This is a genomic window from Pantoea sp. K16 (assembly GCF_048452805.1).
Taxonomy (GTDB): Bacteria; Pseudomonadota; Gammaproteobacteria; order Enterobacterales; family Enterobacteriaceae; genus Pantoea; species Pantoea agglomerans.
Map to the genome: position 1 here is coordinate 105,196 of NZ_JBLWNV010000007.1, position 55,776 is coordinate 160,971.

At 54.7% G+C, this 55,776-nt stretch carries 57 protein-coding genes, 1 tRNA gene and 1 other annotated feature (1 of these 59 only partly in view); of the genes, 26 read left to right on the plus strand and 32 right to left on the minus strand.

All coding sequences use genetic code 11. The annotated features are described in order from the left end of the window. The 3 genes from ACK13D_RS11235 to ACK13D_RS11245 form a co-directional block, all read right to left on the minus strand. Positions 1-141, minus strand: partial view of a magnesium and cobalt transport protein CorA gene (locus tag ACK13D_RS11235; RefSeq protein WP_010259025.1) — the beginning only. It extends 825 nt beyond the left edge of the window; 141 of the gene's 966 nt are visible here — the first part of the coding sequence; the start codon lies at positions 139-141; the stop codon falls past the left edge of the window. A 103-nt stretch (positions 142-244) separates the two neighbouring features. Beyond that, positions 245-1,264, minus strand: coding sequence for a DUF481 domain-containing protein (locus ACK13D_RS11240; protein WP_031593247.1), 1,020 nt, complete (start codon positions 1,262-1,264; stop codon positions 245-247). 104 nt (positions 1,265-1,368) lie between these two features. Further along, the gene (locus tag ACK13D_RS11245; RefSeq protein ID WP_418796361.1) at positions 1,369-1,965 is read right to left on the minus strand and encodes a DUF1349 domain-containing protein; all 597 of its coding nucleotides are present in this window, start codon (positions 1,963-1,965) and stop codon (positions 1,369-1,371) included. A gap of 355 nt (positions 1,966-2,320) precedes the next feature. On the opposite strand from ACK13D_RS11245, the gene ACK13D_RS11250 reads away from it, so the two are divergent. Beyond that, on the plus strand, positions 2,321-2,557 hold the full coding sequence (locus ACK13D_RS11250; protein WP_003854080.1) for a DUF2171 domain-containing protein: 237 nt from the start codon (positions 2,321-2,323) through the stop codon (positions 2,555-2,557). 172 nt (positions 2,558-2,729) lie between these two features. Here ACK13D_RS11250 and ddpX read toward each other — a convergent pair whose 3' ends face one another. Then, positions 2,730-3,311 (minus strand): D-alanyl-D-alanine dipeptidase, encoded by a 582-nt coding sequence (gene ddpX / locus ACK13D_RS11255; protein ID WP_418796363.1) that lies wholly within the window; start codon positions 3,309-3,311, stop codon positions 2,730-2,732. A gap of 511 nt (positions 3,312-3,822) precedes the next feature. Here ddpX and ACK13D_RS11260 point away from each other — a divergent pair. Then, positions 3,823-4,155: a SymE family type I addiction module toxin gene (locus tag ACK13D_RS11260; RefSeq protein ID WP_418796364.1), complete on the plus strand. Its 333-nt coding sequence runs from the start codon at positions 3,823-3,825 to the stop codon at positions 4,153-4,155. Between the two features lie 306 nt (positions 4,156-4,461). Here ACK13D_RS11260 and ACK13D_RS11265 read toward each other — a convergent pair whose 3' ends face one another. Further along, a complete protein-coding gene (locus ACK13D_RS11265) occupies positions 4,462-4,785 on the minus strand; it encodes a hypothetical protein (RefSeq protein ID WP_418796366.1) in 324 nt (107 codons plus the stop codon). 509 nt (positions 4,786-5,294) lie between these two features. Between ACK13D_RS11265 and ACK13D_RS11270 the strand changes: the two genes are divergently transcribed. The 3 genes from ACK13D_RS11270 (at position 5,295) to ACK13D_RS11280 (ending at position 8,040) form a co-directional block, all read left to right on the plus strand. Continuing rightward, complete coding sequence (locus ACK13D_RS11270; RefSeq protein ID WP_418796442.1) at positions 5,295-5,522, plus strand: putative hemolysin; 228 nt, start codon at positions 5,295-5,297, stop codon at positions 5,520-5,522. 1,266 nt (positions 5,523-6,788) lie between these two features. Continuing rightward, positions 6,789-7,604, plus strand: a complete 816-nt coding sequence (locus ACK13D_RS11275) for a winged helix-turn-helix domain-containing protein (protein ID WP_418796368.1) — start codon at positions 6,789-6,791, stop codon at positions 7,602-7,604. Further along, the gene (locus tag ACK13D_RS11280; RefSeq protein ID WP_418796370.1) at positions 7,588-8,040 is read left to right on the plus strand and encodes a hypothetical protein; all 453 of its coding nucleotides are present in this window, start codon (positions 7,588-7,590) and stop codon (positions 8,038-8,040) included. The genes ACK13D_RS11275 and ACK13D_RS11280 overlap by 17 nt, the downstream gene beginning before the upstream one ends. Positions 8,041-8,171: 131 nt before the next feature. On the opposite strand, the gene ACK13D_RS11285 is transcribed toward ACK13D_RS11280, so the two are convergent. The 7 genes from ACK13D_RS11285 to ACK13D_RS11315 all read right to left on the minus strand — a co-directional run bounded on the left by ACK13D_RS11285 (position 8,172) and on the right by ACK13D_RS11315 (position 14,462). Further along, positions 8,172-8,693: a hypothetical protein gene (locus ACK13D_RS11285; protein WP_418796371.1), complete on the minus strand. Its 522-nt coding sequence runs from the start codon at positions 8,691-8,693 to the stop codon at positions 8,172-8,174. 199 nt (positions 8,694-8,892) lie between these two features. Then, positions 8,893-9,399: a hypothetical protein gene (locus ACK13D_RS11290; RefSeq protein ID WP_418796372.1), complete on the minus strand. Its 507-nt coding sequence runs from the start codon at positions 9,397-9,399 to the stop codon at positions 8,893-8,895. A gap of 117 nt (positions 9,400-9,516) precedes the next feature. Further along, complete coding sequence (locus ACK13D_RS11295) at positions 9,517-10,044, minus strand: hypothetical protein (protein WP_418796374.1); 528 nt, start codon at positions 10,042-10,044, stop codon at positions 9,517-9,519. 72 nt (positions 10,045-10,116) lie between these two features. Then, positions 10,117-10,614, minus strand: coding sequence for a hypothetical protein (locus ACK13D_RS11300; RefSeq protein ID WP_418796376.1), 498 nt, complete (start codon positions 10,612-10,614; stop codon positions 10,117-10,119). 61 nt (positions 10,615-10,675) lie between these two features. Continuing rightward, positions 10,676-11,122: an AfaD family invasin gene (gene afaD / locus ACK13D_RS11305; protein WP_163851303.1), complete on the minus strand. Its 447-nt coding sequence runs from the start codon at positions 11,120-11,122 to the stop codon at positions 10,676-10,678. Positions 11,123-11,193: 71 nt separating this feature from the next. Then, positions 11,194-13,758, minus strand: coding sequence for a fimbria/pilus outer membrane usher protein (locus ACK13D_RS11310; RefSeq protein WP_418796378.1), 2,565 nt, complete (start codon positions 13,756-13,758; stop codon positions 11,194-11,196). Next, a complete protein-coding gene (locus ACK13D_RS11315; RefSeq protein WP_163851305.1) occupies positions 13,755-14,462 on the minus strand; it encodes a fimbria/pilus periplasmic chaperone in 708 nt (235 codons plus the stop codon). The genes ACK13D_RS11310 and ACK13D_RS11315 overlap by 4 nt, the downstream gene beginning before the upstream one ends. Before the next feature lie 1,070 nt (positions 14,463-15,532). Here ACK13D_RS11315 and ACK13D_RS11320 point away from each other — a divergent pair. The 4 genes from ACK13D_RS11320 (at position 15,533) to ACK13D_RS11335 (ending at position 17,717) form a co-directional block, all read left to right on the plus strand. Next, positions 15,533-15,853, plus strand: a complete 321-nt coding sequence (locus tag ACK13D_RS11320; protein ID WP_418796380.1) for a hypothetical protein — start codon at positions 15,533-15,535, stop codon at positions 15,851-15,853. A gap of 126 nt (positions 15,854-15,979) precedes the next feature. Beyond that, a complete protein-coding gene (locus ACK13D_RS11325) occupies positions 15,980-16,573 on the plus strand; it encodes a helix-turn-helix transcriptional regulator (protein WP_418796382.1) in 594 nt (197 codons plus the stop codon). 82 nt (positions 16,574-16,655) lie between these two features. Then, a complete protein-coding gene (locus tag ACK13D_RS11330) occupies positions 16,656-16,865 on the plus strand; it encodes a hypothetical protein (RefSeq protein ID WP_198426205.1) in 210 nt (69 codons plus the stop codon). A 123-nt stretch (positions 16,866-16,988) separates the two neighbouring features. After that, positions 16,989-17,717: a class I SAM-dependent methyltransferase gene (locus ACK13D_RS11335; protein WP_418796384.1), complete on the plus strand. Its 729-nt coding sequence runs from the start codon at positions 16,989-16,991 to the stop codon at positions 17,715-17,717. Positions 17,718-18,207: 490 nt separating this feature from the next. Here ACK13D_RS11335 and ACK13D_RS11340 read toward each other — a convergent pair. After that, positions 18,208-18,284: transfer RNA gene (locus tag ACK13D_RS11340), tRNA-Arg, on the minus strand. Between the two features lie 94 nt (positions 18,285-18,378). After that, the gene (locus ACK13D_RS11345; protein WP_060679609.1) at positions 18,379-18,882 is read right to left on the minus strand and encodes a DUF1198 family protein; all 504 of its coding nucleotides are present in this window, start codon (positions 18,880-18,882) and stop codon (positions 18,379-18,381) included. 173 nt (positions 18,883-19,055) lie between these two features. Here ACK13D_RS11345 and folD point away from each other — a divergent pair, with 173 nt between their 5' ends. Both folD and ybcJ read left to right on the plus strand, forming a co-directional pair. Then, positions 19,056-19,922, plus strand: coding sequence for a bifunctional methylenetetrahydrofolate dehydrogenase/methenyltetrahydrofolate cyclohydrolase FolD (gene folD, locus ACK13D_RS11350; protein ID WP_418796386.1), 867 nt, complete (start codon positions 19,056-19,058; stop codon positions 19,920-19,922). Continuing rightward, complete coding sequence (gene ybcJ / locus ACK13D_RS11355; protein ID WP_003849455.1) at positions 19,923-20,135, plus strand: ribosome-associated protein YbcJ; 213 nt, start codon at positions 19,923-19,925, stop codon at positions 20,133-20,135. It abuts the gene before it with no gap. 27 nt (positions 20,136-20,162) lie between these two features. Here ybcJ and ACK13D_RS11360 read toward each other — a convergent pair whose 3' ends face one another. Next, positions 20,163-21,269, minus strand: coding sequence for an AAA family ATPase (locus ACK13D_RS11360; RefSeq protein ID WP_207091535.1), 1,107 nt, complete (start codon positions 21,267-21,269; stop codon positions 20,163-20,165). A gap of 33 nt (positions 21,270-21,302) precedes the next feature. Further along, the gene (cysS, locus tag ACK13D_RS11365) at positions 21,303-22,688 is read right to left on the minus strand and encodes a cysteine--tRNA ligase (RefSeq protein WP_346553042.1); all 1,386 of its coding nucleotides are present in this window, start codon (positions 22,686-22,688) and stop codon (positions 21,303-21,305) included. Positions 22,689-22,900: 212 nt separating this feature from the next. Here cysS and ppiB point away from each other — a divergent pair, with 212 nt between their 5' ends. From ppiB to purK, 4 genes are all read left to right on the plus strand, one after another. Continuing rightward, positions 22,901-23,395 carry a peptidylprolyl isomerase B gene (gene ppiB / locus ACK13D_RS11370; protein ID WP_010259052.1) on the plus strand — a complete coding sequence of 165 codons (495 nt, stop codon included), beginning with the start codon at positions 22,901-22,903 and terminating at the stop codon, positions 23,393-23,395. Next, a complete protein-coding gene (lpxH, locus tag ACK13D_RS11375; RefSeq protein ID WP_418796389.1) occupies positions 23,395-24,111 on the plus strand; it encodes a UDP-2,3-diacylglucosamine diphosphatase in 717 nt (238 codons plus the stop codon). The genes ppiB and lpxH overlap by 1 nt, the downstream gene beginning before the upstream one ends. A gap of 131 nt (positions 24,112-24,242) precedes the next feature. Beyond that, positions 24,243-24,749: a 5-(carboxyamino)imidazole ribonucleotide mutase gene (gene purE / locus ACK13D_RS11380; RefSeq protein ID WP_010259054.1), complete on the plus strand. Its 507-nt coding sequence runs from the start codon at positions 24,243-24,245 to the stop codon at positions 24,747-24,749. Next, a complete protein-coding gene (purK, locus tag ACK13D_RS11385; protein ID WP_418796391.1) occupies positions 24,746-25,810 on the plus strand; it encodes a 5-(carboxyamino)imidazole ribonucleotide synthase in 1,065 nt (354 codons plus the stop codon). The genes purE and purK overlap by 4 nt, the downstream gene beginning before the upstream one ends. A 256-nt stretch (positions 25,811-26,066) precedes the next feature. Here the strand turns inward: purK and ybbP are convergent, their stop codons facing one another. Beyond that, positions 26,067-28,484 carry a putative ABC transporter permease subunit YbbP gene (ybbP, locus tag ACK13D_RS11390; RefSeq protein WP_418796393.1) on the minus strand — a complete coding sequence of 806 codons (2,418 nt, stop codon included), beginning with the start codon at positions 28,482-28,484 and terminating at the stop codon, positions 26,067-26,069. Next, a complete protein-coding gene (gene ybbA, locus ACK13D_RS11395; protein WP_010259059.1) occupies positions 28,481-29,167 on the minus strand; it encodes a putative ABC transporter ATP-binding protein YbbA in 687 nt (228 codons plus the stop codon). The genes ybbP and ybbA overlap by 4 nt, the downstream gene beginning before the upstream one ends. Between ybbA and tesA the strand changes: the two genes are divergently transcribed. Further along, a complete protein-coding gene (gene tesA / locus ACK13D_RS11400; RefSeq protein ID WP_010671236.1) occupies positions 29,135-29,761 on the plus strand; it encodes a multifunctional acyl-CoA thioesterase I/protease I/lysophospholipase L1 in 627 nt (208 codons plus the stop codon). The two genes, ybbA and tesA, sit on opposite strands and share 33 nt — an antisense overlap. A gap of 339 nt (positions 29,762-30,100) precedes the next feature. Here the strand turns inward: tesA and ACK13D_RS11405 are convergent, their stop codons facing one another. Next, complete coding sequence (locus ACK13D_RS11405; protein ID WP_135980156.1) at positions 30,101-30,286, minus strand: hypothetical protein; 186 nt, start codon at positions 30,284-30,286, stop codon at positions 30,101-30,103. Continuing rightward, positions 30,249-30,893, minus strand: a complete 645-nt coding sequence (locus ACK13D_RS11410) for a hypothetical protein (RefSeq protein ID WP_033779638.1) — start codon at positions 30,891-30,893, stop codon at positions 30,249-30,251. The genes ACK13D_RS11405 and ACK13D_RS11410 overlap by 38 nt, the downstream gene beginning before the upstream one ends. 359 nt (positions 30,894-31,252) lie before the next feature. Between ACK13D_RS11410 and ACK13D_RS11415 the strand changes: the two genes are divergently transcribed. From ACK13D_RS11415 to ACK13D_RS11430, 4 genes are all read left to right on the plus strand, one after another. Beyond that, the gene (locus ACK13D_RS11415) at positions 31,253-32,026 is read left to right on the plus strand and encodes an SDR family oxidoreductase (protein WP_022626095.1); all 774 of its coding nucleotides are present in this window, start codon (positions 31,253-31,255) and stop codon (positions 32,024-32,026) included. Positions 32,027-32,105: 79 nt separating this feature from the next. After that, positions 32,106-32,963, plus strand: coding sequence for a thioredoxin family protein (locus tag ACK13D_RS11420; protein ID WP_022626096.1), 858 nt, complete (start codon positions 32,106-32,108; stop codon positions 32,961-32,963). A 58-nt stretch (positions 32,964-33,021) separates the two neighbouring features. Beyond that, the gene (locus tag ACK13D_RS11425; RefSeq protein WP_010259065.1) at positions 33,022-33,936 is read left to right on the plus strand and encodes an SPFH domain-containing protein; all 915 of its coding nucleotides are present in this window, start codon (positions 33,022-33,024) and stop codon (positions 33,934-33,936) included. After that, positions 33,936-34,382 carry an NfeD family protein gene (locus ACK13D_RS11430; RefSeq protein WP_418796396.1) on the plus strand — a complete coding sequence of 149 codons (447 nt, stop codon included), beginning with the start codon at positions 33,936-33,938 and terminating at the stop codon, positions 34,380-34,382. The genes ACK13D_RS11425 and ACK13D_RS11430 overlap by 1 nt, the downstream gene beginning before the upstream one ends. Here the strand turns inward: ACK13D_RS11430 and cueR are convergent. Next, a complete protein-coding gene (cueR, locus tag ACK13D_RS11435; RefSeq protein WP_418796398.1) occupies positions 34,370-34,774 on the minus strand; it encodes a Cu(I)-responsive transcriptional regulator in 405 nt (134 codons plus the stop codon). The genes ACK13D_RS11430 and cueR overlap by 13 nt on opposite strands. Before the next feature lie 97 nt (positions 34,775-34,871). Here cueR and copA point away from each other — a divergent pair, with 97 nt between their 5' ends. From copA to ybaK, 3 genes are all read left to right on the plus strand, one after another. Further along, positions 34,872-37,385 (plus strand): copper-exporting P-type ATPase CopA, encoded by a 2,514-nt coding sequence (copA, locus tag ACK13D_RS11440; RefSeq protein ID WP_418796400.1) that lies wholly within the window; start codon positions 34,872-34,874, stop codon positions 37,383-37,385. Positions 37,386-37,456: 71 nt separating this feature from the next. After that, positions 37,457-38,260 carry a TraB/GumN family protein gene (locus tag ACK13D_RS11445; RefSeq protein WP_010259069.1) on the plus strand — a complete coding sequence of 268 codons (804 nt, stop codon included), beginning with the start codon at positions 37,457-37,459 and terminating at the stop codon, positions 38,258-38,260. A 174-nt stretch (positions 38,261-38,434) separates the two neighbouring features. Next, on the plus strand, positions 38,435-38,914 hold the full coding sequence (ybaK, locus tag ACK13D_RS11450) for a Cys-tRNA(Pro)/Cys-tRNA(Cys) deacylase YbaK (RefSeq protein WP_010259070.1): 480 nt from the start codon (positions 38,435-38,437) through the stop codon (positions 38,912-38,914). Here the strand turns inward: ybaK and ACK13D_RS11455 are convergent. Then, a complete protein-coding gene (locus ACK13D_RS11455) occupies positions 38,911-39,780 on the minus strand; it encodes a LysR family transcriptional regulator (RefSeq protein ID WP_010671230.1) in 870 nt (289 codons plus the stop codon). The genes ybaK and ACK13D_RS11455 overlap by 4 nt on opposite strands. An 89-nt stretch (positions 39,781-39,869) precedes the next feature. On the opposite strand from ACK13D_RS11455, the gene ACK13D_RS11460 reads away from it, so the two are divergent. Then, positions 39,870-40,301, plus strand: a complete 432-nt coding sequence (locus ACK13D_RS11460) for a multidrug/biocide efflux PACE transporter (protein ID WP_062758236.1) — start codon at positions 39,870-39,872, stop codon at positions 40,299-40,301. Between the two features lie 34 nt (positions 40,302-40,335). On the opposite strand, the gene ushA is transcribed toward ACK13D_RS11460, so the two are convergent. Next, complete coding sequence (gene ushA / locus ACK13D_RS11465; protein ID WP_187507109.1) at positions 40,336-42,102, minus strand: bifunctional UDP-sugar hydrolase/5'-nucleotidase UshA; 1,767 nt, start codon at positions 42,100-42,102, stop codon at positions 40,336-40,338. A gap of 530 nt (positions 42,103-42,632) precedes the next feature. Here ushA and ybaL point away from each other — a divergent pair. Beyond that, on the plus strand, positions 42,633-44,327 hold the full coding sequence (ybaL, locus tag ACK13D_RS11470; RefSeq protein WP_010671227.1) for a YbaL family putative K(+) efflux transporter: 1,695 nt from the start codon (positions 42,633-42,635) through the stop codon (positions 44,325-44,327). A 359-nt stretch (positions 44,328-44,686) separates the two neighbouring features. Here ybaL and ACK13D_RS11475 read toward each other — a convergent pair whose 3' ends face one another. The 4 genes from ACK13D_RS11475 to ACK13D_RS11490 form a co-directional block, all read right to left on the minus strand. Next, positions 44,687-45,988, minus strand: a complete 1,302-nt coding sequence (locus tag ACK13D_RS11475; protein ID WP_010255936.1) for an inosine/guanosine kinase — start codon at positions 45,986-45,988, stop codon at positions 44,687-44,689. Positions 45,989-46,046: 58 nt separating this feature from the next. Further along, positions 46,047-47,006 (minus strand): ferrochelatase, encoded by a 960-nt coding sequence (gene hemH, locus ACK13D_RS11480; RefSeq protein ID WP_022626102.1) that lies wholly within the window; start codon positions 47,004-47,006, stop codon positions 46,047-46,049. A gap of 113 nt (positions 47,007-47,119) precedes the next feature. After that, a complete protein-coding gene (gene adk, locus ACK13D_RS11485; protein WP_010671225.1) occupies positions 47,120-47,764 on the minus strand; it encodes an adenylate kinase in 645 nt (214 codons plus the stop codon). A gap of 129 nt (positions 47,765-47,893) precedes the next feature. Continuing rightward, positions 47,894-48,754, minus strand: coding sequence for a DUF6024 family protein (locus ACK13D_RS11490; RefSeq protein WP_010255933.1), 861 nt, complete (start codon positions 48,752-48,754; stop codon positions 47,894-47,896). 186 nt (positions 48,755-48,940) lie between these two features. Here ACK13D_RS11490 and ACK13D_RS11495 point away from each other — a divergent pair, with 186 nt between their 5' ends. Further along, entirely contained in the window at positions 48,941-49,810 is an 870-nt protein-coding gene (locus ACK13D_RS11495; RefSeq protein WP_418796406.1) for a LysR substrate-binding domain-containing protein, read from the plus strand. 82 nt (positions 49,811-49,892) lie between these two features. Here ACK13D_RS11495 and htpG read toward each other — a convergent pair whose 3' ends face one another. The 5 genes from htpG to apt all read right to left on the minus strand — a co-directional run bounded on the left by htpG (position 49,893) and on the right by apt (position 55,664). After that, positions 49,893-51,767, minus strand: coding sequence for a molecular chaperone HtpG (htpG, locus tag ACK13D_RS11500; protein ID WP_418796408.1), 1,875 nt, complete (start codon positions 51,765-51,767; stop codon positions 49,893-49,895). A gap of 97 nt (positions 51,768-51,864) precedes the next feature. Continuing rightward, a complete protein-coding gene (gene recR, locus ACK13D_RS11505; RefSeq protein ID WP_003850420.1) occupies positions 51,865-52,470 on the minus strand; it encodes a recombination mediator RecR in 606 nt (201 codons plus the stop codon). Then, entirely contained in the window at positions 52,470-52,802 is a 333-nt protein-coding gene (locus ACK13D_RS11510) for a YbaB/EbfC family nucleoid-associated protein (protein ID WP_003850423.1), read from the minus strand. Before ACK13D_RS11510 ends, recR begins: the two co-directional genes overlap by 1 nt. A 55-nt stretch (positions 52,803-52,857) precedes the next feature. Next, a complete protein-coding gene (gene dnaX, locus ACK13D_RS11515) occupies positions 52,858-54,954 on the minus strand; it encodes a DNA polymerase III subunit gamma/tau (RefSeq protein WP_307617873.1) in 2,097 nt (698 codons plus the stop codon). Continuing rightward, positions 53,455-53,516 (minus strand) — a sequence feature (DnaX frameshifting element). (Overlaps the previous gene by 62 nt.) Positions 54,955-55,112: 158 nt before the next feature. After that, positions 55,113-55,664: an adenine phosphoribosyltransferase gene (gene apt, locus ACK13D_RS11520; protein ID WP_010671221.1), complete on the minus strand. Its 552-nt coding sequence runs from the start codon at positions 55,662-55,664 to the stop codon at positions 55,113-55,115. Positions 55,665-55,776 lie beyond the last annotated feature (112 nt).

Below are 55,776 nucleotides of genomic sequence, written 5' to 3' on the forward strand. Positions count from 1 at the left end.
CTTCGCCATAAACTCAGCGTCTGGCTGCCACAATCCGAGCCAGATAAACGCCTCCGGCTCTTTGATCACTTCACTGATATCATCGACTTCGACCTCTTCGCCCGCGCATCCCGGACGATACACCCTGCTGCTTACGATCATCTTCTGCTTTCCCGTTGTGACAATACATGCAGCTTAGCCAATCCCGCGCCTGTAACCGGATAAAAACCGTAAGGATTTGCTGCGACGCTGTTCGATCAGCGGCTTACCACTTCAGCCCCAATCCGGTAGAGAAAATGCCTTCGTTCAGGGTATCCGGTATGCCGCTGACCAGATTACGGTGATAGCCAACGTGCAGCGTTGACCACGAAGTCAGGCTGTAGCGCAGGCCGACTTCGGCATCCAGCATAAATACGCCGTCATCATCCAGCGAATGGCCGACATCGCCATTGCTGTAAAGCGTGACCGACTTGCCCAGCAGATAGCGCTGATAGTTCCAGCGCAGCGAGCCGCCAAAGTGCCGCTCTTCCCGGTCATCGCTGTAGCCATACTCAAAGGCACCGCCCAGCACCGAGAGTGAGAACGCGCTGAGTTCGGTGTCCCACAACTGATAACCAGGCCCGGTGCCGATCAGCGCCTGACGTGACAGATTCTCCACCCAGTCGCGCTTGTAGGTGGCACGGGTCTGCCAGAAGAACTGCTCTCTGACCAGATAGTCAAAGGCGTAGCGCAGGCTGTAGTTATCGGTATTGATGTCCTTGTTTTCCTGCTCGCGATTGTAGGTCGCGCCGATATCGTGACGCCATTTTCCCTGGTTCAGTTTCGTGTTAAGCGCGAAGCTGTAGTCGTCAGTTTTGGTCGAGGCTTTTTTGACCTTCACGCCCGCATCGATGTTGCCGGTCCAGGCGAGCTGATCGCTGCGGACTTTGGCTTTCATAAACTCATCAATGCGTCGCAGCGAGACCTGCTGCTCCTGCTCGTTGCGTTCCACCCAGACATAGCCGGGATCGGATGAGGAGAGCCGCACCTGATAATGTTCGCCGGTCTTTTTGTTTTCGACATTCACCGGATTCTCGCTGGCGAGCGTACTGACCGCACTCCAGTCCAGCGTGACGGTACCGGCGTAGTGTGTCTCTATCGCCAGCTTGCCGTCGCTGAGATAACGAATCGTGCCGGTCAGCCGATCGCCATTATTCAGCCAGACGGTATCGGCAGTGGCCTGCTGTGCCCATCCGGCGCAGCAACTGATGACCAGCAGCGGGATAAACGAGGTGGCGCAACGCATAGCTTTCCCTGTAAAGGCGTCGTTTTGCACGGGCGACGCGTCACCGCAAATTCTGACCTGACAATTAAGCCGATTCTGCGACGATATGCAATGCGCCGCCTGGTTCAGGAGAGATCGTGCAGTGCTTTGCCGAGCGGTGGAGTAATAGCGAAGTCCGTAAAACTCATCGCCAGCCCTTCACGTTCAGGCGAGCAGCCCATCACTCCGACAAACCGCCGTGCCTGACCGGGCCACGGGCAGAGCCGTAACAGCGGCCAGCTCACGCCGTCGGTGGAGTACTGAATTCTTAAGGCTGCGTTTTCAAGCGTGGCGCGCAGCCAGAACTGGCGCGCATCGCCGGGAAACACACCGGTAGACCAGTCGGAAAACTCGCGCGTCACCACGCTGCCAATGGCGGGCTGATCGTCGTTAAACTCAATGCCCGCTTTAACCCAGTGCGTTTCGTTATCCTGAATAAACAGCCCGGCCTGATCGTAGAGCTGACTGAAATCCGCCCTCACCTGCACCTGAACGGTAAAGTCGTTTTCCACCAAGAAGCCAAAAGCATGGCCGCTGTGCCGTTCGAAGCCATACCAGGTACGCTGCCAGAAATCGCTGTTCAGCGCGGTTTCGAACCTCAGCGTATCGCCATCCAGACTGTGTACCGGCGGCTGATTAATCCAGACGCCACCTTCAGTGGTAATGGAACTGACTGTTGTCATAGGCACTCCTTTGGGTAAGTTAAATCGCCCGCGTGCTGGCCGATCTGCGGTGTGGCGATTGACCTGATTATCATAGCGTTGATTGGTGAACGGGCGGCAGACGATTGCGGCATATCTGATGGTGTCGATGTGGCAGGCAGTGAGGTCAGCAGACCCGTGGCTGCAGACACTCCGGCTCTGTTTGCGGTTTCGCTTATATGCCCTTTATTCTCCTGCCGGCAATAAATAACAACGACCAGGTCCAGCTCACTGAACTATTTCATTTTGTTAATCCCCTGGCGAAAACAGCATTTAACAACCAGGCTTGTTTTGTCTGAGGGCAACTGAACTCATTAAATATAAGGATTAAGCCACCATGGTAGATAAATCAGAGATTTTAGATCACGCGCAGGTTGTTGATGTGAATGGCGAACATGTCGGTATTGTCGACCACTTCGAAGGCGACGACAAAATTAAGCTGGCGAAAAGCGATCCTGAAGCGGGCGGCAAACACCACATTATTCCATTCAGCTGGGTGAAAGAAGTTGATGATAATAAAGTCATCCTTTCTAAAGCCAAAGCGGATGTTGAAAGTGAGTGGCAGTCTGCATAAAAAATTAGCCGTGGCGCCCGCCACGGCTTATTTAATTTATTCTGTTAAGTAACTCCTGCGTCCTGCCCTGCCCATTCTTTATCTATTACTGCTTTATATTTCACCATGCTTAAACGACCTGGCGATAACAGACCTGGACATTGACTGCCCTGATTCCGCCCGCCGGAAACCGTCACAGACTGATATTTTCAGCCAGCGGTGCGGAATAACAGCCGAATACGCCGTCTATCAGCAGGTAACTTTCGGAACCAGGCAATTCAAAATGCCACCATTCGGTTGCGATGCCGGTAAAGCCGCCGCCCAGCATGATGGCATTGAGCATCAGCCGGTTGCGCTGCGCCTGAACCGCCACATCAGGATGATAAGGATGGGAGTGCTCACTCATCTCATCGAAGCCGGTACCCATATCCACGATTTCGCCACGCTCGTCTATCAGCGTAACGTCTACCGCCGTGCCGCGGCTGTGGTTTGATCCGCGCGTCAGCGGTGCGACATAGTCCTGATTCGGGCAGGCACTCCACAGAATTGCCTGCGCTTCGGGTGGCCGGTATGCGTCGAGGATCAGCAGCGTATAGCCCGCAACGTTTGCAATTTCGAAGCTTTTTGCCAGTGCTTTAGCCGCATCAACGTGCAGCAGACAGCGCGGGTCTTTGTAAATCGGCTGGCCGGTCAGGTTATCGGCGGTGGCATATTTGAGATCGATCGCTAACTGAGGAAATACCTCAGCAATATCTGTCAGATTTTTACTTTCCATGATGGGGTGCTCCCTGTTTTTATGCCCGGTGGCGGGTGGTGGTGAACGGAGGTTATGAAGCAGTCATCATGGCATTGCGGCGGAAGGAAAAAAAGGTGTGACGATGATCTGTGCTGTAGCGTGGTATGGGATTTTTTTATCCGGGATACTGGGTGGCAGCGTTTATGGTTTCAGTAATCGTTATGGGCGCGATAAAAATTTCGCTGACGTCAGGATTTACAGCGATTTATAAACAAGCGTGACCAGGTGAAAACTATTATTTTATTTCCACTAAAAAATCATTTATCTGTTTTATGCTGCCTGGTAGCATTGCAGTTAATTACTTTATTTTGAGATCTGCGCCGCAAGTATTAGCATTTAAATTGAGAGCAGCCTCGCTGATTTTCATTGATTTTCATCTGGACTTTATTCGTATTAGTTGATTATATGTACAGGTATTTAGCGCGATACAGAGGTGTTGGAGCACCCCTGTATCGCTAATCACAACCACTATTGAACGAGAATAGAGATCATGACTGATTCAGAGTGTAATGCAGTTGGTTTAAATTCAGAAGCCCCTTCCGTTACCCAGCGCAAATTAACGGTGAGTTATGCCAGCCGGTATCCCAGTTACGCGCGTATTCCGTCGATTATCATGAAAGGCCAGTGGCTGGCTACCGCCGGATTTACCACTGGCACCGAAGTAGAAGTAAATGTCACGGCGGGCCGTATTGTGCTGACCGTGAAACCACCAGAGCCGGTCAATGAGCAGCTGGTTAACGCGTTAGCGCAGCTGAATAAGCTGCCCGCCAGGAAACAGAAGCAGGTTCTGGCTTTGTCGGGTGTGGTTACGGGCCAGATTTAATTTCTGCTGAAGAGATGCCGCTTCTGGTTGGGGAGCGGCAGATTAGTATTGCTGGCAATGATCATCCGAGTTTCTATATTTAAAGGATTTTTTTCCCCGCCAGCGTAGCGCTCCCCTGTTTTAATCGCATTTTATGATGAGAGGACAGATAACCTACAGATTTGAGTTATTTCTGGAGAATGCTTAAATGGTTATTATCAGGTCGCTATCGCAAAATAAAGATTATCTATTTACCCACTATGTTTTTGTAAGAATCGTACTACTATAAATGAGGGCAAAAATCCGGCAATTAACAATCGACAAAAATCAGCGCTTACATCCTCTGGTGAATTTATATGATTTCCATGCTAATTTCAGAGGCGTAACAAAATAGACCACAAGGAATGCAAACGTCAGAACAACAATATATGGAATGGCATTTGAAGCATCTGCATTGAAAATGCCATCCAGTCCAATAAGCATCAAAATAATAAGAGCAATAACGCCGCCCCAGAAGCGTTTACTTAGATCAATCACGAGGCTCTGAAGTGTATCTTTTTTTGACTCGTCTTTTTTTATAATACTTTTGAGTTTACCGATCTCTTTAGCAGAGAAGCCATTATTATAGAGTTCTTTCTCAAATTCGTTCATCTGATTTATCCTGAATGACGTTGCGATACGAGCGAAATATAGCACAGTGAACCCGGCCCATGCTAACCCACCTCTTTACGTAGCCGACACCGGTACCGCCCGATGAAATTGTCTAGGCTACTGTCATTGCTGTGGTATAACCCGTTAATCCCGCGATGGCTGCCCCTCCTTAAGTGCTCTATCAATGCGCCTGTTACAGCTGACGAATAAGCGGCCAGCAATGCAGCCGCTGAAGAATCACCTGTAGCCGGTTGATGGGGCCAACGCAGCTCTGGCTGTAACCTGATGAGATGCGATCCCAAAGGTAAGGGATAGAGGTGATGCACCTAATGAACACGATGTATGTATAAATCCACACTAACTGGCGGGATTAAGCCCAGGTTATGATCTGATTTCAATGACTACTCCCGATCACAACAGGCGGTTAATTAAACAGAAACACCAGCGCGAGATGAAGCAGCGTGGATATAACGATTAACCCTCATCAATCTCTTCAGATAAGGTTAAAAATGAAAGCAATTACAATCGCAGCGACCACTTTATTACTCACAGCCTGTGGATCCCATAATGATAGACAACACGCTGTGGGCATGGCTAACCCAGCCTCTGTGCATTGTGAAAAGAGGGGTGGCAAGCTGGAGATAGTTAAGGACCCGGATGGTGAATCAGGTTACTGTACTCTGCCAGGCGGGGAGCGCATCGAGGAGTGGGCTCTGTACAGAAGGGATAACCAGTAGGCTCGCTGGCCGGAAGGGATATCAGGGCAGCTATCAAGGAGCCGTATGAATGGGACGTGATTTTATGAACGGAGGATTGCCAGCATACGGCCGCATTGATGTTCCTGATTTCACAAAGTGTTTAGTGCGATGAAAATACTGATATTTATTATAATCTTCTCCGCAACCTGGTTTCTCATACCTGAAGGCATAATCAGATTCCTGGTAGAAGGCCACATTAGCGGTGATGGTGAAGGCGCTATGGATAGTTTCGAATTCACAGTGATTACACTTAAGGCAGTGCTTTCTGCTCTGCTGGCCTTTATCGGTGGCTGGCTATATCGCAAAGCTAACCAACGATAACGAAGCGACAGTTGATGTGGTTAAAAGCAGACGACATTTTCGATGCACACGCTGCCTGACCCGCTGCCTTTTTCATATGCGGATGCATCATCATGTTCACTTAGGGTTAATGCATCCTGTGGGCAGCAAGATTGTGCCACTCAAACATAGCAGACCTGAAGTTGCAGCAGATTGACCTGCAGCGGAAGGTAGTCTGGATATACCCCGCAGGCCAGGCTGAAACTGTAGCTGTATAGGATGTGGCAGGTCTTCTTAACATGAAGCGGCTTTTACAGGTAATGAAGGGAAGCTGAGAGTAATCGCGCGACCGGACTGAATACCATAATTCAGGGAGTGCTTCGCCTGTGCTGTGACGTTGCTCAGAACCCTTCGTCCCCCAGCAACGTACACTTTACGACATCGATCTCATCGGTAATTTTCTGCACAGAGTACCCCACCCTGTTGAGGCCATTTCGGAATGACTCCAACGGCTATACACGTTCTTTATCAAAGTCACGCGCGTCTTCCTTTCTGTGAGTCATGACAAGCTCCCCCTGAAGCTGGCTTTGACGTTTAGCAATAACCCCTCAGCTCAACGTTCATGCTTAAGAAGCAGCCGGTAAAATGTTCTAAAAATAGATAACTGAACAGTACACAGCCGTAAAAATCGAGCCAGAAAGGCCAGCAGAAATGGAGAGTTAAGTAATAACTTGCGAGATTAATTTTGTTAGCACGATCATAATATTTCACCTTAACGCATTATTAATACAGATAATTTTGTTACATACTTAATAACTGTATGAATAGCACCCTACTCTCCTATAAGGTAATATACCGTTAAAGAAAATAGGCCAGTCTCTCTTCCTGAACGCGATACAGAAATCACTGTCAGCCGATGCAGGATGCACTCAAATATAAAACCACGCTTCACACGCCGGAAGAGAAATGAAATATACGATTAATAACATGGTTGATTACAATGCTTCAGACGGCACCCTGTTCAGCCCGGAAAACACCATTGACACCATTTCCCTGAACCGTATGTGTAATGAATTGCTGCTGCTGTTCGTTACACATTGTGGCACGCCGTTGAGCAGAGATTTTATTCTGAATGAAATATGGGAAAAGCGCGGCCTTAGCGCATCAAGCAACAACCTGAACAACTACGTCTCAATGCTGCGCAAAGCACTTGCTCAGTGTGGATGCTCTGACCTCATCACCACCATTCCTAAACACGGTTTTTTATTCGATGCCGTTATTACCGGTACGCCACTGCCCGATTTACTGGCTGACAAATTATCTGCACCGGTGAAAGATGATGCAGAATCAATCACTGTGACTGTTCCGTCCGCAGTCATCCCCCACAGGTCTAAAACATCTTCTTTCAGGCGGATGTCTGGCATGCTGATAGCCGTGGCTGCAGGCGGGCTGGTTGCTTATGGTGTGCTTGATGCTTACAGACTGCATAAACTGAGAAGTGAAATATTTCGCACGCAGGAATGTCGTTTTTATGCAACGGATGACCTGACGCGAAGAATGGATAAAACCAGCCTTCTGAGCAGGATAAGCAGCATTGCCGAGCGTGAGAAAATAGACTGTACACTGCAGACAAATGTCTACTATGCCGCCGACCAGATCAGAGACGTCTCAGGCCAGTTTAATACACGTGAACTGCTGAGCTACTGCGCTTATAACAGCAGTGCGCCGTGCGAAAATTACACCTATATAAGAAGTGAAAGCGGCGATGAAATTCAAAAATAAAATCCTGCTTATTGGTGCGCTTTCAGCTCTGTCGGTGGCAACCGTGCTGGCCTGGCAGACGTATCTGCGACAGGCCATGAGTTTTGACTGCCGTGGTCGTCTGCATACCGATATCGTTAATGGCGCATGTCGCAGCAAAAGCGCCGCAGATATTTTTATCTCTTTCAATCCGCAGGGAGAAGGTTTTATTCTGGCCGCCGGCAGCTGGTCATGCGAAAACAGTCAGCCAGTAAAGGTGGATGCGCTGGCCAAATTCACCTATAAGCGTGAGGGAGATTTCTATACTATGCGAGTGCAGAGTTCATATCCGGGCATTGAAGCCCTGTTCAGCCCGCTGAAGTACAAAGATATAAAAATGAAAATCACCGCGCTTAATTCAGGCGATTACCGTCTCTCGTTACCTAACGAAACGCTGATGGTCTGTACCGAAGATTAAATGCTGGAGCCTGTCATACAGGCCCGGCTTTGAACAAATTCCTGAGATAAAAAAGCCCGGCTCTGAAGCCGGGCTTTTGCATTTATTACAACCGCTGAGTCAGAAGCCGGGACGGGTGTCCCGGTCCGTTATCAGATGTTATAGACGGCTGCGTTCAGTACAAACGGATAAGAATCCGCTTTAACTGTCTGCTCACCATATGAACTGATAACACCCTTCAGTTCCTGGGTTTCGGCGGTTGATACCAGCCATTTCGCGCCCTGCTGCGTCACTGTTTCAGTACCGTCTTCGCCACTGGCATTCAGTACGACATCGAAAGCGTTGCCCACATCAGACTTCAGGTTAGCACTGACGACGTCAGTCCCGACACCCGCTACCGGAATGTGGTTAGTACCAAACGAAATAGCCAGACGCAGGCCATCAGGATTTTTGGTGGTCACAGCCCAGTCACCCACCTGAGTACTGGCGGCAAGCTCACCCGCAGGCATGGATTTAAAACCGGACATTGTGAATTCAATGCGATCGGTTGGTGCACCGAATACAATGGTGTCCTTATCGCTGATAATGTCGGTAACCGTTGCGGCAGTTGCAGTCGCGGCGAAGCCAGTCAGAGCGGCCAGCAGGGTGATACGGGTGATTTTAGAGATATTCATAATTAACTTTCCTTATTTAGAAAAATAATAGCACTACTAATTCGAAGATTACATTATTTAATAACCAATCAAATAAAAAGAGATGCCAGAATTACACAACAAACCATTACCAGATACCAATAACAACCTCGCCCCAAAACTTAATGTTAACAAACAAAAAACCACCTTATTTACTGGGAAAGACTTGTTATTGAAAACACTATTGTTGATATAGAGCAGCACGCATAGTTACGAGGTATACTCCGGGAGCCATACTAGATTGCTGCCGCAAAAAATAACCACGTCTATTATTACCATTTAATATCCATGGCGAACCGTTAATCTCCTTAACACTTGTGCCCCCATGATTATTACTATCATAATAAGCAATGAAAGCAGAAGAATCACCATTCTCATTCTTGAGTATGCCCGTTAAACCGTACTGATAATATCCTTTTGCTTCATGTTCAGGTGCCAAAGTAACTGCTAATTCCCCCATAATACTTGATGTACTTGCAATGAAATAACCTAAATATGCCTCGCCCCCCGATCCTGTTTCTTTAAGATTTTTATAGCCTGTTACGCGCAGTGTCACTTTCTCAGCTCTTGCACCGATAATCACTGTATCGGTATCATAAACTTCGGATTCAATGCTAGCAGCATGACAATTCATAGCTGCGAAAAATAACGACGCTACTACTGTACTGCGTTTAATATCTATATCCACCCCAGGCCCTTACATCTCTGATGCTTATTTTCAGCCATCTATTTTAAAAGGATAAATATGCCGACTGAAAAAACAAGCCAGTATTATCATTTATACCGTAATGCAACACGACATTAGTTACGGCAGATACAGCGCAGCCCGCAGCGTCACCGGATAGACACCTGGATTAAGGTTATTCACGCCGTTTGTAACCAAAGTGCCATTTACAGACTTATTCGCAACTGGTGAAACCAGCCAGTCGGTTCCGCCGGTATTGATAACCGTTGCCGAAGCCAGTTTTAAATAAGTACTGATAGATTGCCCGCTCTCATTATCAATGCGGCCGGTCAGCAGTCCCGAAATAACCTGAGCATTGTGTTCCGGGCCATAGGATACCGCAATCTGACCAACGGTATCATTGGTGCTAGCCGCAAACGTTCCCAGTTGCGTTCCTGCAGGCGCATTTGACTGCGAGTTCATGTATTTAAAGCCTGTCACTTTGAGCGTAACTTTCTCTGCAGTGGCACCCACCACAATGGTGTCGGAATCCGTAACTTCAAAATCCAGACTTTCTGCCTGTGCGCCCGCTGCTGCCATCAGTAATGCTATCGCTGCTACACTGCGGGTAAATAATGAATTCATCTTTCTTTCCTTAATTAAATACAAGTTGATGCATTTTATGCGGATAATACTTCATTTAAATCGTAGCGTTAAAAGAGCATAAATATGGAAGCGCATTTATTGCTGGTAAAGTGCCGCGCGCAAACCAATATTATAAGTTCCGGGCATAATATTTTGGCGTGGATCATGTTTGTTCACGCCCCCTGAAACGGTCGTGCTCGAAGGAATAGCCCACTCCTCCCCATTAATATTATTAACTACACGAGCTCCATCAATGTAAATTTGAAATGGATCACCAGCTTCGTTTTTAATTTTCCCCATGATAAGATAAGCACCAGTGCCAGTGTTATAAACTGAAGGTTCATGTTCCGGCGCTAAGGTATAAACCAGCTGACCGAGGCTGCTTGTCGTGCTGACATAGAAACTACCAAGTAAACTTTCACTTCCTTTCAGGTTTTTATAACCCGTTACCCGAAGCGTCACTTTTTCAGACGCGGCACCGATGACCACGTTATCCGTGGCTGACACTTCTGATTCCACGCTGGCGGCATAACTGCCGGTTGCCGCGCAAAGTAACAGCGCGGAAAGTGTATTTCGGATTAATAATGGCTTCATTCATTTTCCCCTTTCTTTATTGGAAATCCGCGCCCATTTTTAATGAGGCGAATGTTGATATTCAGGGTGTTATCACACCCGCTTTTAACGCTACCTGATACTGGTCGGCTGCCACCTTCTGATTGCCATCGACCACCACACTAAAGAACAGCGTTTCATCGCCACTGCGTATAATGATGCCGTTCCCTTTTTCACTATCCGGCCGGGCCTGCTTCTGCTCGAGCCTGACGCGTAGCTGACGCTGTGGGTCCTGCCGTCCCTGCAGGATGAAATGCCCCGGCACCACACCCGACAGCGGCTGCTCGCTCCAGACCCGGAAGCCGCTATGAGCGTCCCGATGCATAATCCGCCCCTTACCCAGCGTGAACCCGTCCTGCAGCTGTCCGGAAACCGGCCCCGCAGTTGCCCGGAACGTCAGATCGGGGGCGCTAGCTGCGTGCGTAAAACTGCTCATCATCACGCCAGCCATCAACAACGCCTGCGCCAGGTATTTTTTGTTTATCAGCATGGTGGTTTCCTCTGCCTGCCTTCTGTTGCCGGCAGCGGAGACAGCGCTCCGTCCGGTTTTCCATCGTGTAATCACAGGCACTGTCCGTTCAGGCTGTATACTCCGGCCGCCTCTTTCTCTTCCGGCAGCCGGTAGCTCACCCGGCACTCGCCGCCGCTCCATTTCGCGACCAGCACGCCCTTCTGCGGTAATCCGGTCAGGTAGACCTGTCCTTCTGCGCCGACAATACCGGCGTTGCCTTCCTGCGATTCCAGGGTCACCAGCGAACCGAACGGCACCCCTTTACCACCAGCCCGCGACAGCGTCATCAGCGCCCGCCCGCCGGTACGTGCCTTAAACTTCGCGGCGACCACTGCACCTTCCGTCGGTACCACTCTGACGTCGGTCTGATTGATTTCCACATCCCCCGACAGGCCCAGTGGGTCAAGGCTGACGGTGTTCTCCTGGTACGGCGTCACCCAGCTCTGAGTGGCATATCCGCGCCGATCGGTGCTGATACCGCTACCGCCACCAATCACGTTAACCCCTGCAGCACCCGGTGCGGCCACCAGGGCGACGGTCTCACCCATCGTCTGACCCGGCGTGATGCCACCGGAATGAACCAGCACACCCCCTGAAACATCAATCCCTCGCTGAGTCGCGTTCGGCGCATAAGAGTAGTTGCCGCCGATTTGCCCCCATGCACCATCCCAGTTCAGGTTTGCGGCGCTGCTGTTGCTGTCCTTATCCTGTCCCGGTACATAACGCTGATTGACGCCCCAGTTCAGCCGGCGATCAAAGGCCGCGCCGCGCAGACCGGCCTGATGACTCTCCCGCCCGGAAGAAGAAGAGCTCATCTGGTAATTCGCCCAGGTATTACTGCCCGGCAGGCTGTCCAGCGGAATACTCAGCCACAGGCTGGTGATTCGGTTTTTCGTCTGGTGGCCGGTGTCATCGGTACTGCGGCTTTCATTCCAGTTCAGCGATACCGTGGCACCACCGCCGATGCTTACGCCGTAGCTGGCGCCAAAATTGTTATCACTGCCCGACCGGCTGCGAAAATCCCGTCGTGAAGCACTCAGATTCAGGCTTCCCCAGTCACCCAGCGACTGGCTGAGTGTCATCGCCGTTTCTGTCTTCATGCGTTCACGGTTTCGGTTCCGCCAGTCACCCATCTCCCGCGCGCTGCGCCAGGTATCCAGGACCTCGCTCAGAGTGTTATAGCCCGAAGAAGCGTACTGATAGCTGGTCATGGTCAGGGTGGTGTTGGTTGCCACCACATCCTTGCTGTAGCGCACTCGCCAGGCTGCGCCATTTTCAGCATCATTATTCTTTCGCTGCGCCTGCGAGCCGATGACGTCAACGGATACCGCTCCAAAATCCCCCGCTGACAGGCCGAGGCCTAGCGCACCAGACTGAAAGTGCTTTGCCGTCTGTGCACCGGTATAAGCTGTCAGATTCCACGGCAGGCCGTACATCACAGTGGCCTGTGCCACGGGCGTCCTGTTCACGCCGCTTTCGGCGGGACGATAGTGTCCCGTCATCACGTTGTAACTGACGTACCCCTCTTTCAGAGAAATTGCGGGCGTCTGAAACGGCACGTTAAACACCTGCGGCTTGCCGTCGGTTTCCCATACGGTGACCTCGAAGTCTCCGCCCGATGTCCCGGAGGCTGAGAGATCGGTCAGTGCAAATGGCCCGGCTGCCACTGTGCCGTTATACAACGTGTAACCATTCTGTTTGACCTCAACCCGCGCCTGGGTTCGGGCAACACCACGAATCACCGGGGCAAAGGCGCGCTGGTTATAGGGCACCATGGAATCATCGGAACCCAGCATCACGCCGCGAAACGGCACGCCATCAAACACCATCCCCGGCGTGGAACGATCACCCAATGTCAGGCGGCTTTTCAGGTCATACAGTCCGCGCTCTGCATAGATGTAAAGCGTCTCCCACTTGCCATCCGTCTCACCCTGCTTTTGCCAGTTGCTCTGGCTGCGCAGTCGCCAGGCCCCGATATTCAGTCCGGGGTTAAGCTGCACATAAGATGACTCGCTGTGCTGACTGCCATTACTTCCTGATGTGTAATCTGAACGGCTCGATGACGCCCGATAATTCATGCGGAAGGCGGTAATGCCGTCATCCCACAGCGGCCGGGCCGCTATTCCTTTAATTTCTGGCCGCAGGCTCGCCTGCGGGACATTAATCTGCAGCTTCTGGCTGGCAAACTGAAAGTCATAGTTCGCCTGCGGGATAATGCTGATATCCGCGCAGCCATTATTAGCGGCCAGACCAGGGTAATCTTCCGTTCTGACCCCATAACCGGACAGCTCGTCCACCGTCAGGCAGGGAAAAAGATACGGCTCACCCTTTGCATCTTTTTCAAGCGTGAATGCCACCTCCCGGCTATCCACCTCGCGTCCGCTGAGGAGGATATCAACCGGATAGGTGCCCGGTGGTTGCACGCCCTGGTTAAAGAGGCTGATATCAGCTTCATCTCCCCCACCGTCTATCATTGACGGATTGAAGGTCCAGGTCTGTGCCTTTACTGCCGATGTGCTGCAAGCGCAACTCACCACCAGGGCAAGCAGGCTCAGCGTGATGCCGGCACCGCTGGCTTTGCCCGGCTTCTGCTTTACGCGTACGGCCCTTTTCACCGTACTGCCGCCTCAACCGGACGACTGATGCCGCCGTAGTCGTTGATGTAGCTCCAGGTCACCTTGCCGCTGGCGCTCTCAGGCACGCTGTAGCTCTGGCTGCCGAACGGAGAGATGTAATCGGGCAGGTTTACTGCTTTGCCACCGACTTCCAGTGATTTAAGGTTGATGTAATAGGGTGTCGGGTTGCTGGCTTCCAGCTTGTTACCTTTGCGAACCCACTTCACCTGCGCGGCTGCATCTGCCAGCTTGCCTTTCACCGAAGCCGGACGGACCAGCACCTTGATGCACTGGCTCAGTTTGACTTTCACATCCAGTGAGGCACCTTTTTTCTTTTCAACTTCTTTACCTGCCCAGGCATCGCCCAACTCTGGCGGAATGCCGGTGGCACACATCCAGTAAAGTGTTTCGCGATCTTTGGCGGCAGCTTCACCGGTCATCACCAGGCGAAGGCGGCTCTGCTGTCCGGCATCAAGCCGGAACAACGGTGGCGTCACAACAAACGGTGCTGCCTTAACTCTGTCTTCCGTCACTACCCCGGTCTGAACCAGCATCGGGTATTTGTTGGGGTTACTGACCGCTATCGTGGCACCATTATTTGCCGGATTATAAATAACGCGGGTAGCACCGAGTTCAACTGAATAAGATTCGATGACAGTTTCATTATCACTACTTTTATCTTCAGCAAAGCCCGGGGCAGACATTAAAAATAAAACACCCGCACTATAAGCCATCAGAGAATTCTTCTTGAACATACAGCCTCTTTATTTATTCAGATTTAATGAGAGAGGCTTAACCAGTACATCCAGCAGTTTCGCCCAGGACCGTATTATCGCAATAAACATTCTTTTTCTTAAAGCAGTAAAATTGACTTGAGGCAACTTCAAATATTTCAGCCATGCCTTTTCAAAAAAGATAAGTCCAGCAGGACAAAAAACCGCACTAAGGTCAATTTAAAGATGTATAAGATGGATAAATTCGTCTATTTCAACTTTAAAAGCTGTCAAACACCAAAATGGCGGCACAAAAAACCACAAGACCGACAGGTGAGCTTAAGAACCTGTCAATCAATACAGAGATTGATACTTATTAGCTTAAGAGGGATATCTTCAGCGGCAGGCAGCCACTCCATTCATAATTACAGAATTTAAATGTTCTTATTTTGTTATTAAATAATTAGCTTTATGACCTCGTGATAGTTATCCCAGACGCTGGACGCAAGAACATCATCATATCTATATAGCGTGAACGGTAGTTCAGACCTTTTGTAGGAGGCTGGGATAGTCTAATGAGGAAGTGATTTTGATTGGGCAGACACATAAGGCAGGCGTTTTGATATTGTCACCGCGTCATAAACCAGACCGGCGGCTACTTTTTAAGCGCACTTTTCCGCGCGGCTGCTAACAATCATTCCCGGAAAGCTTTAGGGATAAGGAGTGCGAATATGTCACAGGTGCCCCCGAAAATCATGATTTCTGGCCAGCTGAGCTTCAGAACCAGAACCATCAATTAGCATAAAAACCTATTATTAAAAATAAAAAAGAGCAATAATCTATAGATATGGCAATATTAATTATATAACACCTACTTTAAGGTAACAATGTTAGGCTCTTTTCAGTTCAGCGATTCAGGCATGATTGCGGATCGCAGCAAGAATGGTTGCAGCCGGAATGCTTAACGATGAAGCATTCCGGCTGCAGGTTAACTGAGAGAGTGAGGGTATATGCCTAATCATGTATTTTTTGAAAACGATGCACTGATCCTTAAGTCCCGTGTGCTGCAGTTAAAAGGCAAAAATATTGTCGCCGCTCTGAGCAAGAATCAGACGCTCCTCATTTATTGCCTGGTAAACAAGATCAATGATCGTGACATGGTGATTAATTATATCTGGCCTGGCGAACCTACGGTTGGCAAGGAGAACTGTTATCATCAGCTCATCTATAAGACCCGCCGGGCGCTGAATAAAAATGGATTTCCATCAGACATTATTCTGACGCTTTCAGGATTTGGCGTTTGTATTCATCGTGACTATCTCGACAGAGTCAAAAAAAGCGCCACCCGGAATATTATTAACCATACCGGCGCGCTGGTATAACATCGTTCTTCGTCGCAGAGTCATATAGAGAACAAGTCATAACATTATAGCGGTAAGTTACTGCGATAAGTTTACGGCTGCTCTTTTCTCAGCAGATAACAATAGTATTGTGGCAGGAAAAAAATTGTGGCACGCACGATTGACGTTTTTATTTCAGACAAAGACACATACTTTGCTGAGGGTCTGGCAAGGTCGTTAATTAATCATCTGGAAGGCTATGGTTTCACGGTAACGTTCACTAACAACCTTAACATGATGGCTTTCGCAGATATTATTTTCCTGACAAAGGCGTGTATTTCTTCATTCCGCCCATCAGACTTTCACACCCTGGAAGGCTGTGTCTCTAAAAGCGTGCTTGTCACCTCGGATTATACGGTCACACCCGCATTCCTCAGCGTTAAGTGGGTGCTTTACCGCCGTACCGGTGTAAGCGATATGCTTTCTCTCGTTGATTACATTCTGGGCATCAGAAAAAATGATGTGTCGGATTACGCGCTTGGGGCCTGTTTTCGGCCATACCTGACCGGCCTGTCACCCCGACAACGGCAGGTTATGTGGCTTTACTCTCAGGGATTCAAACAGAAAAAAATTTCCTACATCCTGGGAATTGATGTCAGGACGGTGAGCAGCCATAAGCGAGCGCTAATGAAACAGTATCAGCTGACGTGTGATGCCGATCTACGTAACTGGCTGATCAGTAAACTGCTACTCAGCGCCTGATCAAGCGCTGTGAGGATAAACCACTCAATGGCGTCAGGTTCAGATGCCAGATTTCATTAACTCATCATGCAGGAGAATCAGTATGGACAGTGAATTTATCAGGGTGCTTAATCTGGATCCTTCGCATCGTTATGAACTGCTGAGACGCGAAAGCGAGCAGCGCAGAGGCCGTGATACAGACCTCTTTCATTACCGCGAATTTAATGAGCAGGGTGAAGAGATAGGTATATTTACCGTTGAAGATAGTATGAGCATCTATCCTCCTCAGCGAAGAACGATCCGCAGACTCTGACTTTTATCGAACAGGCTTAAGAGACCCGGGGCGTTCTGATCCGCCAGCTTTATATTGCTCATAATATTGCTCATATTTAAGCGCCTTACATTTGGGCGCTTTTCGTTCTTTCAGGAGTGACACATGACACAGAATATTTACGACAATCAGGCTTTTTTTGATGGTTATGCCCAGCTAGCCCGCTCTCAGTATGGTCTTAAGGCTGCGCCAGAATGGCCGGCAATCCAGAGGATGCTGCCCGACCTGTCTGGCAAGCAGGTTATCGACCTTGGGTGTGGTTATGGCTGGTTTTGCCGCCGTGCCCGTGAAGCCGGTGCCGCTGGGGTAGTTGGCATCGACCTGTCAGAAAAAATGCTGAGCCGGGCCAGGGAACTCACCAATGACAACGGTATCTGCTATCAACGTGGCGATCTTTCACAACTCACCTTACCGTCCCAAGCTTACGACCTGGTCTACAGCCAGTTAGCACTGCATTATCTTCCTGACATCGCGCCTTTGTTCACCACTCTCTATGAAGCGCTGCAACCGGGCGGCTGGCTGGTCTTTACGACCGAGCATCCCATCTATACCTCTCCGTTACGCCAGGGCTGGCTTACCGATGATGAAGGTCAGCGCTCATGGGCGGTCAACAATTATCAAAACGAAGGTAAACGGGTCAGTAACTGGCTCGCTGATGGGGTGGTCAAATATCATCGAACGCTGGGGACTACCCTGAATGCCCTGATGAGTGCGGGCTTCACTCTCCGTCAAGTCAATGAATGGGGACCGACAACAGAACAGATCGACGCAAACCCGGCCTTAGCCGAAGAAGCGGAACGACCAATGATGGTGCTGATTTCTGCGCAGCGATAAGCCTGTATCCCACTTTAATTGAGTAAGGTTGAAGGTCAGCCCGTTGGTTAAAAAGGAAGCCAGTTGATGATACCCATGGCTTTATATCATTAATAATAACGACTTCCTTTCATCACTCCTCTTGTGCATGGCAGCTTATTACTGACTGCAGCAGATGTTTCTGCTTAAGGTTTCCTCGCGTCAGCTGGGGAGTAGAAGAACAAACATTACACACTGCCAAGCTTATCAGTTATGACACCAGAGGAAGTCTTCTCACAGGGTGTGGTTAATGTGTTCAACAGCTCCACACATTATGGGGAGAGCTCCACACATAGCGTACAAGGCTCCACACATATCGATGATGGCCTGATACAGAATGACATTAAAAGGATGAAGTAAAGGGCTGTTTTATCACTCGCTTTTCCCTTGTTCTGCTGCACAATGATTAACTTTGGAGCTTTTGTTTTTAAGGGATTACAGACTTCAGGAGAGATTATCAGAAGGGAGAATTTGGTACGCCCTACAGGATTCGAACCTGTGACCTACGGCTTAGAAGGCCGGTGCTCTATCCAACTGAGCTAAGGGCGCATGGAGATGGCACGGATTATACGTCGGGAAGCGGGTACGTCAACGTTTTTGCCGTTTCTCCGCAGCGAAGTGCTGCTGTAATGACCAATTGACGTCAGTGGCGCCTGCGCCATTCGCTGAGCGACACGAGTTTACTGTTGTCGGTAAATTCTCCTTCCAGCTCAATCCCTTGTGTTGTGAAACGCGCATTGTATTGCTCACGAAGTGCATGCAGCTCCTGGATGTCCGGTTCCAGCTGGCGCAGAAAGCCCAGCGCGAGCAGCAGCTGCTGGCGGCTAATAAGCGGTGGAAAACCGGCTCGACTGAGAATCGCATGCCAGCGCTGGCTGTTCTCCTCGCTGCCGTCAACAATGAACACCTGCCAGATCAGCAGTACCGCTGCGCCATTATGCAGGTGCGTTTCATTATCCTTGCTGAGATAGTCGGTAAACTCTTTCGCCGCCTCTTTCCCCATCATAGAGATCATTGATTCCACCTGTACCGGTGGCAGCTGCAGCCGTTTGCTGAGCCGCTGAGCGGCGTGGCGTGAGCCAGCGGTGAGCAGCTGAAATCCAGCGACAAACACCACCGCCAGAGTAGCAAGTATTATCCAAATCATTACATCGTCCCCGGATTGTCCTGCAGATATCATACGCATGCAGGCTGGCACTCGTCGCGACGAAAAAGCCGGAAAGCACATACGCGGCTGAAACTGTAACTGACAGCGCGCCGCGCTTCTGACAAAATAGTCCCCTTACCCGATTCAACACAACACAGTGGATTTCCTCTCTGATGGCAGCAAAAATTATTGACGGTAAAACGATTGCGCAGCAGGTGCGCGTTGAGGTTGCGGAAAAAGTGAAGCAGCGTCTGGCCGCCGGAAAACGCGCGCCGGGTCTGGCAGTGGTTCTGGTGGGTGAAAACCCGGCATCACAGATCTACGTGGCCAGCAAACGCCGTGCCTGTGAAGAGGTCGGTTTCCACTCCCGCTCTTACGATCTGCCTGCCACGACCCGCGAAGCTGAGCTGCTGGAGCTGATTGATGCGCTCAATCAGGACGACGAAATCGATGGCATCCTGGTGCAGCTGCCACTGCCAGCCGGCATTGATAATGTCAAAGTGCTGGAGCGCATCACGCCTGATAAAGATGTCGATGGATTCCACCCCTATAATGTCGGTCGCCTCTGTCAGCGTGCGCCAACCCTGCGTCCCTGCACGCCACGCGGTATCGTGACGCTGCTGGAGCGCTACAATATTGATACGTATGGCCTGAATGCCGTGGTGGTTGGCGCATCCAACATTGTTGGTCGTCCGATGAGTATGGAACTGCTGCTGGCGGGCTGCACCACGACCGTCACTCATCGCTTTACCAAAGATCTGCGCCATCACGTTGAGCATGCCGATCTACTGGTCGTTGCAGTGGGTAAGCCAGGGTTTATTCCGGGTGAATGGATCAAACCGGGCGCCATCGTCATCGACGTGGGCATTAACCGGCTGGAGAGTGGCAAAGTCGTGGGCGATGTTGATTTTGACAATGCATCCGAGCGCGCCTCCTACATTACCCCGGTGCCGGGCGGTGTTGGTCCGATGACAGTAGCTACACTGATTCAAAACACGCTGCAGGCGTGCGAAGAGTTTCATGATAAAGAGGTAGTATAAATGACAAGTTTTTCACTGGGTAAATTCCCGCACGTCGATCTGTGTGACCTGCTGAAACTGGAAGGATGGGTTCAGAGCGGCGCACAGGCGAAAGTCGTGATTGCCGAGGGTGAAGTGAAGGTCAACGGTGCGGTAGAAACCCGCAAGCGCTGCAAAATCGTAGCCGGTCAGACTGTAGAATTCGCGGGTTTCCGCATTACTGTGGTCGAGTGATTTCCGGGCGTCCCTGCGGGGACGCTGTTACACCCGCTCATCCCCCTTCACGCACGTCTCCCCTTCCCGCTGTTCCAGTACAATATGATTCACCGCCGTATGCTGCGCTATCAACGTCGCGAGCCGGGGTGAATGGCTGGTGATCCAGAGCTGACTGAACTCGCTGGCTTCGGCGATTAAGCGCGCCAGCGCAGGCAACAGATCTTCATGCAGGCTGTTTTCCGGCTCATTCAGTGCCATAAAGGCGGGCGGACGCGGGCTGAGCAGTGCGACAACCAGACAGAGAAACCGCAGCGTGCCATCAGAAAACTCGGCGCTCTCCAGCGGACGCAGAATGCCCTGACGCGACATCAGCATCTGGAAACGGCCATTCTGCACATCGACATCAAACTGGCTGTCGGGAAACGCCTGTTCCATCACCTCAGACAGGAGTTCGGAATGACCGCGCTCCACAATGGTCGCCCAGGCCGCCGCCAGATTGCTGCCATCATGGCTCAGCACCGGCGCACGCACGCCAATCTGCGGTACCCGTATCGGTGAGCCAGGCCAGACCGCAAACTCATGGTAAAAGCGCCACTGCTGCAGACGTTCGCGCAACTGCGAAAGCTCCGGATAGCGATGCGGTTCGCCAAGCTGACCAAACAGCGACTCTTCGGGATGCAGCACCGCCGGATAGGCGACGCGCTCGCCCTCAACGTTGTGCAGAAAGGCGGTCTGATTTTCGCGCTGCATAATACAGGCGGAAGGACGGCGCTGCTGACCGCTCAGCCAGAGTCGCTCCTGCTTCACCAGCGGATCGAGATTAAACAGGCTGGTCACCAGCGGCTCGGGAAAGCCAATCTCCAGCTGGTAATCCATGTCATCCATCACCACGGCCAGCTCCAGCCGCTTTGGATCGTGTCGGCGATCGCCCCGGCGTAAGCCGCCCGCCCACATCGCTTTCTGAATGCCGCCTTCTTCAGCCAGCGCCAGTGCCAGGCGACCGCTGGCCGCCTCATGCAGCAGCCGCACCGCTTTGTAGAGGTTGGATTTACCGCAGCCGTTGGGACCGCTCACCACATTCAGCTGCTGCAGCGACAGCGTCAGGTTACGTATCGAGCGGAAGCCGCGGATCTGAATCTGTTCAATCGCCATAATAAAAAAGGGCGATTGCTCGCCCTCTCCGGTTTATTTTCGACGCCAGCTGGAGCCCTGTGGCCCATCCTCGACGATGACACCCAGCGCATTAAGCTTGTCGCGCGCGATGTCCGCTTCCGCCCAGGCTTTGGCGGCGCGCGCATCGGCACGGGCTTTCACCCAGTGCTCAATCTCGGCAACCTCTTCGTCATTGACCTGCGCGCCGCTTTGCAGGAACAGCTCAGGATCCTGCTGCAGAATGCCCAGCACGTTGGCCATCTCGCGCAGCTTCGACGCCAGCCCGTGCGCTGAAGCGCCATCTTCACTTTTCAGGCGGTTCACTTCACGCGCCATATCGAACAGCACCGAATAGGCTTCCGGGGTGTTGAAATCATCATCCATCGCGCTGCGGAACCGCGCTTCAAACGCTTCGCCGCCGTGGGCAGGCACGCTGCTGTCGGTGTGACGCAGTGCCGTATAGAGACGCTCCAGCGCCGCACGCGCCTGATTCAGGTTATCTTCGCCGTAGTTAAGCTGGCTGCGATAGTGACCGGACATCAGGAAGTAACGCACCGTCTCCGCATCATAATGTTGCAGCACGTCACGCACGGTGAAGAAGTTACCGAGCGATTTGGACATCTTCTCGCGGTCAACCATCACCATACCGGAGTGCATCCAGTAGTTGACGTAAGGACCGTCATGGGCGCAGCTCGACTGAGCGATTTCGTTTTCATGGTGCGGGAACATCAGATCGGAGCCGCCGCCGTGGATATCGAAATGGGTGCCCAGCTGTTTGCAGTTCATTGCCGAGCACTCGATGTGCCAGCCGGGACGACCGTTGCCCCACGGCGATGACCAGGCTGGCTCATCCGCTTTGGACATTTTCCACAGCACGAAGTCCATCGGGTTGCGCTTCACCTCGGCGACTTCAACGCGCGCGCCCGCCTGCAACTGCTCCAGATCCTGACGGGACAGCGCGCCGTAATCGGTGTCGCTGAGGACATCAAACATCACGTCGCCATTGTCCGCCACATAAGCGTGACCGCGAGCGATCAGTGTTTCCACCAGCTCGATAATCTCAGCGATGTGACGGGTAGCGCGCGGCTCCTCATCGGGCGGCAGAATCCCCAGCGCGGCGAAGTCGTTGTGCATCTCGCCAATCATGCGGTTAGTCAGGGTTTCGATGCTCTCGCCGTTTTCGTTGGCGCGCTTGATGATTTTGTCATCAATGTCGGTGATGTTACGTACATAATTAAGCTGATAACCGAGGTAACGCAGGTAGCGCGCCACCACGTCAAACGCCACGAACGTCCGCCCATGACCAATGTGACAGAGGTCATACACCGTGATGCCGCAAACATACATCCCGATTTTACCGGCATGAATGGGTTTGAATTCCTCTTTCTGTCGACTCAGGGTGTTATAAATCTTAAGCATTGAACGGTTCCGTTTTCGCGTGTGGTTGGCACTTTTAAGTATCCAGACATTGTGCCGTATTTTTATCGCTCGCGCGACGCAAAGCAAGCCAACTGCGCCGCGCTGCTGACGCGTCATTGGAAATTATGATATAAGAACGGTCGACAAAAAGGGGGACGCCCATCGACAGAGCGACCTCAGCAACTGATGACAACCTTTACAGGACGACAAAAATGGTAACTTTCCAGACGAACCATGGCGATATCGTAATCAAAACTTTCGATGATAAAGCGCCGGCAACCGTACAGAACTTCCTGGATTACTGCCGTGAAGGTTTTTACGACAACACCATTTTTCACCGCGTAATCAACGGCTTTATGATTCAGGGCGGCGGCTTCGAGCCGGGCATGAAGCAGAAAGAAACCAAAGCCGAAATTCAGAACGAAGCCAGCAATGGCCTGAAAAACACCAAAGGTACGCTGGCAATGGCACGTACCTCTGCGCCGCACTCTGCGACCGCACAGTTTTTCATCAACGTAGCTGACAACGACTTCCTGAACTTCCGTGACGAAAGCGTTCAGGGCTGGGGCTACTGCGTGTTCGCTGAAGTGGTTGAAGGTATGGATGTGGTCGAGAAGATCAAAGCGGTCTCTACCGGCCGCAGCGGCATGCACCAGGATGTGCCAAAAGACGACGTCGTTATCCAGAAAGTGACCGTCAGCGAGTAATGTCGAGCACGCTGTTTATCGCAGATCTCCATCTGTGTCAGGAAGAACCGGCGATTACCGCCGGTTTTCTGCATTTTTTACAGCGCGAAGCGCCCCACTGCGACGCGCTCTATATTCTCGGCGATCTGTTTGAAGCCTGGATTGGCGACGACGATCCCAATCCGCTGCATCAGCAGGTTGCCCGCGCCCTGCGCGCCCTGCCGGTTCCGGTTTACTTTATCCATGGCAATCGCGACTTCCTGATTGGCCGACGCTTCGCGCAGGCCTGCGGCATGACGCTGCTGCCGGAAGAGCAGGTGCTGACGCTCTACGGCCATCGGTTGCTGATCATGCATGGCGATACGCTCTGTACCGACGATGCGGGTTACCTGCGTTTTCGGGCCAAAGTGCATAATCCCTGGATCCAGCGGCTGTTTCTCGCGTTGCCGTTGTGGATACGTAAACGCATTGCCGCCCGGATGCGCGCCGACAGTAAACAGGCCAACCAGCATAAATCCCAGACCATCATGGATGTGAATCAGGAAGCGGTCGTCGCCACTATGCTGCGCCAGCAGGTGCCACTGTTAATCCACGGTCACACTCATCGCCCGGCGATTCATACGCTGAGCCTGCCGGGTGAAACGGCGCAACGCGCGGTGCTGGGTGCCTGGCACAGCCGGGGTTCCATGATCCAGCTCGACGCCAGTGGCATTCAGCTTATCCATTTCGACTTTTAATCTGCGGTTAAATCCACGACCTTAAGCCCGACGCAACCGTTTTCCTTGCGTGCTTCTCATGCTATTCTCGGTGCCCTTCAAAACCTGTCCGCCCGGCCAGGTCTGTTTGTTCATTCACAGGAGTTGACCCCATGTCATCCAACGCCCCGGCCCGCATCGCCATTGTTATGGGTTCCAGAAGTGACTGGGCCACCATGCAGTTCGCCGCTGAAATCCTCTCCAGCCTGGACGTCCCTTTTGATGTTGAAGTGGTCTCTGCGCACCGCACCCCGGATAAACTGTTCAGCTTCGCCGAAACGGCAGCCGACAAGGGTCTTCAGGTGATTATTGCTGGCGCAGGTGGCGCGGCACATCTGCCGGGTATGCTGGCGGCAAAAACGCTGGTGCCGGTGCTGGGTGTGCCGGTGCAGAGCGCGGCACTGAGCGGCGTCGATAGCCTCTATTCGATTGTGCAGATGCCGCGCGGTATTCCGGTCGGTACGCTGGCGATTGGCAAGGCGGGCGCAGCCAATGCCGCGCTGCTGGCGGCGCAGATTCTGGCGCTGCATGACAGTGCGCTGGCGTTACGCCTGACCACCTGGCGTCAGAGCCAGACCGATGAGGTGCTGAACCATCCCGATCCGCGGGTGGATGCATGAAGCCGGTTTGCGTACTGGGCAACGGCCAGTTAGGTCGTATGCTGCGTCAGGCGGGTGAACCCCTGGGCATCGCGGTGTATCCGGTGGGCCTGGATGCCGATCCCACCGCGCTCCCTATCGCCGACAGCGTGATCACCGCCGAAATCGAACGCTGGCCGGAGACGGCGCTGACGCGTGAACTGGCCAGCCATCCAGCCTTTGTTAATCGCGATATCTTTCCGCGTCTGGCGGATCGTCTGACGCAGAAACAGCTGCTGGATCAGCTGGGACTGGCCACCGCGCCGTGGCAGTTGCTGGCGGACAAAAGCGAATGGCCAGCGGTGTTCGACTCGCTGGGCGAGTTAGCGATTGTGAAAAGCCGCACCGGCGGTTACGACGGCCGGGGTCAGTGGCGTCTGCGTGCCGATGAGACTCACACCCTGCCGGAGGCGTGCTACGGCGAATGCATCGTTGAGCAGGGCATCAACTTTTCCGGTGAAGTCTCACTGGTGGGGGCGCGCGGTCACGATGGCCAGGTGGTGTTCTATCCGCTGACGCATAACCTGCATCAGGATGGCATTCTGCGCACCAGCGTTGCGCTGCCGCAGGCGGATCAGGCACAGCAGCAGCAGGCTGAAGCGATGCTGAGCGCGATCATGCAGGAACTGAACTACGTCGGCGTAATGGCGATGGAGTGTTTCGTTACGCCAGACGGATTGCTGATCAATGAGCTGGCGCCGCGCGTCCATAACAGTGGGCACTGGACGCAGAACGGTGCGTCGATCAGCCAGTTTGAGCTGCATCTGCGCGCCATTCTTGGTCTGGCATTACCACAGCCGGTGGTGTTTGCGCCGTCGGCGATGGTCAATCTGATCGGCACTGACGTGAATCTCAGCTGGCTGCAGCAGCCGCTGGTGCATCTGCACTGGTATGACAAAGAGGTGCGTCCGGGTCGTAAAGTGGGCCATCTGAATCTGACCGACAGCGATGCAGAACGGCTAAAAGCGGCACTGAATTCGCTGGTGCCTCAGCTCCCGGAAGGGTACGCCAGCGGCATCGCCTGGGCGGTTGAAAAACTGTAATCCCCGCACCTGAGTCTGATGATGGCTTTACCAGGCAGCTTAGAGCGATTGAGCAGTCGCCTTTAAGTCAGAGGGAGACGCCGGTAACGGGAAACGATCGCAAAGACGCAAAAACGGCATCCCTGCCAGCTCGGCACGCGCCATCCCTGGCGCGTGACGCTTTGCTCTTCGTTTCCCGTTACCCGCTTGCTGGTGATGGGTGCGATCTGGATGAAGGTCAAAGGCGGGCTTAGTGCAGCCTTATGCCTACACTCCCTTACGCCGCATCAAACTTCCTGAACAGCGCCTTCCCTTTCAGTAATCGGATCCCCAGCCAGCCACCGCACAGCGATAACAGCAGCGCGCCACACAACGGCAGCGCCAGCCACAGGGTCCAGTCAGGCTGCCACGGGAAATCGAAAATCTTTGTCTGTAATCCCCATAACGCCGCTTCTGCCCCCATCGCGGCCGCCACGCCGGAGACCACGCCAAGCAGCGCAAACTCACACCACAGCGTCGTGCGCAGCAGGCGTTTACCGGCACCCAGCGTGCGATAGACCACCAGCTCCTGACGCCGCTGGCGCATACCGACCTGAATCTGCGCCAATAGTAGTAACACACCACAGGCGGTCACCAGCACCACCATGATCTCCAGCGCCTGGCTGACCTGCGCCAGCACCTGGCCGATCTGCCGCATTATGCTGCCGATATCCAGCAGACTCAGCGCCGGAAAAGCACGGTTAAGCTGCGCCAGCAGAACAGGATTCGCCTCCATGCGGAAGCTGGTGAGCCAGGTCTGCGGCTGGCTGTCGAGCGCGCCCGGCGGGAAGATAAAGAAGAAGTTCGGCTTCAGGCTTTCCCAGTCCACTTTACGCAAGCTGGTAATGCGCGCGCTGAAGGTCTGCGTATCGCCATCGAACGTCAGGGTATCACCGAGCTTCAGCCCCAGCCGATCCGCCAGCTCCACTTCCATCGACACTTCACCCGCTTTGGGTGGCCAGTTGCCTGCCACCAGCGGATTATGATCCGGGCGATCGGCCAGTTCCGTCAGGTTGAGTTCACGGTTCAGGGCATTATCCAGCTTCGGATCGGCCGGTTTACCGTTGAGTTCACTGAGCCGTACCCGCGCAATCGGGTAAAAGGTCCCGGGCGTGATCTGATGCGACTGCAGGAAATCACGCACCTGCGGCACCTGATCTGCCGTCATGTTCAGCAGAAAGAAGTTCGGGCTATCCGCCGGTAACTGCTGCTGCCAGCGATCCAGCAGATCGCCACGCATTACCAGCAGCAGCGCCAGCAACATGAACGACAGCGAAAAGGCCGCAAGCTGGCTCAGCGTCATGCCGGGCTGGCGCAGCAGCCGGTTGATCGCCAGTCGTAACGCCAGGTTGCGCACTACCAGCCGACGCAGCAGCAGCAGGGTTCCCCAGCCGAGTAGTGCCAGCAATCCCGCCAGCACTACCACACCCACCAGCAGCGCCCAGAGCATTTTACTGCCGCCAACCAGCAGCGCTAACAGCGTCACCACGACAGCAATCATCACCGGAATATAGATTTTCAGCGGCCAGAGATTGGCTACCGCATCGCGCCGCAGCACCCGCAGCGGCTGGGTCGCCAGCAGCAGACGATAAGGGCGCAGACCCACCAGCAGCGAAATCACAAACAGCGATCCCACCGCCCAGATCCACGGCCAGACGCTCGCCGCCGGTAAGCTGGCAGGCAGCACGGGTTTCAGCATCGCCATCAGGATCGCTTCCACGCCCTGCCCCACCAGGCCACCGGCAATCGCCGCCAGCAGCAGAACCGCCAGCCACTGACCGATGATCAGCCGCTGCAACGCGCCGTGCGTCGCACCCAGGGTTTTCAGCACCGCCACCAGATCGTAGCGGCTGCGGCAATAGTGGCTCATGGCGACCGCCACGGCCGCAATCGCCAGCATCAGCGTCAGCAAGGCCGAGAGCAGCAGGAACTGCTGTGCCCGCTGCATCGAACGGCCCAGTGCATCTTCCGAGTTCTCCACGCTGATCCAGCGCTGGTCCGCCTTCAGCTGCGGTTCAATCCAGCGGTCATAGCTGGCCAGCTGATCGGGATTACCGGTAAACTTATAGCGCCAGGTGATGCGGCTGCCTGGCTGAATCGCACCGGTTTTGGCGGCATCCGCCAGATTGATCATCAGACGCGGCGCCATCTCAAACGGGTTAAAGCCGCCATCCGGCTCCTGGATCACCTCGCCGCTGATGCGCAGCTGGGTGTCACCCACTTCCAGCGTGTCGCCCACTTTCAGGTTCAGCAGCGCCATCAGGCGCGGTGCCGCCAGCGCGGTACCCGCCTGCGGCCTCAGCCCCGGTGGCTGCGTCTGCAGCGTGCCAAACATCGGGTAGCGATCATCCACCGCTTTTACTGAGGCAAGCTGCGGTGACTGATCGGCAAAGGTCATGGTCATAAAGGTCAGCTGACGGCTCACCGTCAGACCGGTTTCAGCCGCTTTTGCCAGCCAGGCTTCTGGCGCTGCATCACTGCTGCGCAGCGTACGGTCGCCGGCCATAAAATCACGGCTCTGCTGATTCAGCCCTTTTTCCATGCGATCACTGATCGACCCCAGCGCCAGCACGCAGGCGACCGCCAGCGTCAGGGCCAGCCAGACAATCAGCAGCGAGGGCGAACGCCACTCGCGCCAGAACCAGCGCCAGATCATTGCTCCTCCCACAATTTACCGTCGCGCAGCCGCAGGCGACGATCGCAGCGCGCCGCCAGTTGCTCGTCATGCGTCACCAGAATCAGCGTGGTGGCGAAATCGCGGTTAAGGGAAAACAGCAGATCGGCGATGCGGTCACCGGTTTTACGATCGAGATTGCCGGTCGGTTCATCGGCAAACAGCAGACCAGGACGGCCACTGAAGGCGCGGGCCAGCGCCACGCGCTGCTGCTCGCCGCCTGAAAGCTGGGCGGGCAGATGATGCAGACGTTCACCCAGTCCGAGCAGCGTCAGAAGCTCTCTCGCCTGTTCACGGCTCTGACGGTCGCTGTCGCCGCGCAGCAGCGAAGGCAGCTGCACATTCTCCTGGGCATTCAGGGTTGGCACCAGCATAAATGACTGGAATACAAAGCCGACCTGCCGGGCACGCAGGGCCGCACGCTGCTCTTCGTTCATCTGGTGCAGTGGCTGCCCCAGCAGATGGACTTCGCCGCTGCTGCCATCGTCCAGCCCGGCCAGAATTCCGAGCAGGGTTGACTTGCCGGAACCGGATTCGCCAATCAGCGCAATGGTCTCAGCTGGTTTGACAACCAACTCAACTCCGGTAAGGATGGTTAACTGATGCTCTCCCTGACCGACGGACTTAGTAAGATGATGAACTTCAACAATGTTTTCCGCTGGCATTATCCCTTCCTGTTATTGATTCTTCTGCTGGTGTCGCGTCTTGCTGCTGCAGATACGCTGATGGTGCTGGGCGACAGCCTGAGTGCGGGCTATCGCATGTCTGCCACTGCGGCCTGGCCCAGCCTGCTCGATAAGCAGTGGCAGCAAAAACCTAAAGTGATCAACGCCAGTATCAGCGGTGATACGGCTGCACAGGGGCTGGCGCGCCTGCCCGCACTATTAAAACAGCATCAGCCGCAATGGGTGTTAATCGAATTGGGCGGTAACGATGGTTTGCGCGGTTTCCCGCCCGACGCTATCGCGCAGAATCTGAGTAAAGTTATCGACGATGTTAAAGCCGCCAATGCGAAGCCGCTACTGATGCAGATTCGTCTGCCTGCCAACTATGGCCGCCGCTACACCGAAGCGTTCAGCGGCATCTATCCCGGATTAGCGCAGCAGCATAACATTCCTCTGGTGCCCTTTTTCATGGAGCAGGTTTATCTGAAACCCGAGTGGATGCAGCAGGATGGCATTCATCCTAATCCTGATGCCCAGCCTTTTATCGCCCAGTTAATGGCGAAAGACCTGGCCCCCTTAGTTAAGCAGCCGTAGCGCGCCGGGATGCGCAAAAAGGGTAAAGAAATGCAAAAGCACTTTGCCGCATATAATAAATGATTTAAATCAATAATTTAATATTGGTTTTTTTGTTATTGGCGGCAAAGTGGTGACAGCGGCTTTACATGTGCCGCGCTGTGAAGATGATCTATATAGGGTTATCAAGTGTGATGACCGCGCTTTTGTGTGGCGCAGCGGGCGTCTGTGGCGTTCTGGTGGCAGGTTAGTACAAAACGATCTCACCATTAAATAAAACATTGAGCCAGAACTACTCAACTCAATTATTAGTAGCTGCAAAATTATGAATAGCTGCAAAATCACAGCAGCAATTCAGGTTCAGCCACCTCTGATTTTCGCCGCTCCGTATGAAATCACATAGCCAACTATTAATGCTCCGATACACCCGGTAAGTTTCAGCCATGTGCTTTCAAACCAGAAAAAAGAACCCATAGCAAAAATCACAGACAAAAAGGTAATGGTTCCTTCAATTGCGTGGGACATTAACGATTTTACAAATTTCATCTTGTATTCCTTTACAATTAATAGGATGTCCTTCGATGAACACAAGGTAAGGCTCTAATTGTCGTTCAACGAGGAAATAAACCATATCTAAATTCTCTTTTGAGACCCTGGCGTGCGTAGCCGGATATTTGTTTTTCATCCTTCTTGACGCTCTTGCTGACTCTTCAATTATCCCCTGTAACATCACCACGTTTAGAGAGGCTGAAGCACTGAATCGGATGAAATGCCTGTATGCCTCGTCAATAGCCAACCGACGCAACATCATACTTGCTGTTGTCTGTGCCAATGTAATTTGCCCGGCTGTTCGTCCTGCAATGCTTCCAGCGCCGTACCCCAATTTATTGTTAACAGCCTCCTTTCCTTCATCATCAAGCTTTTGATAAAACCAGGTGAAAACAAGAGTAATTAGTCTGCGTAAAGGTGACTCAGCATTACCCAGGCTTTTGAGCATATAGAAAAAACGCTCCGTCTCAGCCTGATTTCTTTGTTTAGCACTTTGCCCTGCGAGTCCGCTCCCCTCCCAACTTCTGACCATACCCATGTAAGCTGTATTTGGTATGGAAGATATCCCATCGAGAATTCCCAGTGCAGCCTGTTTAATGTCCATATATCATCCCTGCGGTCCTGAATCTGTACGAATAATAACTAAAGTTCATGAGTGCTTCCAGACGATTTCTTCAGTTTACCCGCCAGCCAGAATTTCCTCCTGTGCCACGCCAGATCTGTCATTTCGCCAGATGATGCAAGCAAAACCAGTAACATCAAAATGGCAGAGACTTTATGCCCGGTCTGGGTCTGATCATTATTAAGATGTTATCGTAATAACTCATTTTTCACGGCAGACTCCTGGTAAATCAGGAGGAAGATAAAAGAGAAACGTGAAATGCTGACTCATTGCAATCAGGTATACATTCAGAAGAAATAACAGCTTATTAAAAAAACATGAGATTCGAAGGGGATGAATTTATGCAAAAAACCATTCTGATTACAGGTTGTTCGAGCGGTATTGGCCTGGTTGCCGCTCACGATTTACTGGCGCGGGGCTACCGGGTGATCGCCGCCTGCCGTAAAGCAGAGGATGTCGCCCGCATGGAAACACTGGGCTTTACCGGGCTGCAACTGGATCTCGACGATCCGCAAAGTGTGGATCAGGCCGCCGACACAGTGCTCGCGCTCTGCGATAACCGTCTGACAGCGCTGTTTAACAATGCCGGATTTGGTCTCTATGGCCCGCTGCACACCCTCTCCCGCCAGCAGCTGGAACAGCAGTTTTCCAGCAACTTTTTCGGCGTCCATCAGCTGACACTGCGTCTGTTGCCGGCGTTGCAGGCCAGCGGCGATGGCCGCATTATTAATACCAGCTCGGTGCTGGGGCTGATCTCCACACCAGGCCGGGGCGCCTATGCCGCCAGTAAATATGCACTGGAAGCCTGGAGCGATGCGCTGCGGCTTGAAGTGCGCAGCCGCGGCATCCGGGTCAGCCTGATTGAACCGGGTCCGATTCAGACCCGCTTTACCGACAATGTGACGCAGGGCGAACAGCATAACCCGGTGCGTAACCCCGGCATCGCGGCACGTTTTACTCTGCCACCAGAAGCCATTCTGCCTAAACTTCGTCATGCACTCGAGAGTAAACATCCGCGTTTACGCTATCCGGTGACACTGGTCGCACACATAATGAGCCTGCTGAAACGGTTACTGCCCGGCTGGATGCTGGATCGCATTTTGCGCAGCCATTAATCAGCCATGCGCAATAGCGCTTGAAGCCGGGCCAGTTGGCCCCATATTCTTAGAACACTTTTTGCAAAGAGACTTATCCATGTCACCACAAGCTTCTATCATCGACATCAACGAATCTAACCTGCAGCAGACCCTTGAGCAGTCGATGCAGCTGCCGGTGCTGTTCTACTTCTGGTCTGAGCGCAGCCAGCACTGTCAGGAGCTGACGCCCGTGCTGGAGCGCCTGGCGCAGGAGTACGCGGGTCAGTTTATTCTCGCAAAACTGGATTGCGACAAAGAGCAAAGGGTGGCGTCGCAGTTTGGTCTGCGTTCAATCCCGACCGTCTATCTGTTCCAGGATGGTCAGCCGGTTGATGGCTTCCAGGGACCGCAGCCGGAAGAAGCGATCCGCGCCCTGCTGGAAAAAGTCCTGCCGCGCGAAGAAGAGCTGAAAGCGCAGCAGGCGATGGCGCTGATGCAGGAAGGTAAACCGCTGGAGGCGCTGCCGTTGTTAAAAGATGCGTGGCAGCTGAGCAATCAGTCCAGCGAGATCGGTTTCCTGCTGGCTGACGTACTGATTACCCTGAACCGCAGCGATGAAGCGGAAGCGGTGCTGAAAGTGGTGCCATTGCAGGATCAGGATACCCGCTATCAGAGCCTGATGGCGCAGATCGATCTGCTGAAACAGGCAGCGGATACGCCGGAGATTCAGCAGCTGCAATCCCAGCTGGAGGCTGACCCGACTAACGCCGGGCTGGCTGCTAAACTCTCGTTACAGCTCCATCAGGTGGGTCGTAATGAAGAAGCACTGGAACTGCTGTTCAGCTTCCTGAAATCCGACCTCAATGCCGCTGATGGCCAGGCGCGTAAAATGCTGCAGGAGATTCTGGCGGCGCTGGGTACCGGCGATGCACTTGCCGCGCGTTATCGCCGTCAGCTCTATTCCCTGCTCTACTAAGCGGCAGCACCCCGGGCCGAAGCGACTCGGCCCGTTAATCTGACAACGCGGAGGTTGTATGATAACTGTAATTCCTGCCCTGATTATTCTGGCGCTGGTGGCGGTCTGGGCCACCGTCAAGATCGTGCCACAAGGTTTTCAATGGACGGTTGAGCGCTTTGGCCGTTATACCCGCACCCTGCAGCCAGGATTAAGCCTGGTGGTGCCGTTCATGGATCGTGTCGGTCGTAAGATCAACATGATGGAACAGGTACTCGATATTCCCTCGCAGGAGATCATCTCTAAAGACAATGCCAACGTCACCATTGATGCGGTCTGCTTTATTCAGGTCGTTGATCCCGCGCGTGCCGCGTATGAAGTCAGCAATCTTGAGCAGGCGATTCTTAACCTCACCATGACCAATATGCGTACCGTGCTTGGCAGCATGGAGCTGGACGAAATGCTGTCACAGCGCGACAGCATAAACACCCGCCTGCTGCATATCGTGGATGAAGCGACCAATCCGTGGGGCGTCAAGATCACCCGCATCGAGATCCGCGATGTGCGTCCGCCGCAGGAGCTGATTGGCGCGATGAATGCGCAGATGAAAGCGGAGCGAACTAAACGCGCCGATATTCTGACAGCCGAAGGGGTGCGACAGGCGGCGATCCTGCGCGCTGAAGGTGATAAGCAGTCGCAAATCCTCAAAGCAGAAGGTGAACGGACCTCGGCGTTCCTGCAGGCAGAAGCGCGCGAACGTCAGGCTGAAGCGGAAGCTAACGCCACTAAGATGGTCTCGGAAGCGATCGCATCAGGTGATATTCAGGCCATCAACTACTTTGTGGCGCAGAAATATACCGATGCGCTGCAAAAAATCGGTGAAGCTAATAACAGCAAAGTGGTGATGATGCCGCTGGAGGCGAGCAGTCTGCTGGGTTCGATTGCAGGCATCGGTGAACTGCTGAAGGAATCACGCACTGAGTCGAAACGCTGATGCTGGTCGATATTATCGCGCATCCGCACTGGTTCTGGCTGACGCTGGGTGGGTTACTGCTGGCGGCTGAGATGCTGGGCACCAGCGGTTACCTGCTCTGGAGCGGGCTGGCGGCGGTCATCGTCGGCCTCATTGAGTGGTTTGTGCCGGTAAGCTGGACGGCGCAGGGCTCTCTGTTTGCTGCGATGACGCTGGTCTGCGTCTTTTTGTGGTATCGCTGGATGCGCCACCGTGAAGCGCGTCAGAAACCCAATGCCCTGAACCAGCGCGGCAGTCAGATGATCGGGTTGCAGCTGACGCTGGATACCGCGCTGCATAACCGCACCGGCCATGTGCGGATCGGGGACAGCAGTTGGCGGGTTGAGGCGGAGCAGGATCTGCCTGCGGGCACAGCAGTGGTCGTAAACGGCATTGAGGGGATTACGCTACGTATTCAGCCACGCTGACCGCAACACCCGGCAAGATTGTTGATAATCGGACATTCGGCGCTGTCATCGCCGGGACAGGCCTCTGCCAGCGCCAGCAGGCGAGCGCGCATGGCGTGTAGTTCTTCAATATGCGCCGCAATTTCATCCGCTTTCTGCAGAGTACGGGCTTTTACATCGGCACTGTGGCGCGACGGATTGTTAAACAGCGCCACCAGCTCACGACACTCATCCAGCGTGAAGCCAACCTGTCGCGCCTGACGTAACAGGTTCAGCTCCTCAAGATGGTGTCCGTTGTAGCTGCGGTAGCCATTTTCACTGCGCAACGGCGGCGTCACCACCCCCTTCTCTTCGTAAAAACGTATCGCCTTGCTGGTCAGTCCGGTCTTTTTTGCCACATCGCTGATGTTCATTTTCGTCCCCTTGACCTTCCCCTTGATGGAAGGTTTATGCTTAAGCATGAATCGAAAATGACCAATCGGTCAAATGGGATTACAGAAGGAGTTGATTATGTCACACACTATTTCTCTGGCACTGGACGGCTTATCCTGCGGCCACTGTGTCAAACGTGTCAAAGAGGCACTGGAACAACGCGATGATGTTGACCAGGCCGACGTGACCCAACAGGAAGCGCAGGTTTCCGGTCACGCAGATGCGGCCGCGCTGATCGCCACCGTGGAGCAGGCGGGTTATCACGCGACGCTGAAAACCGCGGACGCTTCCCCAAAGTCTGAACCGTTGACAGCATCAGAGCCGCCGCCGGAGGCGCTGACAACGGAGACTGCTTCCCGTCCGGCAGGAACAACCCTCCCCACCCATATGCTGCTGATTGAGGGCATGACCTGCGCCAGCTGCGTGAGCCGGGTGGAAAAAGCGCTGCAGCAGGTCGCAGGCGTCAGCCAGGCGCGCGTTAATCTCGGCGAACGCAGTGCGCTGGTGCTGGGCGACGCTGATCCGCAGCAGCTGGTAGCGGCCGTCGATGCCGCGGGTTATGGCGCGCAGGTAGTGGATGACGAGCAGGAGCGACGAGAGAAGCAGCAGCTCAGCGCCCGCAGCGCGATGCGGCGTTTCAGCTGGCAGGCTGCTGTTGCCCTGGCGTTTGGCCTGCCGCTGATGATCTGGGGCATGGTGGGCGACAACATGATGCTCACCGACCACAACCACGGCGTCTGGCTGACGCTGGGCATCGTGACTCTGCTGATCATGATCGTCACCGGCAGCCATTTTTATCGCAGTGCCTGGCGCAGTTTACGCAATGGCAGCGCCACCATGGATACGCTGGTGGCACTCGGCACAGGCGCCGCCTGGATTTACTCCTTTAGCGTGGTGTTGTGGCCCGACTTTTTCCCGCCGCAGGCGCGCCATCTCTATTTCGAAGCCAGCGTCATGATCCTGGGCCTGATCAATCTGGGGCATGCCCTGGAGCAGCGGGCGCGTCAGCGATCTTCTAAAGCGCTGGAAAGATTGCTGGATCTGACGCCAGCCCAGGCGCGGCAGGTTGATCAACAGGGCGACAGGCTGATTCCGGTCAGCGAAGTGCAGCCCGGCATGACGCTGCGCCTGGTCACCGGCGATCGGGTGCCGGTCGATGGCGAAATCGCTACCGGTGAAGCCTGGTTTGATGAAGCGATGCTGACCGGCGAGGCGGTGCCGCAAAGCAAGACCCCGGGCGCAGCCATCTTTGCCGGCACCCTGGTGCAGGATGGCTCGGTAGAATTTATCGCCCGGGCGACGGGTAATCACACCACCCTGTCGCGCATTATCCGGCTGGTGCGGCAGGCGCAGAGCAGTAAACCGGACGTGGGCCGTCTGGCGGATCGCATCTCCGCCGTTTTTGTCCCGGTGGTGGTGTTGATCGCACTGCTCAGCGGCGCAGTATGGTATCTGTTCGGGCCGCAGCCACAAATTGCCTACATGCTGGTGATCGCGACAACCGTGCTGATTATCGCCTGTCCTTGTGCGCTGGGCCTGGCGACGCCGATGTCGATTATTGCCGGTGTTGGCCGCGCCGCCGAGCTGGGGGTGCTGGTGCGCGACGCCGATGCCTTGCAGCGCGCCAGCCAAATCGACACCCTGGTGTTTGATAAAACCGGCACACTTACTGCCGGCAAGCCGCGGGTCAGTGACGTGCAGGTCTGGGGCGATGCCACCCGTGAATCAGTGTTAGCGACCGCGGCTGCGCTGGAGTTCGCCTCGGGTCATCCACTGGCAAAAGCGATTGTCGCCGAAGCGAAACTGACCCAGCCGCCTCTGTTAGCGCAATTTCGTACAATACGCGGCAAAGGGGTCAGCGGTAGTCTGGATGGCAGAACGTTGCTGCTGGGTAATGCCGCGCTGATGCAGGATAACGGCGTCGATTACCAGGCGGCGGAAGCAGAGATTGCGCGGCTGACGCAACAGGGTGCAACGCCGGTGTTACTGGCTGAGCAGGGCCAGCTAACCGGGCTTATCGCGCTGCGCGATCAGCTTCGCCCGGAAAGCGGCGCAGCCCTGAAGCGACTGCATCAGCAGGGTTATCGCCTGATTATGCTGACCGGCGATCATGAAAATACCGCGCGCGCCATTGCTGCCGAGGTCGGTATTGATGAAGTGATTGCGGGCGTGATGCCGGAAGGCAAAGCGGCCGCAATTGAACACTTACAGCAGCAGGGCTGTCGCGTCGCGATGGTGGGCGATGGCATCAATGACGCGCCCGCACTGGCGCAGGCCGATGTGGGCATTGCCATGGGTGGCGGCAGCGATGTGGCGGTGGAAACCGCGGGCATCACGTTGATGCGTGCCGACCTGAACAGCGTGGCGGACGCGTTAGCGCTCTCTTCCGCGACGCTGCGCAATATCCGGCAGAATCTGTTTGGGGCATTTATCTATAACAGCATCGGCATTCCGGTGGCAGCGGGTGTGCTCTATCCGCTGACCGGTACCCTGCTCAGCCCAATTGTGGCGGGTGCAGCGATGGCGCTCTCCTCCATTACCGTGGTCAGCAATGCTAACCGCCTGCTGCGTTACCGGCCACCGCGCGAGTAATCGCCGTTTCAGCGCTGTTTTTCACGCGCTGAAGTCGCTAGCATGGGGTTTTGAATCGCAAAGGACCGGGAATGACAGGCAACATCTGGCGCTCACTGCGCGGCTTTATCAGCCAACTTTTTCCCGCCAGTTACCGCTGGCCTGCGATGGATGTCCGGCTTGGCGATCGTCAACTGCATCTGGTCGGCAGCATCCACATGGGGACGCGCGACATGCAGCCGTTGCCCGCCCGTCTGCTGCGTCAGTTGCAGCAGGCGGATGCACTGATTGTGGAAGCGGATATTACTCAGGGTGGTTCACCCTTTGATCACCACGGCGATCGTCCTGCGCTCTCCACCCGGCTGGATAGTCACGCGATGCAAACGCTCACCGCACTCTGTCAGGAGATGAGCCTCAATCTGAGCCTGTTTGATAATCTGCCCGCCTGGCAGGTGGCGCTGATGTTACAGGCGCAGCAGGCACAAAGGCTGGGATTACGACCTGACTACGGCATCGATTATCAGCTGTTGCAGGCCGCAAAAGGTCTCAACAAACCGGTGATTGAACTGGAAGGCGCAGAGGCGCAGATCGCCCTGCTGACTGCGCTGCCGGATGACGGCATGGCGCTGTTACAGGATACGCTGCTGCACTGGCACACCAATGCGCGCCTGCTGCAGATGATGGTGAGCTGGTGGCTCGATACGCCGCCACGCCAGCCGGAAATCACCCTGCCCGCCACCTTCAGCCAGGCGCTGAATGATACGTTGATCGGTCAGCGAAATGCGCAGTGGTGTGACCGGCTTCAGGGATTATCAGCAGGAAACTATGTGGTAGCGGTCGGTGCTCTGCATCTCTACGGCGAAGATAACCTGCCTGAGATGCTGAAGAAGCCCTGAAAAAAAGAGAGCCGATAATATTATCGGCCCGTCAAAGAGGAATTTGTTTATGATTTTGGTTATCGCTCAGCAATCAGATTGCTGGCGCGCGGCTAATTTTCACTCAAAGAACAAAGTTTCGCCACCTTTTTCCACGATTCTGCGTAATAAGATTATTCTTAGTAAGGAACCTGTATGACGCCCGCCGTAAAATTGCTGGAAAAACAAAAAGTCAGCTTCACCCTGCATCCCTATGAGCATGACAGCAGCGAAACCCATTTTGGTGACGAAGCGGTACGTAAACTCAATCTGGATGCGCGCCAGGTCTATAAGACGCTGCTGGTGGCGCTGAATGGCGAGGCGAAACAGCTGGCAGTGGCGATTACGCCGGTATCGACGCAACTGGATCTGAAGAAAGTGGCAAAAGCGCTGGGCGCGAAGAAAGCGGATATGGCCGACCCACAACTGGCGCAGCGGGTCACTGGCTATCTGGTGGGCGGCATCAGTCCGCTGGGCCAGAAAAAACGGCTGCCTACGGTGATCGACCACTCTGCCAGCGCGTTTGACGCCATGTTTATCTCAGGCGGCAAGCGTGGACTGGATATCGAACTGGCTCCCCGGGATCTTTCACGACTGCTGGACGCTCCGTTTGCGGATATCGCCCGCCACGACTAAACCCGTGGCTGTGCGCAGAGCTGATCGATCATCCAGCGACCCGCCGGACCGGGTGGCGTACGGCGTGACCAGACCACCTCAATGGCGATATGCTGCGGCCAGCCCGGCATCGACAACTCTTTCAGAACGCCATGACCAAACTGTTTCACCAGCCAGCGCGGCAGAATCGTCCAGCCAAATCCCTGCTCCGCCATCTCCAGCAGTAACAGATAGGTCGGTGCCGACCAGATGCGGCCCATTGGCGCGGGTTCAGATGCTTCAACCCAGGTATTTAACCGCAGGTGACGAACCCCTTCCAGCTCGCTTTCGCTCAGGGTCTTAAGCTGGGCCAGCGGATGATCGCGATGTAAAAAGACCGCCATCTGCGCTTCAACCTGCAGTCGCGCCACGGCAATATCCACCGGCAGATTGGGCTGTGCCCGCACCACGCCCAGATGTACCCGTCCGGCCTGCAACAGATCCAGCACATCACCATCCTCGGCAATCATGACCTCCAGTTCAATCTCCGGATAACGGGCATCAAATTGCCTGAGCAGATGCTCGTGATGATCGGTTTGCCAGAAGTCTGACATGGCAAAACTGAGCCGGGGTTCAACGCCCTGCGACAGCCGTATCGCCAGCGCATCCAGCCGCTCGCTGGCTGCCAGGATCTGCTGAACCTGAGGAATAACGCGGCGTCCCTGCTCGGTGAGGACCGGCTGACGACCTGCCCGTTCAAACAGCGCAAAGCCGAGATCGTCTTCAAGACTGGCTACCGCCGCGCTGATGGTGGACTGACTTTTACCCAGCGCGCGCGCAGCGGCAGAGAAAGAACCGCTCGCCACAGTCTGCATAAAAGCCTCAAGGGATTCCGGGGAGTAACGCATCTGAACCATCGCTTTTTTCGATAGGTGTTCATTTTATCTTAGCATTCCGACGTGTGAAAATGCGCCGCATTATTGAAGGAGAACTCACAATGCGTACCCGCTCACTTAAAGAACGTATTCTTCATGCTGTCTGCTTTGAAACGCTGGCGATTCTGACCGTTTCGCCGCTGGCGGCATGGGCAATGAATAAACCGCTGTTTCAGATGGGATCGCTGGCGATTATGCTCTCTACGGTCGCGATGCTATGGAACATGATTTACAACAGCGGATTTGATCGCCTCTATGCGCCAGGCCAGAAACGTAGCCCGGGCGTGCGTGTATTACATGCGCTGGGGTTTGAAGGTGGATTTATCCTGATTGGTCTGCCCATTGCCGCCTGGATGCTGGATATCTCTCTGGGTCAGGCTTTCCTGGTCGAAGTGGCCTTTTTCCTCTTCTTCCTGCCCTACACCATGGCCTACAACTGGGTGTGGGACAAACTGCGCGAGCGCTGGATCAGACGTCACGCCTGCCGGGCGTAAGAAAAACGGGAGGCGCAAGCGCCTCCCGGTCAGTTCAATGCGTGGCGGCTGTTTCGTTCCCCCACGGCCAGATCCACGCCAGGATCATTTTTGGATAGTTACGCTTCCGCGCTTTTTCCGCAGCTTCATCCCGCGCCCGGATCTGCTCATCGGTCAGATGCACAATCTGCCCTTTCGGCTGATAGTCGCTGGCTTTGACCGGCGAGTGCGTCTTGATCCAGTCACGTAACACCTGCGCATCGACTGCCCCGCTGTTGAGATAACCCGCATGATTATCCAGACGCGGATAACCGTCGCCGCCAGCCGCATTGAAGCTGTTGGTTGCCATGCGATAATGCTGCGCATCCTGCAGCGGTTTACCGTTAATGCTGACGTCGCTGACATGTTTACCGTCTGCGGTCAGGCTGATACCGGCAAACTGGGCGTAGCCACCTGAGTCAGGCTGAATATTGGCGACCACATCCAGATATTTTTTGATCTCCGCCCCGGTCAGGCTGACCGAGACCACCTGATTGCCAAACGGCTGGACCTGCAGCAGGTCACGCCAGCTCAGCTTGCCCGATTTCAGCGAGGTGCGAATACCACCACCGCTCATCACCGCAAAATCGGCTTTGGTGTGCGCCATCTGGGCGCGCAGAATCAGCTGGCCGAGATTCGTCTGCTCAAAGCGAACCTGCTCTTTTTCACCGCTGAAGTTGCCGTCGGCGCTGCCGACATTCACGGTTAACTTCGCCTCAGCCCGTTTCTGGAATGGCATCAGCAGTTTCATCATGGCGGTGTTTTTCGGGATCTCTTCCTGCCAGGTGAGCCAGGTTTCGCTGCCATCCGCGTTCTTTATCTGATGTTTAAGGTTGACCGGCACCAGCTGATAAGCCTCCAGCGTCACCTGCCCGTTACGGAAGGTGAAGTCACCACGTCCGACATATTTGCCCCATCTATCCGCCTGCATAATCCAGATCCCGTTCTGCTGATCGGGTTTGCAGGGCTGGCCCGGCTGATAATTTTTAACGCTGACGTTCTCTTTTTCCATGCAGACCGCATCATGCGAATGACCACCCACAATCAGATCGATGGTGCCGGCAGGCAGGCTGCGCGCCAGGGTGACGTCATCAATGCCATTGCTGCCATGCTTACCGTCGTCATAGTGACCAAGGTGGGTCAGCGCGACAATCACGTCCGGCTTCTCTGTGGCGCGCAGTTCGGCAACCGCCTTCTCCGCCTCCGCAATCGGATCGCGGAACTCGGTATCCGTCAGGCCCGCCGGATTGGCCAGTTTCGCCGTATCCGGGGTGATCAGCCCGACCACCGCAATTTTCAGCCCGAGACGATTGAATACCGCCCAGGGCTTAAACAGGCGCTGACCGGTACTTTTCTGATAAACGTTGGCGGCGAGCAGCGGGAATCGCGCCCACTTCTCCTGCTTGCGCAGGACCGCGATGGGCTTGTCGAACTCATGGTTGCCCAGCGCCATGGCATCATAGCCAATCAGGTTCATCGCGCGAAAATCGGGTTCAGCGTCCAGCTCATCGGACTCCGGTACGCCCGTGTTCACATCACCGGCAGAGAGAATCAATGCGCCGCCGCCTCTGGACTGCACATCGTAGCGCATCGTATCCATTAAGGTTTTCTGCGCCGCCAGACCATATTCACCCTGCTCAGTAAACCAGAAATGACCATGCTCATCGTTGGTGTGCAGCAGGCTGAAACGATAGGTGCGATCGGCCTGGGCGGCCTGTGAAAACAGCGGCATCAGGGCCACCAGTAGTGCCACGCCCGCCCCTGTCCATTTAGATAACAACACTGTGATTCTCCTTAATTTGCCGTCTGGCCCGATTTTCTGCCGGTTTGCCCCACTGTGTCGCACATTCCCCCGGCGAACTCAAGGCCAACGCACATTCGCCTGTCTCTGTCTGCCGCTCTTTTTATCTCCGGACCGCTTTTGCTGAGCATGACAATAGCCGCAAGGCCGCGCCCGCGTCAGACTGGTTTGTTCCGGATAAGCCAGAACGGGTAGCCAGGCCTGATGTTAACCAGTTGTTTACCCCTGCAAAAGTGCCGCTGACGGGCTTTACCCTGTCTGTGCGCGCATTTAACCCTTATTTGTGTCATACCCACGGCATTTAGGGATGCTAATTTTTATTTACCCGGACCGCTTTAAACCGTCAAATCAGCCAATATTATGGATAATGAACAAAAACACCCTTTCGATTGTGCATTTGACTTTTTTTCCTGCTTTTTTAGGGTATTCCCGCAAATTGCTCAGCGAAAGAATAGATTTTGTTTTAAACTCATTTGTTACAAGCGGATACATTTGTATACAAGGAGACAGGCATGCATCACACCACACCGTTGATCACTACCATTGTCGGAGCACTGGTTCTGGCATTTCTCCTTGGGATGCTGGCAAACCGCCTGCGTATTTCGCCCCTGGTTGGCTACCTGATGGCAGGCGTGCTGGCTGGCCCTTTTACCCCCGGCTTTGTTGCCGATACCAATCTGGCTCCTGAACTGGCAGAACTCGGCGTTATCCTGCTGATGTTTGGTGTCGGCCTGCACTTCTCAATGAAAGATCTCATGTCGGTAAAGTCGATAGCCATTCCCGGTGCCATCGCACAGATCGCGGTCGCGACGTTACTGGGAATGGGCTTATCGTGGACAATGGGATGGTCGTGGATGACCGGCCTGGTGTTTGGTCTCTGCCTTTCTACCGCCAGTACCGTGGTGTTACTGCGCGCGCTTGAAGAGCGGCAACTGATCGATAGCCAGCGCGGGCAGATTGCGATTGGCTGGCTGATTGTTGAAGATCTGGTGATGGTGCTGACACTGGTGCTGCTGCCTGCGATTGCCGGCATGATGGAACAGGGCAACGCCAGTGCCGGACTGCTGGCCTGGGACCTGCTGTGGACCATCGGCAAAGTCGCCGCCTTTATGGTGCTGATGATGGTGGTGGGACGGCGTGCCGTCCCCTGGATCCTCGCCCGCAGCGCCGCCACCGGCTCGCGTGAGCTGTTTACTCTGGCGGTATTAGCGCTGGCGCTGGGCATCGCCTTTGGTGCTGTTGAATTCTTTGATGTTTCGTTTGCGCTGGGCGCTTTCTTTGCCGGTATGGTGCTGAACGAGTCGGAACTGAGCCACCGCGCCGCGCGCGATACGCTGCCGCTGCGTGATGCCTTTGCCGTGCTGTTCTTTGTCTCGGTCGGCATGCTGTTTGACCCGTCGATTCTGGTGACGCAGCCGCTGGCAGTGCTGGGCGCGCTGGTGATTATTGTGGTGGGTAAATCGGTCGCCGCCTGGCTGCTGGTATCGCTGCTCGGCCATTCACGTCGTACAGCGTTGACCATTTCGGTTAGTCTGGCGCAGATTGGTGAATTCGCCTTTATTCTGGCCGGTCTGGGTATCTCGCTGGGCCTGCTGACTGACGAGGGCCGCAACCTGGTGCTGGCCGCCGCCATCCTGTCGATTATGCTTAATCCGATCCTGTTTACCCTGCTGGAGCGTTTCCTGGCGAAAACGGAGACGATGGAAGAGCAGACGCTGGAAGAGGCGATTGAAGAAGAGAAGCAGATCCCGGTGGATTTCTGCAATCACGCGGTAATTGTAGGTTACGGCCGGGTGGGCAGTCTGATTGGTCAGAAGCTGCTTGAGGCCAATGTTCCGCTGGTGGTAGTTGAAAACTCCCGCGCCCGTGTTGAAGCGCTGCGCGAGCGCGGTATTAAGGCGGTGCTGGGTAATGCAGCCCGCGCTGACACCATGGAACTGGCCCGACTCGACTGCGCCCGCTGGCTGTTACTGACTATTCCGAATGGCTATGAAGCGGGTGAAGTGGTCACCGCCGCGCGTGAAAAACATCAGAATATTGAGATTATCGCCCGCGCCCACTATGACGATGAAGTCGAGTACATCATGGAACGGGGTGCCACCCGTGTGGTGATGGGTGAACGTGAGATTGCCAGCAGTATGCTGCAAATCCTGCAGGATGAGATGACCCAGGGCGAAGATTTACAGCCCTGCGATGTCGTGCGCTGATTCGTGTTAAGCAAAACCTGGCAGGCTACTGATCTATCAAAATCAGGTTGAATTTTACCGCAACGAATAAACTCAACACGCAGGGAACACGGACAGAAGAGCAAAGCGTCCCGCCGACCGGGACAAAAACGCCGGGAGCGTTTTTGAACAACGCAATGCGTTGGCCCGGCTACGGGCGCACCTCAGGGATGAGGTGCGTAGTCGTGCGGGACGAGCGGCCCGGGATGGCTTAAGCGACTTTCCGATCTGACCGTGTTCCCTTAACAGGCTCGATCTCATCGCTAACCGAGCCAGACATTGCCAGTCTTCTAAGGCCCTTCTCTTCAGAAGGGCTTTTTTATGCGCGGCAGCTGCCAGCTTTACCGATCCCAGTAAGACTCTTCCAGACTGTCTTCCCGCTCCGGCAGACCGCGTGTCAGACGCGGCGAATGCTGATTCAGCACCTGGTAGCTGACGCGGTTGGCATATTTACATACCTGCGCCAGCGACGAGTAGGTCAGGTAAGGACGCGCATGTTTGCTGGAGTTTGGCACATTCAGGCTGTGATAGTTGTTGGCGGTGATGTCATGCAGTAACGCCGCCAGCGCACCATCTCCGGCGCCGTTGGTGTTCATGATCTTTTCCGGTCCGCCCATATAAGGCGCGATGTGCGAGAAAATGCGCAGCGGCTGCTGGCAATCCTGCTGGCGCATCACCCGGCTGAACTCATACTGGTTGAATTCAGCAATCGCGCCAGGCAGCAGCGGATGGTTGGTTTTGCGTTTGAACTCTTCTTCAGTGTAACCCGCCATATAGAGCCCAATCGGGCCAGCAGTACACAGCACCAGATCGACCCAGTCCAGCGCCATATTGGCGGCGAGCAGCGGATCGCTTTCGCCGGTCAGCGCCAGCGCTTCCTCTTCATTCATCGCCACGATGCTGACATGCTCGCGCAGGAAATCGCGCCAGAACTGAGGATTGTCGCCAATCACATGTTTGGTGCCCAGCGTCAGCACCACCGGCACGTTGTGGCGTTTGGCATACTCAATCGCCCGTAACGTTGCCTGCGGCATCGGTTCACCTTCGGCACAGCGCACCAGATAGGAGGTCAGTACCAGCGCAGAGGCTCCGGCGATCACCTCTTCCGGTACGTTATCCGGATGCAGCTGGTTCATCTGGCCGGGGCTGATAGCAAAGGTTCGCTCGCCATGTTCGCCAATCAGCGTAAAGCAGCGACCAATAGCGCCATCCACGCCCTGCAGATAGTTAAGATCGACACGGCTTGAGGTGTTACAGAGATAGCGATAGGCGTAGCCGCCAATCTGGATGTTATTGCACATGACGCCCAGCAGCACGGAGCGGTCATCGGCCAGCACCGAGAAGTTATGCAGCGTGTTACCGATGGTGCCACCAGCAAACTGATGGGTGATCAGCGCTTCCTGCATCAGTTCGTTGTACAACGCTTCCGCGACGGCATTATCGATAACCAGCGAGTGCCCGGCACTCAGGCCATAACGTGCAAGAAAAGCGTCATCGACTTTGGCTTCGATATCCACCAGCGTCTGGTCGATACCCACTACCCAGCTGCCTGCATCAACGTCGTGCTGGGCGGGCTGTAACAGGGGATCGCGTGCGCTGACGGGAAAGTAGTGTTTGGATTTGCGTTTGCCGGGAAATTTCATCGGGAGGTGCCGTCTGGAAAAACAGGCGGAGAATGATATCACACTCTCCGCCTGCGCTTTAACGGCGTGCGTCGACCAGTTGCACCATCATGTCGATATGCGCCTCATCGGCGTTCAGCGCAGGGATATACTCAAACTTCTCACCCCCTGCATGCATGAAGATTTCGCAGTTTTCACCACTGATCTCTTCCAGCGTCTCCAGGCAGTCTGACGAAAAGCCCGGGCTCATCACCTGAACATGTTTGATCCCTTTAGCGGGCAGGCTTTCCATGGTTTTATCGGTGTAGGGCATCAGCCAGGGTTCACGACCAAAACGCGACTGGAAGGTCATCATATACTGATCATCACGCAGGCCCAGCGCTTTGACCAGGGCCGCCGTGGTATCCGCACAGCGCTGCGGGTAGTCATCGCCTTCGTTAGCAAAACGTTGCGGAATGCCGTGGAACGACAACACCAGCAGATCGGGCTGACCGTGCCGCTCAAAGGATCGCTCCACCGTCGCTTTCAGCGCGGCGATATAGGCCGGATGTTCGGCGTAGTCGCGGATAAACTGCACATCAGGCAGCGAGCGGTAATCTTTGAATACCGCGGTCAGGCCATCCCACACTGCCGCCACGGTGGAGCAGGAGAATTGCGGATAGAGCGGCAGCACAATCAGGCGGGTCACGCCCTGCGCCATTAGCTTATCAACCGCGCTTTTCAGGCTGGGATTACCGTAGCTCATGCCCACCTCGACGGGCATATCGACCCGTGCCGCCAGCGCATCGCGCTGACGCATGCTGTAAACCAGCAGCGGTGAACCGCCTTCCATCCAGACCGATGAGTAGAGCTTAGAGACGCGCGGCGAGCGAAACGGCAGAATAACGGCATTGAGAACCGGCCACCAGAGCCAGCGCGGCGCATCGACCACGCGCGGATCGCTTAAAAACTGTTTCAGATAGCGTTTAACTGCAGGTGTGGTGGGCGCGTCTGGCGTACCTAAATTAACCAATAACACGCCGGCCTTATCTTGCCTCATTTGAGTTCCTTGATAACAACGGGGATGCGTGAAAACGGGGAAATTGTAGCGGAATTAGTGGGAGGTAAAAGCGATTACTGCAAAAGGGGCCAGTAATACCGGCCCCTGTGAACTTAGCCCAGGATCTTAGCCAGCTCGGCACTGACTTCGGTCACCTTACGGGTGCCGTCGATTTTGTGATAGGCAGTGTTGCCCGCTTCCGCTTCTTTGCTGTAGTAAGCAATTAGCGGCGCGGTCATCTGGTGATATTCCACCAGGCGCTTACGCACGGTCTCTTCCTGATCGTCTTTACGCATGGTCAGCTCTTCGCCGGTCACATCATCTTTGCCTTCCACTTTCGGTGGATTAAAAGTGACGTGATAAACGCGGCCTGATGGCGTGTGAACGCGACGGCCCACGATACGCTCAACGATCAGTTCATCCGGTACGGCGAACTCCAGCACGTGATCAACGGTGATCCCGGCCTCTTTCATTGCATCTGCCTGAGGAATGGTGCGCGGGAAACCGTCCAGCAGGAAACCGTTTTTGCAGTCTTCCTGGGTGATACGCTCTTTGACCAGCGCAATCACCAGCTCATCGGTCACCAGTTTGCCAGCATCCATAATGGCTTTCGCCTGGTTGCCCAGCTCGCTGCCTGCTTTTACTGCTGCACGCAACATGTCGCCGGTGGAGATTTGCGGAATGCCATACTTCTCCATGATGAATTGGGCCTGAGTCCCCTTACCTGCGCCCGGAGCTCCGAGCAGAATAATACGCATTGCGTAAATCCCCTTGCGAATCGCATTGATCTATCTTAGAAGCGAAAGAACATACCATTATGACCCGCTCATCACAAGGAAGGGCGCGGATCGCGCAGGGCGACCTGAGCTGCTTTTTGGCCCTGCCCCCTACCCGCCTGGCCTGCCGGACGCTTTTTCAGATTTACCGCCTGAGCCGAGCAGGAATTGCAGTCGTCGGCTCAGATGATGGGTCATATTCACGCTTTTTTTACCGCTGCCGCGCACGTTAGCATTCAGCAGCAGCCGCGCCTGCTGCGGCCATTTCACCACATCTTCCGCATCTGACAGCGATGTGATCACGGAGGCCGGGACATTAAAGCTGGCAAACGGCAAACCGGGCTGATGGCAGGAGTTCAGCGGCAGCGGGTCTGACAGGGAGAGCGCATCGACGGTGGCGGCATTGTAAGGCCGCCAGTGCGGATCGTCGAAGCGGCGCAGTGCCTCATGCGTGGCGGTCAGGGTCAGCCCCTGTTCGAAAAGCCGCAGTTCGCTGCGCACCAGCGTACTGAAGTCATGGGTCCGCAACGCCACCAGCACCAGATCGCTGCAGATCTCAGCGTGGCGATCCAGTCGGGTGACAAACAGATGGGCTTCGTCGATCAGTTTCTGATGCAGCACGCTGGCAAAACTCTCGCTCGCCTCCGTCACACCCTGGTTCTGGCAATCCCGCAGCGGACGCACGCGGCCATTGGGCAATTCGACATGCGGTACCAGCATGATGCTGCCCGCGATCAGCGGAACTGCTGGCAGGATGTTGAGTTCGGTTACCGGAAAGTGCGAGGCGTAACGGTGCTGATTGCGCGCCTGCTCCTGCCGCAGAAAGAGCTGAGAAAGAAGGACCTGCGCCACATGCAGCGAGGGCGCGAAGAAGAGATCGAACTGCTCCAGCCGGTAAAAACGTGAGAGCGCCAGGCGTAACCGATGGCGCGCCTCTGCTGAAGTTTCAGAGGATAAAGAGCGGTGTGCCATGGTTGTCTCGCTTCGGGGAGTGTGCGGCGTGAACGCTGGTTAAGCGAGGCGGAATACCCTGAAAAATCACAGATATAAGGCTGAGTCAACCCGCCAGAATTTGCCCTACAGAGTAGGTCAATGCGGCTGGACTTTAAAATGATATAAATTGACAATCCCTGTTAGATTTTTGCACAGGGGAAGAGGATGAACGGACTGCCGCCACTGAGAGCGCTGCACTATTTTCACCAGGCAGCCTTACACAGCAGTTTTAGCGTGGCGGCTGAACATCTGCATGTTACGCACAGCGCCATCAGCCATCAGATTCGCCAGCTGGAGAGCTGGATGGGCAAACCACTTTTTGTCCGCAGCCATGGCCGCGTGAAACTGACCTCACACGGTGAACGTCTGCTGCTGAGCTGTCAGCAGGCGTTCAGTGAGTTGCGCAGCAGCTGCGAAAGCATTCGTACCGGGCTGCTTCAGCAGATTCGGGTCTCCTGCGCCCCCAGCTTTTTGTCGCAATGGCTGATTCCCCGTATCGCCAGTTTTTATCAACGCTATCCGGAGATTGAGGTTCACTTCCAGCCGCTGACGCAGATCTCGCAACTGCGCAGCGAACATGTGGATGTGCTGATCCTCAGTCACGGCGAGCCAACTGAATCTGACATAGACGCCACGCTGGTCAGCGAGGATGAGATTGGGCCGCTCTGCGCACCTCACTTTGCTTCGCAACTGCGGGTCGGCGAGGATCTGGCCGCGATGCCCCTGCTGCATGCGGATACCCGGCTGCACGCCTGGTCAGAGTGGGCGGACAAAGCTGGGGTCAGCGGCCGCTTTAACGGCGGAAAGCATTTTGAGAGTCTGACACTGGGGATTCAGGCCGCACGAAGTGGTCTTGGCGTCCTGATGGCACCGCGTTTGCTGGTACGCAAAGAGCTGGAGGATGGCACGCTGCTTGCGCCGCTTGGCTTTGTACGCGTCGAGCGGGCCACATGGATGATGACAAAGCAGAGCCGTCGGCACGATACGGAGATCAGCCTGTTTCGCGACTGGCTGCAGGATGCCGCAAAACCATAAAAAAAGCCGGTGAGGGTCACCGGCTTGATGCTGTGGCTTTATCAGCCGTCTGAGGCCGGTGAAAACCACCGGCCTGTTGCCGTTATGCGGTCAGCAGCTGGTTCATGCGGCGGATAAACTGGTTAGGATCGTCCAGCGTACCGCGCTCGGCCAGCAAGGCCTGATCCATCAGCAGCTCAATCCACTCACCGAAGCGTGCTTCATCCTGCGTATCCGCAACACGTTTAACCAGCGGATGATCCGGGTTGATTTCGAACAGGTACTTCACTTCCGGCACTTCCTGTCCGGCCGCGGCAAACAGCTTCGCCATCTGCGTGGTCATCTCGTTGGCGTCGGTGGTGACAATCGCCGGAGTATCGGTCAGGCGATGCGTCAGACGCACCTCTTTCACACGTTCGCCCAGCAGAGTTTTCACCCGCTCAACAAAAGGCTCCAGCGCTTTTTCCGCCTCTTTCTGCTCTTCGGTCTCTTCATCCGCCAGCTTGCTCAGCGATTCATCCGCTTTGCTGACTGACTGGAAGGTTTTACCATCGAACTCAGTGAGATAGCTCATCATCCATTCGTCGATGCGATCGGAGAGCAGCAGCACCTCAATGCCTTTTTTGCGGAACAGTTCCAGATGCGGGCTGCTCTTCGCGGCGGCATAGCTGTCAGCGGTGATGTAGTAAATCTTCTCCTGACCTTCCACCATGCGGCTGACGTAATCTTCCAGCGAAATGGTCTGTGCCGAACCTTCGCTCTGGGTGGTGGCGAAACGCAGTAGCTTAGCGATCGTCTCCTGGTTAGCGTGATCTTCCGCCGGGCCCTCTTTCAGCACCAGACCGAACTCATTCCAGAAGGTCTGATATTTCTCGTTGTCATCTTTTGCCAGTTTTTCCAGCATCTGCAGGGTACGCTTCGTCAGCGCGGCGCGCAGACTCTGGGTCACGCGGCTATCCTGCAGGATCTCACGGGAGACGTTCAGCGGCAGATCGTTGGAGTCAATCAGGCCACGCACAAAGCGCAGATAGTTCGGCATAAACTGCTCAGCGTCATCCATGATAAAGACGCGCTGTACGTAGAGTTTCAGGCCATGTTTCTGATCGCGGTTCCACATATCGAATGGCGCACGCGCCGGAATGTAGAGCAGGCTGGTATATTCCTGCTTACCTTCCACCCGATTGTGGCTCCAGGCGACCGGATCGCTGTAATCGTGGGCGATATGCTTGTAGAACTCGTTGTACTCTTCGTCGCTAATCTCAGATTTGTTGCGGGTCCACAGCGCCTGGGCTTTGTTAATCTTCTCCCAGTGTGTCCCTTCGCCTTCTTCATCTTTGCTTTCGATCTCAACCGGCAGTGCGATGTGATCGGAATATTTGCTGATGATGTTGCGCACGCGCCATGCATCCAGGAACTCATCCTCACCTTCGCGCAGATGCAGGGTGATCTCGGTACCGCGATCGGCTTTCTCAATTTCAGCCAGGGTATATTCGCCCTCGCCTGCGGATTCCCAGAACACGCCTTCTTCGGCTGACGCGCCCGCGGCACGGGTACGCACAGTGACTTTATCCGCCACGATGAATGCAGAATAGAAACCGACACCGAACTGACCGATCAGCTGGCTATCTTTAGCCTGATCGGAGCCCAGGGATTCAAGGAAAGATTTGGTGCCTGACTTGGCGATAGTCCCGAGGTTCTCAATGACCTCATCGCGACGCATACCAATACCGTTGTCGCTGAGCGTAATGGTACGGTTGTCCTTATCAACAGAGAGACGAACATGCAGCTCGCCATCACCTTCATACAGGCTGGAATCTGACAGGGCACGGAAGCGCAGTTTGTCTGCCGCATCCGAGGCGTTGGAGATCAGCTCACGCAGGAAAATTTCTTTGTTTGAATAGAGAGAATGGATCATCAGGTGCAGAAGTTGTTTTACTTCCGACTGAAAGCCACGGGTCTCTTGTCCTTTCATGGTCATTGCTACCTCAACAAAACAGGTTGAACAAACGTTGAGGTTGATGTGGGGGTGACAGGGAGATTTTCAAGCCGGTGTCTGTCACAACACCGGCAAGTGATTAAAATTTAAACTTCTGGCGGCCCGCCAGTGAATGGGACAGCGTGGTGCCATCAACCATCTCCAGCTCACCGCCCACCGGCACGCCGTGCGCGATACGGCTGGCGTCGACGCCATACTGACCACAGAGTTCCGCGATGTAGTTCGCGGTCGCCTCGCCTTCAACCGTCGGGTTGGTGGCGAGGATCACTTCCTGCAGGGTTTCACTCTCCAGTCGCTGCTCCAGACGATCCAGGCCAATATCAGCCGGACCGATGCCGTCGAGCGGCGAGAGATGTCCCATCAGCACAAAGTAGCGACCGCCAAACTGGCCGGTTTGCTCAATGGCGTGAATATCCGCCGGGCTTTCCACCACGCAGATTTGACCATTCTGCTGACGCCTTGGATTGGCGCAGATGGTGCAAATTTCCTGCTCGGTGAATGTCCGGCAATCGGCGCAGTGTCCGATCTCCGACATCGCCCGGGTCAGCGCCTGCGCCAGCCGCATGCCACCGCTGCGATCGCGCTGCAGCAGCTGAAACGCCATGCGCTGCGCCGACTTCGGCCCAACGCCGGGCAGACAGCGCAGCGACTCCATCAAAGATTCAAGCAGTGGACTGGTTTGCATCAGAACGGCATCTTAAAGCCTGGTGGCAGCTGCATGCCTGAAGAGACAGAAGCCATCTTCTCTTTCTGGGTTTCATCAATGCGACGTGCCGCATCGTTGAACGCGGCTGCAATCAGATCTTCCAGCATATCTTTGTCATCTTCCAGCAGGCTGGGATCGACTTCCACGCGACGGCAGTTGTGCGCGCCGTTAATGGTGACTTTTACCAGGCCAGCACCAGACTCACCGGTCACTTCAATCGCGGCAATCTCTTCCTGAACCTTGGCCATTTTGTCCTGCATCTGCTGGGCCTGTTTCATCAGGTTGCCCAATCCGCCTTTACCACCAAACATAGTTTTCTCTCTCAGCTGAGGCTACAACGCTATCGTTAAGATAGCAGCAGCGTGTTCAAACAGGTCGGATACTCTCCTCATCCAGATCGGCATCAAAAAAGCGCTGCAGCGTCTGGATGTGGGTATCACAGGTGATCGACTGACGCGCCTGCGCCAGTTTCTCTTCGTAAATGGCCTGACGCCATTCAAGTGGCGTCAACACCGATGAATTATCGTCTTCAACTACCGAGAGTTCAACTCTCTGCCCGGCATGCTGACTCAGCGCATCGCTTAATACCTGCTGCGCCGACGGTGAATTAAGGTGACGCTGGCTGCTACGCAAATGCAGGCAGACCCCAGTTTCGGTGGTCTCTTTCCAGGCATTTAACGCCAGCTGCTGCACCAGTTTCGGCAGCGGCAGGATCGCAATCTCTGCGGCCCAGGGATCGCGCTGCTGCGCTTCTTCGGCCAGACGCGCCGCCAGCTCAGGGGTTTTCTCATGCTCCAGCGCAGAACGCAAGGCCTTTGGCGTCGCCACCGGCTCCGCCACTTCCACCGGCTGATTAACCGCTTTCCAGCGGTACGCTTCCTCTTTTACCGGGGCGGCAGGCTCGCGATCGCGGATACGCTGCTGACTGCGCTCGGTGACCGAGGCCAGCCGCTCCAGCGCGGAGTTGGCCGGCCGCGCACCTGGCGCTGCCGGCTCACGCTTTTTTGGCTTGTTCGCTCCCTGACGCAACAACTGAGTGCGCGCCTGCAGGAGCTGACTGGTGGAACTGGAGAGTGCGGTGTCAGGTGTGACATCTGGCGACGGCGAATGCTGCGGTGCAGCAGCGGGCGCGGCCATCTGCGGCTGAGCAGCAACCTGCTGCTGCGTCTGCTCCGGCATCTGCTGTTGAGTCTGCTGCGCGACGGGCGACGCGGTGTGCGACGGCGGCGCAGCGGCAGGTGACGGTGAGGCTGGCTGTGCTGCCGGTTGCCGTGCTAACGGCGATGGCCCGGATGCTGCCGGTGATGTCTGCGCAGGGGCGACAGGCGCCGTCTGCTGAGTTAATGCGGGACGCGCAATGGGTTCAGCCACGGCAGCTTTAGGATGAAACGCCAGTGCACGCAGCAGCGTCATCTCCACACCCATGCGACGATCGGGCGCAATAGGCAGATCCTTGCGGCCCATCAACAGGGTCTGATAATAGAGTTGCAGATCGGCGGGCGGCACCACCCGCGCCAGTTCACGCAAGCGAAGTGCGTTACTCTCATCATCGTCATTAAGCGAGGTCGGCAGCAGTTGCACCATCGCAATCTGGTGCAGCAGGCGCAGCATTTCTACCAGCAGCGCTTCCCATTCCACACCCCGTGACGCGGCCTGGCTCAACAGGCTCATCACCTGCTGACCGTCACCGTCGACCAGCGCTTCCAGCAGCCCCAGCGGCTGTTCATCGTCCAGCGTGCCGAGCATGACGCTGACCGTACTGCTGGTCACCGCGCCCTGCCCCATGGCAATGGCCTGGTCGGTAAGGCTCAGCGCATCACGCATACTGCCATCGGCAGCCCGCGCCAGCAGCTGCAGCGCCCGGGTTTCACTCTCAATCTGTTCCTGCTTCAGAACGTGCTCAAGCTGCTGACGGATCTGATCCACATCCAGCGCTTTGAGGTGAAACTGCAGGCAGCGCGAGAGAATGGTCACCGGCAGTTTCTGCGGATCGGTGGTCGCCAGCAGGAATTTAACGTGTGAAGGGGGCTCTTCCAGCGTCTTTAACAGCGCATTGAAGCTGTGACGCGACAGCATATGCACTTCATCGATCAGATAGACTTTGAAGCGGCCACGCGCCGGGGCGTACTGCACGTTGTCGAGCAGATCGCGGGTATCTTCAACTTTGGTACGCGATGCGGCGTCGATCTCAATCAGATCGACAAAGCGGCCCTGCTCAATTTCACGGCAGTTATCACACTGACCACAGGGGGTGGCAGTGATACCGGTTTCGCAGTTAAGGCCTTTGGCCAGCAGACGCGCAATAGTGGTTTTCCCTACTCCGCGGGTGCCGGAGAAGAGATAAGCATGATGGATGCGTCCCAGAGACAATCCATTCGCCAGCGCCGTCAGAACATGTTCCTGACCGACAACATCAGCAAAAGCCTGGGGACGCCATTTTCGCGCAAGTACCTGATAGCTCATGTGGAGTTCGACGAAGTTGGATGGAAAGATGAGCGCAGACGCTCTGCAACCCCTGTATAAGATTGCAGTAGTCTATCAGCTACGCTTTTGGCTGGCACTCGTTATCTTGACGCCGAAGGCGTGACGGCCTCGCCGGATGGCAAGGCCGAAAGAGTGGCTTAGTGGCCGGGGAATTTAACCAGGCTGTAGCTCTCAACGCCCATGGCATTAAGACGCGTTTCTCCGGTCAGATCGAACAGATTAATAATGAAAGCCGCGTCTTTAACTTCACCGCCTGCACGACGAATCAGTTTAACGGTCGCTTCAATCGTCCCGCCGGTCGCCAGCAGGTCGTCAACCACCAGCACCAGATCGCCTGGCTGGATGGCATCTTTGTGCAATTCCAGCTTATCGGTGCCGTACTCCAGCTCATAGGATTCGCTGTAGACCTCACGGGGCAGTTTGCCGGGCTTACGCACAGGAACAAAACCGACGCCGAGGCCTAACGCCACCGGTGCACCAAACAGGAAACCACGCGCTTCCGTCCCCACCACCTTAGTGATGCCTTTATTACGGTAACGCTCAACCAGCAGCGCAATCGACGCGGCATAGGCTTTGGGATCTTCCAGCAGGCTGGTGACATCGCGGAACAGGATGCCTGGCTTAGGATAATCGGGAATGCTTTTAATGCTGTTTTTAATGAATTCAAGCTGCTGCGCAGTGTCGGTCATAATGATACGCCTGGTAAAAAATTCTGTTTCGCGCAGCTTCAAAAGCGCTAATACCTGATAACAGGCTCAGCGGAAGTCAATTCACAAAGGGAAGCCACGCACGAAGACGCCC

Bases quoted from the DNA above. Each gene is read 5' to 3' on its own strand.
- ACK13D_RS11240 (WP_031593247.1), bottom strand. From the start codon at position 1,264: ATGCGTTGCGCCACCTCGTTTATCCCGCTGCTGGTCATCAGTTGCTGC.
- ACK13D_RS11245 (WP_418796361.1), bottom strand. From the start codon at position 1,965: ATGACAACAGTCAGTTCCATTACCACTGAAGGTGGCGTCTGGATTAAT.
- ACK13D_RS11250 (WP_003854080.1), top strand. From the start codon at position 2,321: ATGGTAGATAAATCAGAGATTTTAGATCACGCGCAGGTTGTTGATGTG.
- ddpX (WP_418796363.1), bottom strand. From the start codon at position 3,311: ATGGAAAGTAAAAATCTGACAGATATTGCTGAGGTATTTCCTCAGTTA.
- ACK13D_RS11260 (WP_418796364.1), top strand. From the start codon at position 3,823: ATGACTGATTCAGAGTGTAATGCAGTTGGTTTAAATTCAGAAGCCCCT.
- ACK13D_RS11265 (WP_418796366.1), bottom strand. From the start codon at position 4,785: ATGAACGAATTTGAGAAAGAACTCTATAATAATGGCTTCTCTGCTAAA.
- ACK13D_RS11270 (WP_418796442.1), top strand. From the start codon at position 5,295: ATGAAAGCAATTACAATCGCAGCGACCACTTTATTACTCACAGCCTGT.
- ACK13D_RS11275 (WP_418796368.1), top strand. From the start codon at position 6,789: ATGAAATATACGATTAATAACATGGTTGATTACAATGCTTCAGACGGC.
- ACK13D_RS11280 (WP_418796370.1), top strand. From the start codon at position 7,588: ATGAAATTCAAAAATAAAATCCTGCTTATTGGTGCGCTTTCAGCTCTG.
- ACK13D_RS11285 (WP_418796371.1), bottom strand. From the start codon at position 8,693: ATGAATATCTCTAAAATCACCCGTATCACCCTGCTGGCCGCTCTGACT.
- ACK13D_RS11300 (WP_418796376.1), bottom strand. From the start codon at position 10,614: ATGAAGCCATTATTAATCCGAAATACACTTTCCGCGCTGTTACTTTGC.
- afaD (WP_163851303.1), bottom strand. From the start codon at position 11,122: ATGCTGATAAACAAAAAATACCTGGCGCAGGCGTTGTTGATGGCTGGC.
- ACK13D_RS11315 (WP_163851305.1), bottom strand. From the start codon at position 14,462: ATGTCTGCCCCGGGCTTTGCTGAAGATAAAAGTAGTGATAATGAAACT.
- ACK13D_RS11330 (WP_198426205.1), top strand. From the start codon at position 16,656: ATGGACAGTGAATTTATCAGGGTGCTTAATCTGGATCCTTCGCATCGT.
- ACK13D_RS11335 (WP_418796384.1), top strand. From the start codon at position 16,989: ATGACACAGAATATTTACGACAATCAGGCTTTTTTTGATGGTTATGCC.
- ACK13D_RS11345 (WP_060679609.1), bottom strand. From the start codon at position 18,882: ATGATTTGGATAATACTTGCTACTCTGGCGGTGGTGTTTGTCGCTGGA.
- folD (WP_418796386.1), top strand. From the start codon at position 19,056: ATGGCAGCAAAAATTATTGACGGTAAAACGATTGCGCAGCAGGTGCGC.
- ybcJ (WP_003849455.1), top strand. From the start codon at position 19,923: ATGACAAGTTTTTCACTGGGTAAATTCCCGCACGTCGATCTGTGTGAC.
- ACK13D_RS11360 (WP_207091535.1), bottom strand. From the start codon at position 21,269: ATGGCGATTGAACAGATTCAGATCCGCGGCTTCCGCTCGATACGTAAC.
- cysS (WP_346553042.1), bottom strand. From the start codon at position 22,688: ATGCTTAAGATTTATAACACCCTGAGTCGACAGAAAGAGGAATTCAAA.
- ppiB (WP_010259052.1), top strand. From the start codon at position 22,901: ATGGTAACTTTCCAGACGAACCATGGCGATATCGTAATCAAAACTTTC.
- lpxH (WP_418796389.1), top strand. From the start codon at position 23,395: ATGTCGAGCACGCTGTTTATCGCAGATCTCCATCTGTGTCAGGAAGAA.
- purE (WP_010259054.1), top strand. From the start codon at position 24,243: ATGTCATCCAACGCCCCGGCCCGCATCGCCATTGTTATGGGTTCCAGA.
- purK (WP_418796391.1), top strand. From the start codon at position 24,746: ATGAAGCCGGTTTGCGTACTGGGCAACGGCCAGTTAGGTCGTATGCTG.
- ybbP (WP_418796393.1), bottom strand. From the start codon at position 28,484: ATGATCTGGCGCTGGTTCTGGCGCGAGTGGCGTTCGCCCTCGCTGCTG.
- tesA (WP_010671236.1), top strand. From the start codon at position 29,135: ATGATGAACTTCAACAATGTTTTCCGCTGGCATTATCCCTTCCTGTTA.
- ybbA (WP_010259059.1), bottom strand. From the start codon at position 29,167: ATGCCAGCGGAAAACATTGTTGAAGTTCATCATCTTACTAAGTCCGTC.
- ACK13D_RS11405 (WP_135980156.1), bottom strand. From the start codon at position 30,286: ATGAAATTTGTAAAATCGTTAATGTCCCACGCAATTGAAGGAACCATT.
- ACK13D_RS11410 (WP_033779638.1), bottom strand. From the start codon at position 30,893: ATGGACATTAAACAGGCTGCACTGGGAATTCTCGATGGGATATCTTCC.
- ACK13D_RS11415 (WP_022626095.1), top strand. From the start codon at position 31,253: ATGCAAAAAACCATTCTGATTACAGGTTGTTCGAGCGGTATTGGCCTG.
- ACK13D_RS11420 (WP_022626096.1), top strand. From the start codon at position 32,106: ATGTCACCACAAGCTTCTATCATCGACATCAACGAATCTAACCTGCAG.
- ACK13D_RS11425 (WP_010259065.1), top strand. From the start codon at position 33,022: ATGATAACTGTAATTCCTGCCCTGATTATTCTGGCGCTGGTGGCGGTC.
- ACK13D_RS11430 (WP_418796396.1), top strand. From the start codon at position 33,936: ATGCTGGTCGATATTATCGCGCATCCGCACTGGTTCTGGCTGACGCTG.
- cueR (WP_418796398.1), bottom strand. From the start codon at position 34,774: ATGAACATCAGCGATGTGGCAAAAAAGACCGGACTGACCAGCAAGGCG.
- copA (WP_418796400.1), top strand. From the start codon at position 34,872: ATGTCACACACTATTTCTCTGGCACTGGACGGCTTATCCTGCGGCCAC.
- ACK13D_RS11445 (WP_010259069.1), top strand. From the start codon at position 37,457: ATGACAGGCAACATCTGGCGCTCACTGCGCGGCTTTATCAGCCAACTT.
- ybaK (WP_010259070.1), top strand. From the start codon at position 38,435: ATGACGCCCGCCGTAAAATTGCTGGAAAAACAAAAAGTCAGCTTCACC.
- ACK13D_RS11455 (WP_010671230.1), bottom strand. From the start codon at position 39,780: ATGCGTTACTCCCCGGAATCCCTTGAGGCTTTTATGCAGACTGTGGCG.
- ACK13D_RS11460 (WP_062758236.1), top strand. From the start codon at position 39,870: ATGCGTACCCGCTCACTTAAAGAACGTATTCTTCATGCTGTCTGCTTT.
- ybaL (WP_010671227.1), top strand. From the start codon at position 42,633: ATGCATCACACCACACCGTTGATCACTACCATTGTCGGAGCACTGGTT.
- ACK13D_RS11475 (WP_010255936.1), bottom strand. From the start codon at position 45,988: ATGAAATTTCCCGGCAAACGCAAATCCAAACACTACTTTCCCGTCAGC.
- hemH (WP_022626102.1), bottom strand. From the start codon at position 47,006: ATGAGGCAAGATAAGGCCGGCGTGTTATTGGTTAATTTAGGTACGCCA.
- adk (WP_010671225.1), bottom strand. From the start codon at position 47,764: ATGCGTATTATTCTGCTCGGAGCTCCGGGCGCAGGTAAGGGGACTCAG.
- ACK13D_RS11490 (WP_010255933.1), bottom strand. From the start codon at position 48,754: ATGGCACACCGCTCTTTATCCTCTGAAACTTCAGCAGAGGCGCGCCAT.
- ACK13D_RS11495 (WP_418796406.1), top strand. From the start codon at position 48,941: ATGAACGGACTGCCGCCACTGAGAGCGCTGCACTATTTTCACCAGGCA.
- htpG (WP_418796408.1), bottom strand. From the start codon at position 51,767: ATGACCATGAAAGGACAAGAGACCCGTGGCTTTCAGTCGGAAGTAAAA.
- recR (WP_003850420.1), bottom strand. From the start codon at position 52,470: ATGCAAACCAGTCCACTGCTTGAATCTTTGATGGAGTCGCTGCGCTGT.
- ACK13D_RS11510 (WP_003850423.1), bottom strand. From the start codon at position 52,802: ATGTTTGGTGGTAAAGGCGGATTGGGCAACCTGATGAAACAGGCCCAG.
- dnaX (WP_307617873.1), bottom strand. From the start codon at position 54,954: ATGAGCTATCAGGTACTTGCGCGAAAATGGCGTCCCCAGGCTTTTGCT.
- apt (WP_010671221.1), bottom strand. From the start codon at position 55,664: ATGACCGACACTGCGCAGCAGCTTGAATTCATTAAAAACAGCATTAAA.